Below are 54,315 nucleotides of genomic sequence, written 5' to 3' on the forward strand. Positions count from 1 at the left end.
CGAGGGTCTCCGCCCGGCACGCCGAGAGCACGCACCAGACGCCGCGGAACCCGCCCTCCGGGCGGACGACGAGACTTTGCGGACACGACCTAGGGAAGCAGGAAGACCAGCACCGCCGCCCAGGCCGCCGCGAGCAACACGCTCAGAGGCCAGAGCCGTCGCCCCCGCTGCCGTTCGCCGCACGTGCCCGCCGGCCGCAGCGCGGGGTCGTGCCACATGGCGGTGATCTCGGCGGCCGCCCTCTCGTACGGGTGAATCCGGCCCAGCCTGCGCTCCAGCCACGGCAGCCGCGGGCCGTGGACCGTCCACCCGGGGAAGGACGCCCGGTGGCTGTCCACCCTCAGTACGGTCTTCCGGCACTCGACCACCCGGATGTGGTCCCAGGCGACGTGCTGGACGCGGCGCAGGCCGTTGAGCCACAGCCCGGAGCTGTCGGCGGTGATGCGCCAGGCCAGCTTGCGGGGCAGCGACAGCACGCCCACCAGGCCGGTCAGCGCGCCCAGGACGTAGCGCCAGAGGCCTTCCTGGCCGAGGAAGGCGAAGCAGCCGAGCCACACGAGACCGGCGGCGCCGAGGCGGTCCCACCACCCCGCGCTCCAGCGCCGTACCGGTACCGGTACGGCGTGCAGAGTTGCCACGGCCGCCGCCGTGCGCCGCTCCTCGTCCTGCGCCTCGCGGGCCGCGGACCTTCTCAGCGCGGCGGCCCGGCGCCGTGCGGCACCCTCCGACAGCGGGCGCACCGGGCCCGTCGACCAGGCCACGGACGGCGGCTCGTCCGGTTCCTCCCCGGCGGCGACGAGGAGGATCTCGGCGCCGTCGCAGGGCACCCCGTGCAGGACGGCCTCGCGCAGGGGACCCGGGGAGTCGAGACCGTCGAGGAGGTCCTCGAGCCGCTCGTCGTCGTCCTCGTCGTCCTCGTCCTCGTCCTCGTCGTCGTCGGGCAGTTCGCGCAGAGCGACGGTGAACAGCGGCCGTCGCGCCTGAGGATCGTCCGCGGCGAAGACCTCCGTGTCCCCGGTGCCGTCGTCGCGCACGAGCACGCGCAGTACCGGTATCGGGGAGTCGCGCAGCGCGGCGGTCCGGCGGCGGCCCAGGCGGCCGGAGAGGAACGTCGTCAGCCCCAGCCCGACGGCGTACCAGCCCGCCGTGCGGGACAGGCGTGGGTCGTCGACGAGGTCCCAGACGTCCGCCGTCGCCGCCACGACACCGCCGAGCGCCGCCAGGAGGAGCCCGGCGGCGATGAGGAACTTCCCGCGCTCCAGCGGCCAGTCCTTGTCCGGCCGCGGCGCCGTCACGCCGCCGGCCGCGGCCAGGGCCGCCGCGCGCTGGCCCGCCCGGGCCCGCAGCCGTACGACGGCTGCCACGCAGGTCAGGGCCAGTACCGCGAGCACCGGTCCGGTCACCGCCCAGGCCGGCCGGGGCTGCTGCGTGAGCACGACGACGGCGAGCACGGGAGCCGCGACAGGTACGACCTCGGGCCGCACCGCCACCCAGACGACGTGGCAGGCGAGCAGCGCGACGACGTAGGAGCGGGCGTCCGCGAGCGGGGGCAGGAAGCAGCCCGCGCCAAGGACGAGGACGCTCGGCGTCAGGTGGAAGCGCGCCCGGACCCGCGACGGCACCCAGCGCGGCGGCAGGGCCCGCGTCCAGCGGCGGGCCTGCTCGCCGTCCCAGTCACGGCAGCCGTCGGGAAGGGCGGACGCGGGCAGCCGCGCGGGCCCCTCGAGATGCGTGTTCATCGTCTCCCGGACGCTCCGGCCGCGGGCGCGGTTGCGCGCGGACACGGGCCGGCGCGGTACGACCGCCCGCCCCCCTTCAGGGAGGCGGCCACAGGGACGCACGGCTGCGAGCGGGTGCACGAACACCGTTCGACCGCCGCCCGCCCGCGCCCCGGAGACCGTCCCCGCAGCACCTCACGGCACCTGCCCCGCCAGGAGCGGACGGCCGTCACCCCGTCGCCACCAGGATGGCGAGCAGCACCGCCCCCGCGATCGCCGGGGCGATCACCTCGTACGCCCACCGCACGCCGACCTCGCCCTGGGCGCTCTGCGCGGCTCCCCGGTCCTCGGCGAGTACCCGGAGGTCGTCCATGATCTGGTCGGCCTGGGCACGGACCGGCTCGGCCGGGACGGCGGACGTGCGGCCGCTGGTGTCCGCGGCGGCGTTGCGGGTCTGCCGCCTGGCGGCCCGCTTGCGGGCGCGCAGGGAGACGGGCACGGCCCACAGCTGGTACTTGGTGCCGGTCGTGTCGACGACCTCGTTGGAGTAACCGGAGCGCAGTGAGCCGACGGTGCCCCAGGGCAGCACGATCACCCGGAACGGGTTGCGCACCCGCAGCCGGTCCTGGTTCGCGAAGACGGCGGGGCGCAGTGTGAAGGCGACCACCAGCGGGACGAGCAGGATCAGCGAGGCGAGCGCCAGCCAGGGCGCGCGCCCGTGCCCGGTGATCAGCGCGTCGACGCCGAGCCAGCCGGCGATGGCGAGCAGGAGCACGCCGCCCGCGATACCCGCGGCCGACCGGTAGATCCGGTCGCTCAGCTCTGGGTGCGCGGCGTCCGGTGCGGGAGACTGGTGGTCCGGGGTCGTCATGGCCCCGATTGTGCCCGACAGTGGCGGCCGCGCCCGTCCCCGGTGGCCGAGGTCACTTCGACCCCGTGGGGTGTACAGCCGCTACGCGCGTAGATATGCTCAGGTCGTGACCATGCCCACCACTGCATCCGCTGCTCATGCACTCACGGACGTCGCCGCGTCCGACAGCACGCTGCGCCGCTTCCTCCACGGGCTGCCCGGCGTCGACGCGGTCGGCCTGGAGGCGCGTGCCGCCTCCCTCGGCACCCGCTCCATCAAGACCACGGCGAAGGCGTACGCCATCGACCTCGCCATCTCGATGGTCGACCTGACGACGCTGGAAGGCGCGGACACCCCGGGCAAGGTCCGGGCGCTCGGCGCCAAGGCGGTCCGTCCGGACCCGACGGACCGGTCGGCCCCCAGTACCGCCGCCGTCTGCGTCTATCCCGACATGGTGGCCACCGCCAAGGAGGCCGTCGCAGGTTCCGGGGTGAAGGTCGCCTCCGTGGCGACCGCGTTCCCGGCCGGACGTGCCGCGCTCGACGTGAAGCTGGCCGACGTGCGCGACGCGGTCGCCGCGGGCGCCGACGAGATCGACATGGTCATCGACCGGGGCGCGTTCCTCGCGGGCAACTTCATGAAGGTGTACGAGGAGATCGTCGCCGTGAAGGAGGCCTCGGGCGCCGCCCGCCTGAAGGTCATCTTCGAGACCGGCGAGCTGTCGACGTACGACAACATCCGGCGGGCCTCGTGGCTCGGGATGCTGGCCGGCGCCGACTTCATCAAGACCTCGACGGGCAAGGTCGCGGTGAACGCGACGCCCGCGAACACGCTGCTGATGCTGGAGGCGGTCCGCGACTTCCGGGCGCAGACCGGCATCCAGGTCGGCGTGAAGCCCGCCGGCGGTATCCGCACCTCCAAGGACGCCATCAAGTTCCTGGTCGTGGTCAACGAGACCGCGGGCGAGGACTGGCTGGACAACCACTGGTTCCGCTTCGGCGCGTCCTCGCTCCTGAACGACCTGCTGATGCAGCGTCAGAAGCTGGCCACCGGCCGCTACTCCGGCCCCGACTACGTGACGGTGGACTGATCACCATGACCATCGAGAAGCGGTCATCCGCATTCGAGTACGCACCGGCGCCCGAGTCCCGCGCGGTCGTCGACATCGCGCCGTCCTACGGCCTGTTCATCGACGGCGAGTTCACCGAGGCCGCCGACGGCAGGGTCTTCAAGACGGTCAGCCCGTCCACCGAGGAGGTCCTCTCCGAGGTGGCGCAGGCGGGCGCCGAGGACGTCGACCGTGCCGTGAAGGCCGCCCGCCGGGCCTTCGAGAAGTGGTCCGCGCTGCCCGGCTCCGAGCGCGCCAAGTACCTCTTCCGCATCGCGCGGATCATCCAGGAGCGCAGCCGTGAGCTGGCCGTCCTGGAGACGCTGGACAACGGCAAGCCCATCCGGGAGACCCGCGACGCGGACCTCCCCCTGGTCGCCGCGCACTTCTTCTACTACGCGGGCTGGGCCGACAAGCTCGAACACGCCGGGTTCGGCCGGAGGACGACCGAGGGGCACAGCGGCGCGCACCCGCGCCCGCTCGGCGTGGCCGGCCAGATCATCCCGTGGAACTTCCCGCTGCTGATGCTCGCGTGGAAGATCGCCCCGGCGCTCGCCACCGGCAACACGGTCGTGCTGAAGCCTGCGGAGACCACCCCGCTGTCGGCCCTGTTCTTCGCGGACATCTGCCGCCAGGCGGGCCTGCCCCGGGGTGTCGTCAACATCCTCCCGGGATACGGCGACACGGGCGCCGCGCTCGTCGGGCACCCGGACGTGAACAAGGTCGCGTTCACCGGCTCGACCGCGGTCGGCAAGGCCATCGCCCGCCAGATCGCGGGCACGAGGAAGAAGGCCACCCTCGAACTGGGCGGCAAGGGCGCGAACATCGTCTTCGACGACGCCCCCGTCGATCAGGCCGTCGAGGGCATCGTCACCGGCATCTTCTTCAACCAGGGCCAGGTCTGCTGCGCGGGCTCGCGCCTCCTCGTCCAGGAGTCCATCCACGACGAGCTGCTGGACTCGCTCAAGCGGCGCCTGTCGACGCTGCGCCTCGGCGACCCGCTCGACAAGAACACGGACATCGGCGCGATCAACTCCGCCGAGCAGCTGGCGCGCATCACCACGCTCACCGAGCAGGGCGAGGCCGAGGGCGCCGAGCGCTGGTCCCCGGCCTGCGAACTGCCGTCCGCCGGCTACTGGTTCGCCCCGACGCTCTTCACGAACGTCACCCAGGCGCACACCGTCGCCCGTGACGAGATCTTCGGCCCGGTGCTGTCCGTGCTCACGTTCCGCACGCCGGACGAGGCCGTGGCGAAGGCCAACAACAGCCAGTACGGCCTGTCCGCCGGCATCTGGACGGAGAAGGGCTCCCGCATCCTCGCGGTGGCGGGCAAACTCCGCGCGGGCGTCATCTGGTCCAACACGTTCAACAAGTTCGACCCGACGTCGCCCTTCGGCGGCTACAAGGAGTCGGGCTTCGGCCGCGAGGGCGGCCGCCACGGCCTGGAGGCGTACCTCGATGTCTGATGCGCGACTGTCGGTGTTCAAGACCTACAAGCTGTACGTCGGCGGGAAGTTCCCGCGTTCCGAGAGCGGCCGGGTGTACGAGGTGACAGACCCGAAGGGCAAGTGGCTGGCCAACGCGCCGCAGTCGTCCCGCAAGGACGCCCGGGACGCCGTCGTGGCCGCCCGCAAGGCGTTCGGCGGCTGGTCGGGGGCGACCGCGTACAACCGCGGCCAGATCCTCTACCGCGTCGCGGAGATGCTGGAGGGCCGCAAGGGGCAGTTCGTCCACGAGGTCGCCGACGCCGAGGGGCTGTCGAAGTCCAGGGCGGCCGACCAGGTGGAGGCCACCATCGACCGCTGGGTCTGGTACGCGGGCTGGACCGACAAGATCGCCCAGGTGGTCGGCGGCGGCAACCCGGTGGCGGGTCCGTTCTTCAACCTGTCCACGCCGGAACCGACGGGCGTGGTGGCGGTCCTGGCGCCCCAGCAGTCGTCGTTCCTCGGCCTGGTCTCCGTCGTCGCCCCGGTCATCGCGACGGGCAACACCGCCGTCGTCGTCGCCTCCGAGAAGTCGCCGCTGCCGGCGCTCTCCCTCGGTGAGGTGCTGGCCACCTCCGACCTGCCCGGCGGTGTGGTCAACATCCTCTCCGGCCGGACGGCGGAGATCGCCGCGCCGCTGGCCGCGCACCAGGACGTCAACGCGATCGACCTCGCGGGCGCCGACGAGGCGCTGGCGAAGGAGCTGGAGGTCGCCGCCGCGGACAACCTGAAGCGCGTCCTCCGTCCACAGCCTGTGGATTACGCGCGGACGCCGGGCATCGAGCGGCTCACGGCGTTCCTGGAGACCAAGACGGTCTGGCACCCGACGGGTTCACTGGGCGCGTCCGGCTCCTCGTACTGAGCCGCCACCGGGCCGGGGCCGGCCGCCACGGCCCCCGGGATCCCGGCTCCCGCCCCCGGGGTCCCGTCCGCCGGAGAGCCGCGCTTCCCCTCCGTCCAGGGGGAGCGCGGCTCTCCTCCTGTCAGCGCAGCAGTCCGGCCACCTGACCGACCACCGGGATGCTGCCCACCGACGGCGCCTGCGCCAGCGGCCTCGTCAGGGCCTGGGAGGTCAGCGGCCGGAAGTCGCCCAGCTGGGTGCCGACGCCGTTGTCGAGCGGGTCGACTCCGGTACCGGCGAGCGGGTTGGGCTTGAGCCCGGCGACCGGGCCGGTGACGTAGCCGACCGTGCCGGTCAGCGCCTGCAGACCGGCCTGCGGGTCGATGTTGCCGAGCGAGGTGGGCCGGGTGTGCGCCACACCGAGAACGTCCTGGGTCTCCGCGGCGGCCGTGGAGGCCCCCGCCCCGAGCGCCGCACCCGCCGTCGCGAGGGCCACCAGGGCGCGCCGGGTGGTCGGGGTGTTCAGGAGTGCGTGTCGAGCCATGGCTGGTGCCGCCTTCTGGTGCTCAAGTAATCGGGTCGACACGTAGGGTAGTTGAGGTGTGATGTACGCTCCAACGCCGACCCGCAGGGTCCGCCGGGGCCGCCCGATGCCTCACACTGGACTCTCGTGAGTTCCCATCCGCCCATACCCGCCCGGGTCGTGCTGCTCTCCGGCCCGTCCGGCTCCGGGAAGTCCCTCCTCGCCGCCCGCTCGGGCCTGCCCGTGCTGCGGCTCGACGACTTCTACAAGGAGGGTACGGACCCGACCCTGCCCCAGGTGGAGGGGAGTTCCGACATCGACTGGGACCACCCGCTGTCCTGGGACGCGGACACCGCGGTCGCCGCCATCACGGAGCTGTGCCGCACGGGCCGTACGACCGTCCCCGTGTACGACCTCTCGCTGAGCGCCCGCACCGGCACGGAGACGCTCCACATCGACCGGACCCCGCTGTTCATCGCCGAGGGCATCTTCGCCGCCGAGATCGTCGGGCGCTGCCGCGAACTCGGCGTCCTGGCCGACGCCCTGTGCCTGACCCGGGGCCCCCTCACCACCTTCCGCCGGCGCTTCCTGCGCGACCTCAGGGAGGGCCGCAAGTCCGTGCCGTTCCTGCTGCGCCGCGGCTGGCGCCTGATGCGCGCCGAGCGGACGATCGTGGCCCGGCAGACGTCACTGGGCGCGTACGCGTGCGACCGCGACGAGGCGCTGGGGCGGCTGGCGGGCGCGGCGGCGGGCCGCTGCGCGGACGCCAGGAGCCCGGCCTAGCGCCTGTCTGACAATTCCCGCGCACATGAAAGCGGGACCGGACGGCCCCCCGGCCCTCCAGTCCCGCTCTTCCGTGCTCCCCCGTGCTTTCCCCCGTGGTCCCCCGTGACCACAGCGGCTCCCCCCGGAACCGCTCCCCCGTGGTCCCCCCTCTGCCTTCAGGCGACGAGCTCGCCGAAGGACTCCTCCTCGTCACGGCCGAAGCTGAGGACCTCGTCCTCACGCAGCCGGCGCAGCGACCGCCAGATGCTGGACTTCACCGTGCCGACACTGATGTCGAGGATCGCCGCGATCTCCGGGTCCGTGCGGCCCTCGTAGTACCGCAGGACCAGCATGGTGCGCTGGAGTTCGGGCAGCCGGGTGAGCGCCTGCCACAGCACGGCGCGCAGTTCGGTGCCGCGCATCGCGTCCGTGTCACCGGCGGTCTCCGGCAGTTCCTCGGTCGGGTACTCGTTCAGCTTGCGACGACGCCAGGCACTGATGTGCAGGTTGGTCATCGTCCGCCGCAGGTATCCCCCCACCGCGGCCTTGTCACTGATCCGGTCCCACGCCCGGTAGGTCGAGAACAGCGCGCTCTGCAGCAGGTCCTCGGCCTCGAAGCGGTCACCGGTCAGGTGGTAGGCGGTTGCGTACAGGGAGGCGCGGCGCTCCTGGACGTAGGCGGTGAACTCCGCCTCCGACACCGAGCGACGCTCCCCCGTGCCCTCCCCGTACGCGGCTCCCCCGTGAGCTCCCCCGCCGGCGGCGACGGCGTCCGCCGCCGTGGTTCCCCCCGTGAACGCGTCAACCACCGTCATGTACGCGGTGTGCTGACGCCCGGCGTTCCGAGCGCAGCCCCGGCCTCCCCCGGTGCTCCTGCTGACGTCGTGAAGACGCGTGACCACTGCGCTCGTGCTGGTGCTGTGCAGCGTGTTCATCTCGCGCCCCCCGTCGTGGAGTCCCGGTTCCCTGCCTGCCGTGCTCGTGTCGAAAACTTTGCCGCGGTCACTTCATGGCCGTGTCCGCCGACTGTCACAGGCCTGTCACAGGGGGCGTCCCCGGGCGCGTCACTGCGTGCTCCCGGCTTGTTCACGGAGCAGAGCCGTACGACTACGCAGACGGCTCCCGCTGCCTTCCATGTGTGCAAGAGATGAGTGGGAGCGCTTCAACGGTCGATAGACCACCGTGCCATGGGCCAGAATGACGTTCGTGCCTTCCCTGTTGCTGATCGAGGACGACGACGCCATCCGTACGGCCCTGGAGCTCTCTTTGACGCGCCAGGGACACCGTGTGGCCACCGCTGCCACCGGCGAGGACGGTCTGAAGCTGCTGCGGGAGCAACGGCCGGATCTCATCGTGCTGGACGTGATGCTGCCGGGCATCGACGGATTCGAGGTGTGCCGGCGGATCAGGCGTACGGACCAGCTGCCGATCATCCTGCTGACCGCGCGCAGCGACGACATCGACGTGGTGGTCGGGCTGGAGTCCGGCGCCGACGACTATGTGGTCAAGCCGGTGCAGGGACGTGTCCTCGACGCCCGGATCCGCGCCGTGCTGCGGCGCGGTGAGCGGGAGGCCAACGACTCGGCGACGTTCGGTTCCCTGGTCATCGACCGGGCGGCCATGACGGTCACCAAGAACGGCGAGGACCTGCAACTGACGCCGACGGAGCTGCGGCTGCTGCTGGAGCTGAGCCGCCGGCCCGGACAGGCGCTGTCCCGCCAGCAGTTGCTGCGGCTGGTCTGGGAGCACGACTACCTGGGCGACTCGCGCCTGGTGGACGCGTGCGTGCAGCGCCTGCGCGCGAAGGTGGAGGACGTTCCGTCCTCGCCCACCCTGATCCGTACCGTGCGCGGAGTCGGCTACCGGCTGGACAATCCTCAGTGACACCACCGCGGGACGAGCGCCGCGGGTGGGCCGCGGCGCGCAGGGCGAGACTGGCGGGACTGCGCTTCACCAGCCTGCGGCTGCGCCTGGTCGTGGTGTTCGGGCTCGTCGCACTCACGGCGGCGGTGTCGGCGTCGGGAATCGCCTACTGGCTCAACCGCGAGGCCGTCCTCACCCGTACCCAGGACGCGGTGCTGCGCGACTTCCAGCAGGAGATGCAGAACCGCGCCAGCGCGCTGCGCCCGCACCCGACGCAGGACGAACTGCAGCACACGGCCGGGCAGATGGCGAGCAGCAGCCAGCGGTTCAGCGTGCTGCTGGTCGTCGAGGACAAGGACGGCCGTACCGTCACCGGAAACTCGGACCTGGACGCCTTCACGCTGGAGGACGTACCGAAGTCCCTGCGCAAGGCCGTGAACAGGAGACAGTCGGTCTCCTCCCACAACAAGTACGCCTACCACCTGTACTGGCAGCGGATCGTCGAGAACGACCAGCCGTACCTGGTGGCGGGCACGAAGGTGATCGGCGGCGGACCGACGGGCTACATGCTCAAGTCCCTGGAGCCGGAGGCCAAGGACCTCAACTCCCTCGCCTGGTCGCTGGGCATCGCCACCGGTCTGGCACTGATCGGTTCGGCGCTGCTCGCCCAGGCCGCCGCGACCACGGTCCTCAAGCCGGTGCACCGGCTGGGCAGCGCGGCCCGCAGGCTCGGCGAGGGCAAGCTCGACACACGGCTGCGGGTCTCCGGGACGGACGAACTGGCCGATCTCTCCCGCACGTTCAACCGCGCGGCGGAGGCGCTGGAGAAACGTGTCGCGGACATGAGCGCGCGTGACGAGGCGTCGCGCCGCTTCGTCGCCGACATGTCCCACGAGCTGCGGACGCCGCTCACGGCGATCACGGCCGTCACCGAGGTGCTGGAAGAGGAGCTCGACGCGGAGACGGGCAGCGTGGACCCGATGATCGAGCCCGCCGTGCGGCTGGTGGTCAGCGAGACCCGCCGGCTGAACGACCTCGTCGAGAACCTGATGGAGGTCACGCGCTTCGACGCGGGCACGGCCCGGCTGGTCCTGGACGACGTGGACATCGCCGACCAGATCACGGCGTGCATCGACGCGCGCGCCTGGCTGGACGCGGTGGAACTGAACGCCGAGCGCGGCATGATGGTCCGGCTCGACCCGCGCCGGCTGGACGTCATCCTCGCCAACCTGATCGGCAACGCGCTCAAGCACGGCGGTTCGCCGGTCTGCGTCTTCGTCCGCAAGGAGTCGGACGATCTGCTGATCGAGGTCCAGGACCACGGACCCGGCATCCCCGAGGACGTCCTTCCGCACGTCTTCGACCGCTTCTACAAGGCGAGCGCGTCCCGGCCGCGTTCCGAGGGCAGCGGCCTCGGCCTGTCCATCGCCCTGGAGAACGCGCACATCCACGGCGGCGGGATCACCGCGGCCAACTCGCCCAAGGGCGGCGCGGTCTTCACCCTGCGGCTGCCCCAGGACACGTCCACGCCGCCGGACGCGGACGGCACGGAGGAGGACGCCGGATGAGGGGACGACTTCGCTCGTGGCTCGCGCTGCCCGTGCTGGCCGCGCTGCTCACGGGCTGCGGGATCCGCTCGACCCAGGTCCCCACGGACTTCGGGCCCGCGCCGTCCCGGGTGCCGTGCGCGCTCTCGGCATCCGACATCTCCACCCGGTCGGCGCCCGGCATCCCGGTCCAGGTCTTCCTGCTGTGCTCCTCGCAGCTGGTCACCCTGGACCGTTCGGTGCGCATTCCGGACGGTACGGCTGAGGCGCAGCGGCGGGTGCTCGTCGCCCAGGGTCTCCTGGACCAGCTCGCCAAGAAGCCCTCCTCACCGGAGACGCAGGCCGGTTACACGACCGACGTGCGGGCCGGTACGCGGGTGAGCGGGCCGCAGGGCAAGGACCCCGAGAACACGTTCCGGCTCAGTACGCCGCCGGACGACCTGACCTCGTACGCCCTCGCCCAGATCATCTGCACGTTCGCCAACTCGGAGGCGACCGCGGCGGACGACGGCTCCGTCATCCTGGGCGGCCCCTCCCCCCAGCCGCTCCACCACTACGACTGCACCCCGGAAGTCCGCTCCCGCCCCGGCACGGAGTCCCCGCCGTCCACAGCCGTCGACCCGAGCTGACCCCCGGACCTCCACCCGCGGCCCGAACCTGCCCACCCGCAGTAGGCACGACCCGCACCCGCCCTCCGGCAGAAGGGGCCGTGCCGGTACATCGGATGCCCGTTGCAGGCCGGGCAGGAAGCGCCGGTCCGCCCCCGTAACCAAGGTGCACGCCCGACATGCGACGGGCGGATGTACCGGTGCGGCCCGACCCACGCACCGGGCCAGGGCGCCCCACCGGAGCCACCGGAACCGATGCCGATACCGGAACCGAGGCCGGGGCCGACGCCGGGGCCGACGCCGGGGCCGGACGGATGTGACCCCCGCCCCACCCGGAACCGATCCCACCGACCCCCGCGTCTACGGGTGCGTGCAGCGTCAAGGTACGAACGGCGACAGCGCCGTGGTCCGCGTCCGTGCGACAGGAGGTGTCCTCCTCGTCGCCCACCTCGCGCTCGTCGCCTGGATCACGCTGCGCCCCCTGGACGTCCCCTGGGTGAGCGCCGCCAACCTGCGGCCCTTCGCCGGCATCAGAGCCGACCTCGCCCTCAGCCCGCAGGAAGCGGCCCGCCGCATCGGTGAGGGCCTGGCCCTGCTCGCCCCCCTGGGCGTACTGCTCCCCCTGGCCGACGGCAGACTCGCCGTCTCCCCGCTCGCCTCCCTGTTCCGTACGATGACCGCGGGCGCCCTGATCTCCCTGGGCATCGAGCTGCTCCAGACCGGCGTACCGGGCCAGGTCGTCGACATCGACTCCCTGCTGCTGAACACCATGGGCGTCGCCCTGGCCCACCTGGCCGTCGTACCCGCCGTCCGGGCCCGCCTCCGCCGCAGGGCCGACACGCGGCAGCGCGCCAGTGTCCGCCCGGAGGAGCTGGCTCAGGGTCTGACCCCGACGATTCCCAGGGTCGGGATCGCACCGTAGAGCGACGCTTCGCCCTTTACGTGACCGTAGCGTTGACGTCAGTGAGGCAGCCGCACCGGAAGCCTCGACACGGTTCACGAAGGAGCCAGGATGAGCGCCATTGTCCGCCCCACCCAAGGTCGCATGATCGGCGGAGTGTGCGCAGCGCTGGCACGGCGCTTCGGCACCTCCGCGACGACGATGCGAGTGATCTTCCTGGTGTCGTGCCTGCTGCCGGGCCCGCAGTTCCTGCTCTACATAGCGCTGTGGTTCCTGTTCCCCTCGGAGGACAAGATCCGCACGGCGTGGTGAGGGCACGGTCCGCCGGCCCGCGCCTGCGACAGCCAGGCCGCGAAGCACACGTGGGGCGCCCCCGGAAAGCCGGGCGCGCCCCATCGGCGTACGTACGGAAGGGTTCGGGCGTCAGCCCAGCGGCACGCCGTTGACGGGCAGACCGTGCGTCGGCAGCCCCTGGAGCGGCAGTCCGCCGAGCAGCCCGGCCACCGGCCCGGCCGGCCCCTCCGCGAGCAGCTGTCCGACCGCGGGCTGGGCGGCGCGCACGACCTGGCCCAGCGCGTCCTTGCCCTGGGCGAGCGTGTCGTTCCCGCCGGGCAGCGACTTGCCGACGTTCTCCGTCGGCAGCGTCTTCGTGACGTTGTCCAGCGCCGAGGAGGCGTCCGGCGCGGCCGGCGCCGCGTTCGCGGCACCGGCGCCTGCGGCGGCGAAGGCGGCGCCGAGGGCGGCGACACCGAGGGTCTTGGCAGCAGACTGCTTCATGTGGGATGCGTCCTTGAATGCGTGACGGGGATGTGAGCGGTCCCCGACCGTAAACACGTGAGCCCGCGGGCCGCAAACATCGAAAAGCGGCCGGGTCACGCATTCCCGGCCGCTTCCCAGACGATTCCTCAGCCCTCAGGCACCCGCAGAAGCGCTGGTGGAGAAGGTTTGCTGGAACAGCCATTCGGATTTCAGCTCGGCATAACCGGGCTTGATCACGTCATTGATCATGGCCAGTCGTTCATCGAAAGGAATGAATGCTGATTTCATAGCATTGACCGAGAACCACTGCATGTCGTCGAGTGAATAACCGAACGCCTCGACCAGGTGCTCGAATTCCCGGCTCATGCTCGTACCGGACATGAGGCGGTTGTCGGTGTTGACGGTCGCCCGGAAGTGGAGCCGCCGCAGCAGCCCGATGGGGTGGGCGGCGTAGGAGTCGGCGGCGCCGGTCTGGAGGTTGGAGCTGGGGCACAGCTCCAGCGGGATGCGCTTGTCCCGCACGTACGAGGCGAGGCGCCCCAGCCGCACCGAGCCGTCCTCACGGACCTCGATGTCGTCGATGATCCGCACCCCGTGACCGAGCCGGTCGGCACCGCACCACTGGAGCGCCTGCCAGATCGAGGGGAGCCCGAAGGCCTCGCCCGCGTGGATGGTGAAGTGGTTGTACTTGAACCACAGTGCTCTGACCTGGGAAAATGTCGAACCCCGCACCGACTCTCATCACGAAGTCAGTACGGGGTCCAACTGTCATCACGCGGCGTCGACTGCCACCACGACCGGCCTGTCTGCCATCACTGTACGAGCATGCTCCAGGATGGCCACCTCTACCGCATCCATGGTCCGGTTGGGCGCGTCGGCCAGGAGGTGAGCGTAGGTCGTCTCAGTGACCCGAGTGGAGCTGTGCCCCATCCACTGAGCCACCTCATACAGGGGCACGCCACCCGCGATGCACACCGAAGCGAAGTAGTGCCGAAGGCTCTTGGGCGTGTACCCCGAACCCTTGAGTCCTGCCTTCTCCAGAGCCTTGCTCCAGTGGTCGGCATAGGACTTGAACGAGATGGGCTGTCCCGCGTACTTGGGACTCTGGAACAACCAACCGTGCTCCCCCCACGCGCCGAACTCATCCAAGTGCCGATCAATCGCCTGTTGCACCGTGTAACTGAGAGGCGTCAGCCGAGCCTCACGGCTCCACTTCAGCTCGTCCTTGAAGGCAACCCCGCGCCCCTTGCCCTCGTTGGCTCCGTGAGTGGTGAGTTGCTGCCAGAGCTTCAGCAGACCGGGAGTTGCCTCCAGGGACGTGCGGCTGACTGCGAGGCTCTCCCCTACACGTGCACCGGAACCCGCTTGAATCCAGATGGAAGCCTTCAGCGGCCCCCACATGGCCTCAAAGAGATCCTGCACCTCTCCGGTAGTCGGGATCTCCGTGGGCTTCACCTGACGGGCGATGGGGACCGCCCTGCCCCTCTGACGCTGACCTAGGGCAGGGTTCCGAGGAATGACCTCCGTTTCGTGCGCGTACCGAAAGATCGTCTTTAGCACGACCATCCGGTGATGCGCCGTAGAGGCTGCGGCTCGCTCGTCCTGGTCCCGCTTCCAGGCAGCTATGTCCTTGGACGTGATAGAGCCGATGGGACGAAGCCCGAACACCTTCTCAAGGTGATTGCGGTAAATCGAGTCGTAGGAAACGAGAGTGGACGGCTCCCGCATGCCGGCGGCAAGCCACTCCTTCCACACATCGGAGAACAGTCGGCCCGTCTGCTTCGGGTCGATGTACGTGCCGACCTGCTTGTCCCGCTCGACCTTCGTAGCGAACTCGTCGGCCTGCTCCTTCAGCTTGAACGAAGCCTCAAGCTGCTTCCCTACTCGACCGCCAGGAGAGCGGTAACGCACCTTCCACGGCTTGTGACGGCACGTCGTCTTCTTCGCCTTCGGGCAGGCGCATTCTTCTTTCCAGACCTTAGCCACGTTGTGAACCTCCCACTAGGTTCAAGTACCTGCGTGCTGACGGCCCGGACTATTCCACAGCGCGCAACTTACCGTCAACCCACCTGGCGAGAGCCTCAGTTGGGAACCGAACGTGCTTGCCCACCTTCACGTAGGGCAGCCCCCACCGCTTGTACGAGTCCATCAGAGAGCGCTTGGGCACGCTCAGGAACTCCGCTGCCTGATCAGGACTCATCAACATGACTTCTTCCCCCAGTCCAATACCTTGGCGTCCCAGTCGGTCTCAGTGCGCCACACCACTCTGAACACTCCCGCGGCCTTCAAGCGAGGAAGGCAGCGATAGCAGGGGGCACGAGTCACGTAGACCGTGCCGCCCTCCAGGTCTTCACGGCGGGCGTGGATGAGCAAGTTCTCTTCAGCGTGAATGGCAATGCAGTTCCCATAGTCACTGCCCGCCGGCACCTGTTCGTAGGTGAGCCGACCACGTGGGCAGACGCCATCGAGACAGCTCTTCTCCTTGGCAGGAACACCGTTGTAACCGTCCATCACCAGTCGGCCTTTACGGTCAAGAAGGACGGCCCCTACCTTGGAGCGCACACACTCACCCATGGGGGCCACAGCATCAGCTATGCCAAGGGCCCACATGTCTCGTGATGGTCTCTTAGAAGGCGTCATACCGCTCACCGTCGTGGACGAGGTCCCGCCTGATGCCGTTTCCCCGGACAGCAGCAAATCCCTTGTAGCCCATGCTGTCCACGTCGCCCTCTATGACGAACCCATACTTCTCTGTCAGGTCTGAGAGTTCCGTGAGGAACGCCCGAAGAGCCTCACTCACAGTCCATCTCCATTTCGTCGTCCTCGATCACTCGCCAGTCCTCCAAGGGAGGTTTTCCGGAAGGGTTCCCGCCTCTACTCGGTAGAGGAGCCTCCACCCGCTACCGTCCCTTTCGAATACCTCACCACCGCGTACACCCTGATATTCGAACTGCCGAGAGTCGCGGTTGTAGTAGTTGGGCCGCTCCCAAGCAACGGCCGACTTAGCACGGCCAAGGCCAACGTGGTACTTCAACGCCGGTTCACGGTCCGGCACGATGGAGGCGTAAGGCAGTCCCCCTAGGCCCTTCCGCCACCGCTCGCAGCGAGATTCCATATCTGAGGTCATCAATCCTCCTGTGTGAAAACGTGAGTTGGTATCCCTGCCTTGCGGGCGAGGTCAGCAGTCATGGAGGCTCCAGCGCTTCCACCCCGAATGAAGGCGAAGCACAGCTCAGCTCCAGCACTGACCATCTCGGCGTTACGGATGAACCCCGCACGCCTACCGTGCGCGTCCCAATCCGCCGGGTGCCGGCGGACGTTCATTCCGACCTCGTGGGCGAACTGGTCGGCCAGCGCATCAGCGCCCCGAGGGCAGGCCCCGTGAATCAGCAGGACATCACGGGGCCTGTACCTCTTCAGCCACAGCAACTCCCCGATCACGCCCTCAAGGAGAGCTGCATCAGTCCAGGTACGAGAGCCTGTGACGAGGAGTCTGATCGGAACCCCTACAGGTCCACATCCGAGCCCGAGTCCTCCGCAAGGAGCGGATGAAAGCCCATGATGGAGTTCCAGGTGTCTGCCGCCATCTCCTTTGCCAGCTCGTACGGGACACCCGTGGCCAACGCCTCAGTGATGACCGTCCCCGAGATGCGAGCCGCTGTGATCGCATAGGCGCCCTGCTTTTGCAGCCGATCAGCATTCATCTCGGTCTCGATGCCCGCAATAAGCTCTTCAAAGGAGCCCGCGGCTTCCTTTTCGTTCTCGTTGTCACTCACTTGCTCTCTCCCGTGTCGTCGAGCCATGCGTTGTGGAGAGCGGCAACGTGTCGTGCCATCTCCTTCGTGCAGAAGTCAGCCAGCGAAGGCGCCCCTTCTGCCGGCGTGCGCTTATCGGCCTCCGGTGTCACACACCAACCGCCGATCAAGTCGTCTTCCTGAGCACGCCATCTCTGCGTGAGGAAGTTGACGATTGCCCCCATGAATCCCTCTCTTAGTGCTTGCTCTGTTCCAGTTCCAGCACGCTGCCCCAGGAACGTCCACCGATTTCCGCATCAGCCGGAATGAGGAGACCTTGAACAGGGAACTCCATAAGCCGTGCTGCCTCACGTGCCATCTCCGGTGCTTCCTTCTCCGGGAACGAGAAAACGATCTCGTCATGGATAGGAAGCCTCATGTACGGCCCGAAGCCCGCCTTGTCGAGTTCGAGCAAGGCCCTAGCCGTCACATCCCGAGAACCACCCTGTACGTAATAATTGAGCGCCCTGAACCACTTGCCGGGGTCAACGGGCAGGCGCCTTCCAGTCGCGGTGTAGACGAAGCCTGTTCGCTTCGCCTCATCCGCCAGGCGCTTTCCGAAGGCACCAACGCCCGGATACGTCCGAGCGAAGGCCTCCAGCACCTTCCTTGCCGTGGCCTCATCCACGTGCGCCTGTTCCATGAGAGCGGCCCAACCGCCCCCATAGACCGTTAGGAAGTTGGCCATCTTCCCGACCTTGCGGTCAACGTCCGCAGCGTCAGCGGTTATCTGGTGCAGGTCCAGGCCGTTAAGGAAGGCGTTCAACATCGTTGGGTCACGAGAGAACGCAGCGAGATAACGCAACTCCATGTTGCCGAAGTCGATGGAACACGAGACGTGCCCCTCATCGGCAAGGAACATGTGCCGGACGTAGCCGTCCCCGGCAGGGAACGTCTGTGCCGGAATGCTCCCGGAAATTGACATCCTCGACGTTCGCGCCAGGAGTGAGTTTATGCTCGCATGCACCCGATCATTTGAGTCCCGGCCATTAAGGGCCCGCTCAAACCACGTCTTACGCCATTTGCCGGACTTCTTCGCCTGGACAACAGCGCTGGCTAGCGGGTGGTCGATACCCGATAGAACGTCGTCGTCAATCGAAAGGTTGCCCTTGACCGTCCGCTTGGTGAGTTTCACCCCGAGGTCGGTGAATACGTCAATTAGCTGCTGATTGCTGTTGACGTTCTCGACGCCAAACGTCTTGGCAACGAGTTCCCACCGCTGCTGTTCCGCTGAGAGTTCCGAACACCGCATCTCGGCGTACTCAACATCAAGCAGATACCCCGTACGCTCCATCTTCGCCGTTACATGGGCTAGTTGATGTTCCCAGCCGATGAGCCCCTGAGACTTGGAACGTGCTGGCACAAGGCGATAGAGGATCTGGAAGAGCCGATATGCAAGAGCCGGGTCCATGCCCGCATAGAGCAAGAAATCCGAGTCACACAGATCAACCAGCTTCCATATCTTCTCCTTCGTCGTCTTGTACTTCTTGGCAAGCTCCCGAATGGAGCCCTTCACCTCTTCGGCAGTCTTCTCGCAGATGTAGAACTTCGTGAGTTCTTCGAGCTTGAGGCCCGGTCCACGCTCCTTGACTGCTCGCGGGTCAACGAGATGGGCCAGTAGCCGCGTGTCCCACATCTTCGGAGCAAGCTCCTCCATGGGGATTCCAAGCGTCTGCTCGACCACGTGGAGGTCAAAGGTGCCGTTGTGGGCAACGAGCCACTCAAGGCGCCTCAGAGCCCACCGGACGACCGCAGCGAAGGCAGGGCCCTTCTCTACGGGGATGACCCACGTCTCTGCCCCAGTGCCGAACTGAGCCAGCCGGCACCTGAAGTCAGCAGCCCACCAGTCGAGCCCTGTCGTCTCGGTGTCGAAACCAAGGATCTGATGCCGAGAGACGAACTCCTCGAACTCGGAGAGGTCCCTTTCATTCTCGACAACCCGAATGGAAACGGGCTGACCCTTCAACCGGTATGCGAGATGCAACAAGGAACCTCCCCCCTAACTGTGTTGTTCAAGGAATGCCGTGCCTACGTACTCCGCATAGGCAGGCGGGATGCATTCGCGGATTCCCTCGCGCGACATCCACTTGACGCCCATGTCTTCCTTGGCGTCATCCACCCCAATGAAGTTGCCTACGTAGATGCCCATCTCTCCGGGCTTTCGTCGGCGGCCCATCTTGGTTTGTCGTCTCTCGTGTTTTGGGTGATCCGGTGGAGGCAGTTCCCATCCGCCGGATTCAAAGAGACGGTGTCGGTATGTGTTGAGGCCGAAGTGTGCGCCGCACAAAAGCACTGGATTATGCATCTGGTCGGCAGCCCCCATGACGTTCTCGATCACCCAAGGAACCCCCACGGCATTAAGCGCGTCCCGCGTTGGCCCCAAGAGATCCGGGTGTTCGTTCTGCATGATCCGCTGTGTTTTGCTGTAGAGCTGACATGGGGGTGAGGCGTGTATGAAGTCGAATCGGTGCCCATAGGTGAGAAGGAACTGAATCGCTTCGGCCCTCAGGAATTCGTACGGGTATCTCGGCTGTGGGACGATGTCAACGCCCATCACCTCAAAGCCCGCGTCGCGGTACCCCTTACTTGCTCCCCCCTGGCAGCAGTAGAGGTCAAGTAGTTTTCGAATCCCCCCGTACCCCCTTTACGGCGCTACTCGGCCGTGCTTGATGAAGGCGGCATGGGTGTGAGGCATGGATTCCCGAAACTCTCGCTCCATCTTCTCTGCAACCATCTCTATTTCCCTCTGAGGGAACGAGGGGAAGCGAGCATCCTCGGAAATTGTTCGGAGGCTCAAGAAGTGCATGAGGGATCGCGCATTGCACGTCGTGTAGTACGACGTGAAGATGCCGACCGGGAGAACCATCCTGGCGACTTCTCGGGCTATCCCCCGGTTGAGCATTCCTGTGTAGTGCTGGAAGGCCCAGGCATAGGCTGAGTAGAAGTCGCGTTCGACCACATGCTTCTGTGCGTCGGTACCCGGTTCGAACCGATAGGCTCCCGCCTTGCCGATCTGAACCAGGTTCCTTTCCGGCGCAGGCTGATAGAAGACGCCTTCAAGTTCCTTGTATCTTCCGGATTCCTCGTTGTAGCTCCACCCGGATCTGTGCCTCATGTGCTCTCGCGCCACGAACACCGGGGCTTCAACCAGGAAGGTGTATGACGTGTGCTCGAAGGGGCTCCCGTGCCTGTCCCGCATCAGGAAGTTGATGAGCCCCTCAGTAGGCAAGTTGTCAGCCGCGGATTCCTTGCCGATGGTCGAGACTCGCGCAGCCTTGGCAACCATTGCGTCGGTGGCCGAGATATTGACCAGCTTCACGGTCACGTCGGACCTGAGTTTGATGTCTGTCATTGCATGACTCCAAAGGAAAGGGGGCCGAGGAATCCCCGGCCCCCCTTGGGTGCCTACGTAAAGCCGTCAGCCCTTACGAGAAAGAGCCGTCCTTCTGTCGCCACAGCGGGTCACAGTTGGAGCCCTTCGGGGCGTTGCAGAACAGGGCCGCCCAAGCTCCCTTGGCCCCCTGGCCCTCCCGCAGGGTTCGGCCGTGCGGGCAGGAGTCCCCCGCAGGTGCCGCAGCCGCAGGGGCCGCGTTCTGGACCTTGCCGCCCGAGAAGGTCTTGGGAGCCGAGTTGCCGCCCTTGCCGGCGGAGGGCTGGTGCGTGTCGCGCATCTTCACGGCGGCCGAACTCACCAGCTCGATAACGCCGTTGTCCGCGAGGGCCTGGACCAGCTCCCGCACGCGCTTGGCGGTCTCGTCTGCGGTGGCACCGAACACGGTCGGCGTGAGCCATTCCGCGTCATAGCCAGCAGCAGCCTTGAGGGTGATGCCGATCTTGAAGGGGTTCGGGGCAACAGCGGCAACAGCATCGGTCATAGGCTTGATCTCCTTTGGGGTTTCCGGTTCGCCCCAGGGGGACGCGCCATCGAACGGATTCGGGAAGCTCATAAGCTCTCTCCGTGTTGTATGAATGCCCGTGTCACAGCAGGCAACTTATGGGCCAAAAAAGAAGCCCCTAGATCGGGCAGGCACCCGAAGCACATATCTCGTCGTACGAGGTGTCAGAGGTCTCGATGCCTACGGCTGCCGCAAGCTCCTCGTACTCTTCCTTCGTGATTCGCTGGTAAGGCGGTTGCTCAAAGGAAAGCTCCGGAAAGACCGTCGTTCCCTTGAGCTTCGGAAGAAAAGGAATCAGAGCCTCAACGAGATCGTCAACCGAATACTTCTCGGGGTTGACGTTCACCGTGTAGGACACTGCCTGATCTGCCCAATGCTTCTGGTATAGCGCCTGAACGTTCAGCATGTCCGTAAGGGAAAGATCGCCGGCATGCTCGAACACGTCCCCCTTGACGTCCACAAGAGGGTCCTTCGTAGGGATGGTTACCACGCTGGTATTGGCCGCGCGCTTGTCCGGCTCGACGTGATACCCGCTCTTCCGGTACTCCTCGACTTTGGCCTTTTCTGCGGGCTCCAGGTTGCTGAACCTGATTCGCCGCAGGAAGTAGCCCGCGAAGGGGGCATGCACCGCTTCTCCGCTGCTGCCGGCCAACTTGGAGATTGTTCCGGTAGGGGCAATCACCCGAGTCTTGATCGGCACCGGGATACGCAAGAGGTTGGCATACTCGGCCGCAGCCTTGTCAACCACATATGCGAGGTCCGACAGATCCCATCCAACGCTAGACGACTTTCCTGCTTCTGAATACTTGATCCCAAGCTTCACAAGGAAGTCAGCGAACCCGAGATGCCCCACCCCAATTCGCCTGTACTTGGCGATAGCCTCCGCCGACTTCGGATCTGCCACCTTGGCGAATGTCGCACGGATCAGATACCGAGTGAGGTACCTGTGCGCCTTGGTCAGCCCCTCCCAGTCAACCACTCCGCCTTCGTCAACGAAGGCCCCAAGGTTTACCGATCCCAAGTTGCACGGTTCGGCAGGGAGCAAAAGAGCTTCGCCACACGGGTTGGTTGTGTAGACCCCGTCAACCTCTCCAACGGAACTCAGGGACGAGTTCCAGATTCCCGGTTCTCCATTTCGCAGCATGCCCGCCGCGATTTCCCGGAGGATAGGCATAGACGGACTCGACATCTTGTGCAGAAGATCAATGAAGTCGTCATCAATCTCCACACTGATGTTGGTCGTCCAGTGTCCCCCCTCCGATTTGATCCGCATGAAGGTCCAGATCAGCGGGTCACGCCAATGCATGATCGACATGCGGGCAGATCGACGGACACCCCCAGAGACGATGCATTGAGCAACCTCGTGATCAATGCGCATGGCGTCGATACCGTGCAACGACCTGCCGTGCCCGTCCTTGAGCACCAGGCCCACCGCCTTGAGCATCGCGCCGAAGGGCTGGGGGCCGCTGGCCGTGCCCCCAAAGCTCTTGAGAGCCGTTCCCTTGGCCCGTACTCGGCTCACGTCGTACACACGAGCTGCGTGACGCGTCGTTGGGTCGTGTGCAGTACGTATGAGGTCCCCGAGGGCCTCAGCCCAGCCCTCACGGCTGTCCTGGACCTGATAGGCCCCAGCCCACTCGTGGCTGTACTCAGTGCTGATCAGTCCGGCCTCAACGAGGTCGAGGTAGTCAGCATGGTCCGGGTCACACACGATGTGGACGTCTACCGGTATGACCAGCTCGGGGAAGCCCTCGAAGTAGCGGGAGCTGTAGTTAGCTCCCACGCCTCCGCCCTCGGCCAGCCGCAACAGGCTGAACGTGAAGTGCTCCTCTGGGGCCTCCGGATTCCAGCCGCTTGCCCAACAGTTGTTCAGGGCAAAGTCAGCGACCCCGCTGGACTTGAGGTGTCGTCCCGCCGGCAGGACTTCAAAGTTGCCGATCAGGTCGAGCAACGCGGCTCGCTCGCCGGGCTCCACGTACCGCTCAGGTACGAGAGCAAGGTTGCCGTCGACTACCCGCGCAACGGTCTCCCCCCAAGTCTCGGGCTCTCCCGAGGGCTTGACTCGGCTATAGGTGCGCTCGTAGACGGTCCTGGCCGTCTCGGTTGGGAATGAAGTCATGCACTCACCTTTCGTAGGTCTCGGTTCATCTGACGGGCCAGGGCATCGAGCCCGCGGTTGCTTGCCCTACGCTCCGTGTCGTCCTTGGCAGGAAGACCGAAGACGTATCGGCGCATCAGGATTTCCCGCTGATTCTTGGGAAGCCGGTTGAGCGCGATAGTTGCGTCAAGGCGGGCAGAGACGAGGTTGTCAGTGACTCGGCAGGCAAGGAGGTCATCCCGCTTGCCGAGCATCTGTCCTAGCTCTTCGTCGCTGTAAACGAAGGTGGCCAGCGCCAGTTTTGCTTCCTCGGGGGTGTAGTAGTACCGCCCATCTTCAACGTCGCGCGCATCACGCTCCTTTGAGGCGTACTGCGTGCCTGCCTTCTTGCAGAACTGCCACAGGAAGCCGTCTTCGTAGTGCTTCTCAATGAGCGTTCGGCGCTCATAGGCATGCAGCAGAATTGCTTGCTTGACGTCGTCCTTCTCCACCACGCTCCAGGCTGAGGAGATGGACCGGGCCGTCTTGTCCGCGATATCTGCCACGTGAGCCCAGTCAATCTCAGTCACGTGGTGTCCCCCTTTTTGCGAAGCGCCCCCCGGCGCCCCTTACAAGCTTTCCGTACCGGACTCCCTCAACAACGAAAGAGGCGTCCCGTCGAATGTCGATGGCAACCGGCGAAACCTCGTGGTCTCCCACGTACAGGATTCCGAAGCCTGCTTGCCAGTTGGCTACCGCTCCAGGCCCCAAATACTGAGCCTTGCGTGGGTCCATCATGTGGCCCACTTCAAACCCCCAGCGCATTCCCCCAAGATGCGATGGACCGTGGCGACGGATACCAAGTCGATGGGTATGCCCCATCACGAGGTTGGTCGTTGCCTTGCTGGCATGCCCGTAGGCAGTCGTGCCGGCGATGGAGGAAAGCCCCTTGATCTCATGGCCGTGGATAAGGGCCGTGTCCGGCCCTACCTTGTGGAACGGCGGAGTGAGGTCGATGCCGAAGGCGTCGAACTCCAGGAGCTTGGAGAAATGGAAGTCATCGGCGTACTCGGCCAGGGCTGGGGCCTTGGCGCTGAGGTAAGTACGAGGACGAAGGTCGTGGTTGCCTTCCAGGATTCCGAAAGGACCGTCATAGACGGCCCGGATCGGCTCCAGGACTCGCTTCTTCGTGACGTCCGAATCGCTTCTGACTTGCTGCCGGTACTCGTACCGGGTGCCCTCATTCCAGCGTGAGGGCGTTTCGTAATCGTTCAGGTCACCGATCTGGTATAGCTCATCCGGCTGATAATCCCCGATGAACCCGATCAGGTTGTTGAGGGCCTTCGGATCGTGGTACGGAACCTGAAGATCCGAGATGACGACTATTCGCTTCAAATGGTCTCACCCGTGGCCTTCGCGTAAGCCAGTCCCCACGAGTCGCCTTGGTCCTGGTTCATCTGCATGTCGTTGAGGTGCGTGAGCACCTTGTTCCCAACGCCGGGAACAAGCTTCCGGATCAGCGAGTAGGCCGCGTTTCCCTCGCTCTTCCGCAGCTCCTCAAGAGGCACCCCGAGGCGGTGAAGCACCACCCCGATAGCGCAGCCGGCACCGACCGGGGAGCCGTCCTCGTCGGTGTGGACGTAGAAGCACGATCCGCTTTCGTCGGTGTCTCCCATGTGCTTGGGGGACGAATAGACGTACTCGGGTCGCTCTGCCACGACTTCACGCAGCGTTGAAGAGAGGGCCTCGTCCGTGATCCGAGTCTCAACAGCGGTGGTCATTAGTTCCCCTTCTTGAAGCACTTCGGATCTGCGATGACGGCGATAGCCTTTCCGGCCTCGCCGCCCCTGGTGGTGAACACGCGGTGGCCGAAGCCGTCGCACTTATCCGCGAAGTTGGCGAAGCCGTCTGGCATGGAGTGAATTCGTGCAGGGCCGTCATTCTTGTACTCGACCGGAGCGTCATTGAAGCCCTCGGTCGTGGAAGAACAGGCGGAAAGAGAAAGGGCCGCGAGTGCTGCCCCTAGAGCGATGCCGATGCGCTTCACACGGCCCCCAGGAGAGGGGCGGGAGCGTCGTGGAACTGCTCGTACTGCTTAGTGCCTGCCTTGAGGGCCTGGCCCCAGGGAAGGCCCGTGTCCTGGAAGAACTGCACGGAGCGCAGGAAGCCCGCTGCGTTGTAGCTCAGGCCCTCCACGCCTGCCGCACGGAGCGCCGAACCGGCCGCCAGTCCTTCCGCCTTCTTCAGGGCTTCGAGCGGAACGCCCAGGCGGTGAAGGACGGTACCGATGACGCAGCCCGGCTCTTCGGTGCCGCTCTCGTCCTGGTGGACGTAGAAGCAGGACGTGCCACCAGCCCCGTCCCGCATGCTGGCCGGAGCCTTGTAGACCTTCTCAGGGCTCTCGGCCACGACAGCGTGAAGGGTGGAAACAACCTGCTCGTCAGTCAGGGTGAAGCTCACTTGACGTTCTCCATTCGGGATATCTCCCGGTCGATGTACCAACGGGCCTTCTTGAGGTCTTCCAGCTCCGTTGCCTTGGACTTCCGTCCGGCCCGAGCTACGTACTTCACGGCGTTGCCTCGGTTGAAGTTCATGTGCTCTGTGAGGTCGATAACCTCTAGCCCGTTCGGTAGCCATGTGTAATGGCTCGGGTGGTTAACCGAATCGGTTTTTCCGAGGGGATCGCTGTTCACAATGTCCGATCTGATTTCGTCCGCCTTGAACCAGAGGTACCGAATGACGGAGCCGTACACCTTCACGTAGTAGGGGTACTGGCAAGACTCGGGGGACTTGACACTCGCAACGCGGCCACGCTTCCCCGAATATTCTCCCGCCGTGATAACAACCTTGTCGTTGACTTTCACATCCCGATCCGTTCCAAGAGAGCAGCACGCCCGCCTTCAATGAGCGTCGCGTTAGAGTCCCGATTGTTTGGCATCTGGATCACCTTGCCGTTGGGCAGATGGCCCGCTAGCTCGTCCATGAAGGTGAGTCCAGGACCGTCCTCAGCTATGAGGTAGACGACTTCGTATCCGAAGAGGGCAGGAGTCCAGTAATCACGCCAGGAGCCAGTACCAGGGGCCCCTACACAGGCGATGCCGGCGACTGCCCAGGCCATCGTGTCGAACTCGCCTTCAACGACCACAAGGGCGCTGCTGGGCTCAATCAGGGCGTTCGTGTTGAACAGCCGCGGTGGGTCTCCGGGAAGGCTCATGTACTTCCCGGACTTCGGATGCATCTCCGAGTGCCGTTCCTTCTGTCCACTCAGGAATAGGTACGAGCCGTCAGCATCCTTAACGCATTCGTCGGCAATGCATCTGAAGCGGCAGGTGGCCACTCCGTCTTCGCCGCCCGCAGGACGGAGGTAGGGGAGACAGAGGCTTCCCGAGTACCGCTCATGACCAGGTTGAGCCGAATGGACGTATCCCAGACCGAACCTTGTTGCTACCTCTCCGAGGCCCCGAGCCGTTACGTACTCCTCGGCCGGGCTCCCCCGGTACATCTGGTGATACTGCTTGGCTATCTCCGCCGAATTCGGCACATGCGAATTCTTGGGCTTCAAGGAAGCCACAACTCCTCTCCCTCATGATTACCGCCCAACTGTCTTCGCTGAGGTTGCATACGAAGCAGTTCCATCGGTTCCCGTCAACATCGACGGAGGCTGAAGGGTTCTCGTCAGCATGGAGGGGACAACAGACTTTCTGTCGTCCCCTCGTTGCTGACACATCCAGCCCGTAAAAGTGCGCCAGAACGCTAGCGATTGCTGGCTTCGGCGGGCTGCTTCTGTTCACCGATTCGCCTTACGGTCACCGGGAAGTCGTACCGCCGGGCAGCGGACTGCCACGTGTGGTGGTTGCCGCGCCACTGCCGCGAGTAAGACGGGTCAGATCCCGTGTGGTCGCTCATCAGAACGTGATGCCCCACCGGTACGGCTCCTTCTTCTCTTGGAAGGAGAGGTACGAGCCGGGGTGGATGTTCTGGAAGGGGTGGTGGTTCGCAGTGAAGTCACGGGCCCCTGCCTGCTTGAGCGCCGAAACAACGGCCTCGTAGTGCTTTCGGTGGGTGGTTTCCTTGTCTCCGCTGATCTTTGCGCCGACCGCGATGAGGGTTTCCGCTTCCTCGAATGTGATGGTCAGGGTGATACCCGGAACCTTCTCCACTCGCTTGACTTCCTGGGAGAACGTAGTACGCGTGGCCTTAGCCATTGTGACTTCCTTCGAGTTTTAGGAATGCGTGTTGGGTGCGCTGTGGAGATCAGAAGCGGTAGGACGGGGTCCGGGGCTCGTTGAGCCAACGCAGGCTCCCCGACATCTGCTTGAGGAACGGATTTCCGAGGGTGCTCACGCCTGCGTCATCGAGCGCGTAGTAGACGGCATCGGTGTACTGCCGCGGGGACTTGTGACTGTCCCCTATGAGGTTTCCGGTCAGCGCCATCAGCGCTTCTGCCTCCTCCTGGGAGAGGGTCAGAGTGACCACCGGCACCTTCTTCTTCTCGGTGACGGTCTTCTCGATAGTGGTACGAGCGGCCTTAGCCATTTCCGTTCCCCTTGTTGGTTGTGTAGCGAGGTCCGAGAACTTTCCAGGCTGGATAGTCCTCTAGGTAATCGGCGGCCCGCCTTAGCACCTCTGGGCGGTCCCTAGCCCCCCGCGCTAGGAGCTGCGAGTTGCAGCGGGCACAAAGAAGGCCGCGAACCGCCTCTGTCTTATGACAGTGGTCCACGGCCAGATTGGTTTTACGGGCCTCTCGGCAGATAGCGCACTTGCCGCCCTGGGCTTCAAAGAGGCGTTGGTAGTCCTCGGCTGATAGCCCGTAGGTTGCTTGGATGCGCGTATTTCGTGCTGCCTGCCGGCGGGAGGTTTTGCGACAGGAAGAACAGACCTTCCCCCGAGAGGAGGTGTAGAACCTCTCAGATCTGTTCTTCCCGCACTTCGCGCACTCCCGAAACCCCTTGCGAGGTTCGGCCATTACACCCCAGCCCTTATGGCTGCCTCCAGCTTGCGCATTTCCTTGAGACGGGCGTTCTCGTCCACCAGGGCGAAGAGATTGAACAACGGGATCGCCGTTGCCATCTTCCGACCAGGGAACTCGATTACGGCCGTCTTGACGCCCCCCTTGGCCGCACCGATCAGAACTCGGGAAAGCTGGTAGAGGTTCAGACGCCTCACGTTGTCGATCTCCACCACCAGGGCAACGCCCTCGGTGTCCACCCCAGTCAGGTCGAGATCTTTGAAGCGAGCGGCCAGCGCGAAGCCGAACTCTCGCTCCGCCGTGAACCCGCCCCGAACTTCCTTCACCGCTGCCGTGCTTTCCATTTTGACCGTACGCCCTTCGTTCACAGTAGGCAACTTATTAGCCAGCAAGAGACATGGGAAGCTCCTCGTCAAGCTCCTCCAACCGCAGATTTGAGCGGTTGAGCCGGAAGCTTGCGTAGGTCCCCCCAGAGGAGTCCTCAAATCCCTCGCGGTTCTTGACCGGTGACGCATTGATGATGCGGCTATTCATGCCGTCAACTTCTTTGTGAAGTGTGATGATGAGTGACGGCACCCTGTGCACCTTGCCCTTTACACCGCTCAGCGGGATTGGGCTCAACCCGTCCGAATGCTCACCCGTGACGTGGTGCAGTCCTAGCACATGAGCACTCGTTTCCCGAGCCATCTCGGAGAGGTATTCACACAGCCCCTCAAGGCCGAAGGTATAGCTCTCCGCGTCACCCACGGACCCCGTGTCCACATTCGTGATGTTGTCCACCACGATCAAGTGCGGAGTGCATCCGTAGACTTCTAGATAGCACAGGAGGTACGTCTCGATCTCCTTTTGGGAAGGTCGAGCCGAGAAGTTGAAGCGAGACCACCAGCGCTTCCCTAGGGCCCCTTCATACTCCGAGAAGTCACCCTCAAGGAGCGACTCCTTGACCCCTTTGACGTCCTCCCCGGTGATCATCGCCGTTGCACGCGCCACCTGAGTTGCTGCACTGGAGTCGGCGGAGAAGTAGAGGACCGGGACGTTAGCCGTTACGGCCAGGAAGAGAGCAAAGAGGCTCTTTCCCGTGCCGGGGCCGGCAACAACAAGGGATAGCTCCGACCTGCGGAACTCGACCTCTAGTCTCTTCAGAGACTTGAAGGTGTTGGGGATCGGCTCCCCGGCCGCACCTCGAATACTTACCGACTGAGTCAGAGAGAACAACGGCGCACCTTCCTTTCCGTCTCTAGTGTCGCCGCCTGCTTCACAGCAGGCAACTTATGAGGGTCAAAAAAAGCCCCGTTGGGGGCCCGTCCATCTGCTTTCAGCATATGCCGGGGGCTCCTGCCCCTACAAGTGCTTTTCATCCTCGCCGCGCGGAACACGCATGGGAGACGTCACAGAAGCGGCAGAGGAAGCCTGGCCGTGCCGGGAAGTCTCCAGCCTTGACGGCCTGGTCCATGCTCACGAACCGATCGGCAACGTCGTCCTCGGTGACCGTAGTCAGGTCCACGGGCCTTGAGAGCCCACCAGTCTTCGCCATGTACCAATCTGCCCTGTTGACCTTCACCCCCAGCACCTTGCGCACCAGGACGCCGTACGTCTGGAGCTGGAACTTGCTCTTCGTGCTGCCTGTCTTGAGGTCCCGCACCTTGACCGAGTTGTCAGGCTCGTCCACGAGCAGGTCCACGTAGCCCTGGACAGTGACACCTCCAAGGTCAGCCGTCAAGTGCTTTTCGATCCCTGGCCCGTCCTTGTCCTTCCAGATGACGGGCTTGTGTTCCTCGGCCCACAGGACGTAGGCCCGAGTCTGAGACATGCCCAGCTCGTACCGGCCCTCAATGTCCGACTGGCCATCGGTGCCGGCGGTCATCCACCGGTCCAGGTTGGGCTCATCCGCTAGAGCCTGCTTGGTGGCTGCCACGTATTCCACGTGGTACACGTTCGCCACCTGATCCGCGGTGAGCTTCCGCCCACCCCCTTCATACACCTCGATGGCCGCATGGAACGCGGTTCCTTGGTGAGACCAGGCGGCCGGGCGAGGAACGACCCGCTGAATCCTTCGTAGCTCGTACTGCTTCGGGCACTTCTCATATTGCTCGACCTGACTCACAGAGCGAGTCATGGTGGCAACCTTTGCGAACCTGTCTGTCAATGGCCCTCCCACTCGGTTCGAAACTCCGGGTGCACTAGCTGTACCCGGAATCTGTTGGACAACGGAAACCACCTGTGAGGGTGGTCGTAGTAGTCCGTTTCCACAACCCGATTTCTCCACGGGGCCCCAAGCTCGACGTCGAGCCGTCGCATGGCGTCGTAGTCCTCGGAGAACAAAACGTCCGACTCGGTGACGATGAAGTACGTACCAGCCGTCAACGTCGCTACTCGCTTGATGCGAAGCGAGTCAGAGCAGTACACGTCTGCTCGCATGACGGGCTTGGCTTCTCCCATCCCTCGCCGAAGCTCGGCGCGCGTTCCCCAGCGACTCGCCACCGCCCCCAACACCATGAGCACACACGCTCCCCGATCCGTACCGCTGCTTTCGAACGTCTGTGCGACAGGGTCGTTCGTGGTCCGAGAGTACGCGGTTGGTCACGTGAAGCAAATGTGAAAGTGGGTGTGACCAAGCTCACACAGAAACGGGCATGTGCCCGTACAACCAAAGAAGGCCCGAGCGGGTCAACCGCTGGGGCCTCGTGTGCCGTGATCTGGGCTAGCTCGCGGGAGAAGTCCCCTGAGCTGGGCTGAAGTGGAACAAAGCCGTCCTACCGTCCTGAGGCACATCCTCAGGCCACCGGATGACGAGTGATCCGTCTCTCAGGGGGTCTCTGGGGACGAACCGGGCCCCGTGGACCGGGTCCAGCTCCAAGACTTCCCCGTTGGCCACATGGTTGAGGAACGCCCTGAGGGACACCTGAGACCGCCGAGACACCTCCGCTCCGAGCCTCTGACGGAGGAAGGCCCTGAGGCCGATATAGGCGTCCTGATCCCTCAGTCGCCCCTTGGAGGGGTAATGGGCAATATCCCAAGGGAGAGCGTCTGTAATGGCCTGCACAGGGCCGCGCGCATACTCGCCCATATTGTTAAACAACTTGGTGACAGCCTGCCGAGAGACGCCGAACATCGCCCCGATTTCAGCGTGGTTATATCCAGCCTCTTCGAGCTTAAGAAGCTCAGCATTGTCAGGAAGTGTGCGCTTCCTCGGCATGCCATCCACCGATCTAGTCGTTTGCAGTTGAGTGACCTCCAGCGGGGTCAACGCGCGGAGAGTGTACGTAGGGTACCGGCCCACGCCGCGTCCACACACCGCCTTAACGGGGTGTGTGATCCAGGTCTCAGTATGGGGCATACCTGTCCCGGATGCCTCTACAGGACACGTACATACTTAGTGAGAGCAAAAGACAAGAACACTACTGTCCACCGACCACTTGAGTCACTCAGTTCGTACACTCAGTAACGCAACAGAGTTGCTTAAGTACCGGAATGAATCACTCCTGATTCTCGTGGACCGGTCAAGTATTCCCTCCCGTTGAGTCTCCCTGTTGGCCTCTGGCCCAGGTCAGAGAGCCGGGAGGGCGGTGACCCCGGCGCCAGACTAGAAGCCGTCGGGGTCACCCTCAACTCTCGTTCAGGTATCCAGGTTAGCCCACCCTAAGTTCTACCGTACTTACCGGTAGCAACACCAGTCGAACAGTCGAGCGAATGGAGGTAGTCACCGTGCCACGAGCTGCTTCCATCTGTCTCATTCAAGGCTGTACTAAGCGAACTGCCCGTTCAGGCAAGTGTGTTGAGCATGCCCCTCAGGAGAGGGCTTGGGCTCGGAAGAGTGCAAGGAACCAGCTCCGGGACAGGGGATGGGAGAAGCACACTCGGCCACGGGCCCTCGCCCGCGACGGCTTCGCCTGTGTGCGCTGCGGCTCACGTGAGCGACTAGAGGTTGATCACGTTATCCCCATCGCCAAGGGCGGGACTTGGGCACTCGACAACGCACAGACGCTCTGCCGGCCCTGCCACCGAGAGAAGACGGCAACCGACAGGCGGAACGGATGAGCCTCGTCGTCTGCTCCCTCAAGTGGGACGCATCCCAGACGAGTCCCCAGCGGATCATGTACGAAAAGGACGGCTACCACCTCGTTCGCTTCCCCTATACCAAGGGTTCCGAGTCGTACGACCCGTGGAAGATGCACGATCCGACCCACGGAGGCCCCGCGGCTTCCAAGTTCCCAGACAGCCGCTCAGGGCTGATCTGGCCTAGCCACGACGGTTGGGCCGTACTGAGTGCGATGGTCTTTTGGGCACCGGACGGCAAGCCAGTTGAGTACCGAGCCCGCTTCGTTCGGGACCCTCTCAACTGCGCTACGGGGTACGACGCCACAGCGACGTCAGACAGCTCCCCCACACGGGGAGGGCAGTACCGCACCTATATGTGGCAGATGTTCGTGTCCCGAGGGACACCCCTGGGGCTGAAGGTGTCCGCGCGAGCGGCAGACGACTCCCCGGTGCCGGCGACGCTCACGCTTGCCGAGTTCAAGCTAGCGATCAACACGGACGTGAGAACGCCCTGATTCAAGGAACGGCCCCTAGCTCAGTCAAGTGTAAGAGCGCCGGTGTGAAATCCCGGAGGTCACCGGTTCGAGTCCGGTGGGGTCGACTAGGAGTGATTGACGGTCCTACTCCTATGTCTAAACTCTTCCCGTCCGCTAGCCGGAAAGCGTTACTCCCCGGCATCGCTTCCTTAGCTCAACGGATAGAGCGCTGGCCTGTCGAGCCGGTGGTTGCCGGTTCGAATCCGGTAGGGGGCGCAAGACCGGAACAACAGGGATGGCGGTTCTTCCGTTCGGCCTGCCGGTTCAATGACGTGTAGCTCAATGGCAGAGCAGAGCACTGTTAATGCTCAGGTTGCTGGTTCGAGTCCAGCCATGTCAGCGAGAGGGTTCCTGATGCTAAAGGATGAGAAAGCAAAGTGGGCTGATAGCGCCCCGCCCTCATGAAAGTGGGGTAGCTCCCCTGTTCCTGAAACTCCCCCTGATCAGGGGACGGAGGGAACGCGCGTTTCGTCTAGTGGCTTAGGACTCCTCCCCTTCCGGGAGGCAACGCGGGTTCAAATCCCGTAACGCGCCTTATGAATCTGTAGCTCAGCGGCAGAGCATCGGGCCTACACCCCGAGTGCCGAAGGTTCGAGTCCTTCCAGGTTCACAACGCCCGCTTAGGCAAACTGGCAAAGCCGCCTGTCTTAGGAACAGGAGTTTCCCGGTTCGACTCGGGGAGTGGGTACGGAGCACGGGACATATGAGGGGCACACACTCCCCTGGCGCTGTGAGACAGCGGCTCCCGTGCAATGGGACGTAGCTCAATTGGAAGAGCACCGGTCTCCAAAACCGGACGATGTTGGTTCGAATCCAACCGGCTCAGCTTGGCCCGAAAATAGCGCCCTGACCGGCTCAACGATAGGGCAAGGGGAAAGCTCACGAGTGAGCCCCTCCCTAGTAGCCAAGGCTAGTCACCTTGGGGAACAGGAGGGGGGCCGGTGCAAGTCCGGCGCCCCGTCATCTGGCTATGGCGCAGTTGGTAGCGCGTCCGCTTTGGGAGCGGAAGGCCGCAGGTTCGAGCCCTGCTAGCTAGACCACCACCAGGCCCCCGAGGAGGGGCCTTTGTTGTTGTTACCTCAGTAGGAGTGATGCACCGATGCACGACGTCCAGGAGGAGCCCGACGGCCCCCGGCTCCGAGCTGCTGATCAGCCCAACAGGGCTCAGCGCAAGGCCGGTTGGCGTCAGGACGCGCTCTTCGAGCTTGAGGACCTGGCGGACTTGTACGACGTGAACGTGTCGGGGGTGAGGCTGCGGTGACGCGAGGACCCGCCCCCAAGGAGAACGCGCAGAGGCGCAACCACCACGAGCACGCACAGAGCTTGCCGGCGGAACCTCAGCCAGGCCGTGAGCTGCCCAAGGGACTCGGCATCACGACCCCAGGAGCTAAGCGCTTTTGGAAGACGTGGAGCACTGCCCCACAGACAGCCGCTTGGACTGAGACCGACTGGGCTGAGCTGGAGCTGACGGCAAAGCTCGTTGACGGCCTTTTCAAGGGTGACCTGAAGCTTGCCGGGGAGATCCGGCAGCGGGTTGCCAAGTGGGGCGCGACGGTCGAGGACCGCGCCCGTCTGCGAATGACTTTCGACAAGACCGATGAGAACGAATCCGCGGTGCCTGCTGAGGCTCCTCCGGAGGTCGACATGGATGAGGAGCTTTACAAGCTGCTGAACGGCTCCTAGATAGGCGGTGATCCTTGCAGACAGGCAACCTGCCCGCAGGGGTCCCAAAGCCTCACGAGACGCTCGGTTACGGCATCATCCGATGGGCTCAGAAGTTCATTGTTCAGCCTGACGGTGACACGGCGGGTGAGTCGTGGAAGTTCACCCCCGAACAGCTTCGCTTTGTTCTCTGGTTCTATGCCATCAATCCGGATGGAACTTGGCAGTACGCGGCGGCCACGCTAAGGCGGGCAAAGGGTTGGGGGAAGACGCCCCTCCTTGCCGCTCTCGCAATTGTGGAGTTTCTCGGCCCCTGCCGGTTCAGCCACTTCGACGCCTTCGGCCTCCCGGTCGGTAAGGCTGTGCCCCTCCCCGTTGTCCAGGTTGGCGCTACGGCGCTCGACCAGACGGAACAGACCATGGACATGATCCGAGGCATGCTTTCGGAGTCTCCAGCCGAAGCGATTTACGGGCTGGACATTGGCAAGATGGTGGTCCAGTTCAAGTCTGGCAAGCCTGGAAGCATCAAGCCGAAGGCCACCGCCGGCAGGACCAACGAGGGAAACCGCCCAACCTTCTGCCTCATGGATGAGGTCCACCACTGGGTTGGCTCGAACGGTGGCCCTGACTTCTACCAGACGCTCAAGCGCAACATCGAGAAGACCACCAAAGCCGGGTCCCGTTGGGTCTGTACTACGAATGCGTACAACCCTAATGAGGACAGTGTTGCTCAGATCATCCATGAGTCAGACATGGTCGCTCAGGGGTATTGGCTGTACGACTGCCTTGAGGGCTCCATAGTCCTTGATGACATCCGGGATGAGGCAGCGGTTCGGGCCTCCCTCATAGAGGCTTACGGAGACGCTTCGTGGGCCGACATTGAGGGCCTTACGAGGACGATCCTCTACGACCGCACCACACCCGATTCAACGTACTGCCGCTTTTTCTTCAACCAGATCGCTGAGTCCTCAGACGGCTGGATGAGTAAGACCGAGTGGGACGAGTGCTTTGACGACCTGGACCCGATCAAGCCTGGCGATCAGATAGCCATCGGCTTTGACGGGTCGATCCGCGGTGACGCAACGGGGCTCGTTGGTATCCGTTTGCGAGACGCCAAGCTGTTTGTCCTCGGTGTCTGGGAGCGTCCCGAGCACGCTCCAGATGACTGGGAAGTCGACGTTCTCTCCGTAGAGGCTGCGGTTCACAGTGCCTTCCGCACTTACCGCGTTGAGTGGTTCTACGGAGACCCGCCTTACTGGCAAGAGGCTCTAGGCCGATGGTCTATCGAGCACGGTGAGGACTACGTCTTCGAGTTCTGGACCAACAAACCAACGAGGATGACGGCTGCCGTCGAGCGCTTCCGTACTGCCGCAATGGTGGGCGATCTCAAACACGACGGAGACCACAGGCTTACGCGCCATGTTCTCAATGCCGTGACCCGTGAAGTACCTCAGGGCCTCCTCATTCAGAAGGACAGCCCGAGATCCAAAAGGAAGATTGACCTTGCCGTATGCGCCGTGCTCGCCCTGGAGGCGAGAGCTGACGCCATCGCTGATGGCCGCATGCAGATCCGGAGGTCCAGAGTAGTGGGGTGGTAGCCATTGGCCGATATTGAAGTGGGGTCTCCACCCAATAACCCTTCAGGGTGGGTCGACTGGCTACACGCAAAGCTCCTCAGACGCAGGACGTATCTGCGCTTCTGCTCGGACTATTACGACGGCAAGCATCAGAAGATGGTGTTCGCTCAGGCCAAGTATCAGAGCGAGTTTGGCCGCCTTTTCGACGGCTGGTCCGACAACTTCTGTGGGCTCATCGTGGACAGCGTCAATGAGCGAATGTTCATCGACGGGTTCCAGATGACTGACGAGCCCGGAGGGGACAAGGACGCCCGCGAGATCTGGCAGCGGAACCACCTGGACGCCGAGTCGAACGCGGCCCACCTGGACGCCATGGTTCACGGAGTCTCGTACGCCATCGTGTGGGCGGACGCTGCCGGCCAGCCCACCATCAGCATTGAGAGTGCTGAGAACGTGGTGGTCCAGTACAAGCCAGGTTCCCGATGGGACATCGAGGCTGCGGCCAAGTTCTACACAGACGACTGGGGACGCGAGTTCGTCACCCTCTGGTGGAACGGTCGGGTCTACACAGGCACGGGCCTCACAGGGGCTTGGGGTGACTACAAGGAGACGCTCAACCCACTCGGTGAGCCTCCCGTTATCCCGATCCCGAACCGGTCCCGTCTCACCGGACCGCAGATCTCCGATCTCGGGGTCATCATCCCCCTGGCTGACGCGATCAATAAGACCGTGGCTGACGCCCTCGTTGCCAGTGAGTACGCGGCTTGGCCACAGAGGTACGTGACTGGCCTGGAGATCCAGGAGGACGAACAGGGGCGCCCTGTCGAGCCTTACAAGGTTGCCGTTGACAAGCTCCTTCAGGCCGAGTCGCCTGACGTGAAGTTCGGCCAGTTCGAAGCGGCAGACCTCAAGAACTACGTGAACTTGGTCAACATGCTGGTTCAGCATATGGCCTCCATCTCTCGTATCCCGTTCCACTACTTCCTGTTGAACGGCGGTACGGCTCCGTCTGGCGAGTCCATCACCTCTGCTGAGGCTGGACTGATCGCCAAGACGCGGGAACGGATGCTCCACTTCGGTGAAGCCTGGGAACGCATTATGAGGATGGCATTCAGGGTTATGGGCGATAAACGCGCCGATGCCCACGGGGCTGAAGTCATCTGGCGTGACCCTGAAAACCGGACCGAAGCACAGCACATGGACGCTCTCTTGAAGCGCCAGTTGCTAGGCGCCCCCAGAGATCAGCTCCTTCTTGACGCGGGCTACACCCCGCAGCAGATCGAGCGCTTCCGCTCCATGCGGGAGCAAGACGCCAAGGACGCAATGGAATTGGCAGAGAAGTACCCGGCACCTCAGCCGGAACAGCCCAACGATCCCAAGGCCAACGAGAAGCAAGCTCGTAAGGCTCCACAGGGCAACTCGGGGAACGCAGCCCGCAAGGCTGCCTAACCCAATCTCACCAAAGGACGGCTCCCGAAATGGGGGCCTTTTTTGATGCCACCGAAATGGAAGGCTCCCAATGGACGACACCACGAAAGATCAGAACACCCCGCAGACTCCTGCGACCCCTCCGGTTCCTCCGGTAACTCCTCCTGCAACCCCTGACGCGGAAACGCTTCAGGCCGAAGTAGAGAAGTGGAAGAACCTTTCTCGCACCAACGAGAAGCGTTGGAACGACACCAGCGCGGAGCTTCAGAAGCTCAAGGAAGCGTCCATGACGGACGCGGAGAAGGCCATTGAGAAGGCCAAGGACGAGGCGCGCAATGCGGCCTTCTCCGAGGTCGGTACTCGACTGGTCGACGCAGAGCTTCGGGTTCAGGCGGCGACTGCCGGCGTGACCCTGCCCAGCTCGGAATTCCTCAACACCAGTGCCTTTCTCGGTGCTGACGGAGGAGTGAACACCGAGGCCATCAAGGCATTCGTGGAGTCCCTTCCCAAGCCGTCCAATGCCCCCGAATTTGCCCAGGGGATTGGCCTTGGCCGTCAGGGCGATTCCGGTTCCTACGCAGCCGGACAGATCGGCCGTGACGCCCTTTCTCGAATGTCCCCCCAGGAAATTTCTGCTGCCCGTAAGGCGGGCAAGCTCGATGCACTGATGAAGGGGGACCTCTGACCTAAAGAGGTACCACATTGACTTTTACGACTCAGGCCGGTAACAACGCTGGTGCCGGTGCACTTCAGGCCGCAGGCGGCCATTTCATTCCCGAGATTTGGGTTTCCCAGCTCCTTGAGGATCTGGACGACAATCTTGTTCTCGGTTCCCCGGAGATCGTGAATCGCCAGTATGAGGGCGAGTTCCGGCGTGAGGGCGACGTTGTGCGAATCCCGCACTTCGTTGACACCGTGACGGACAAGGGAATCGTGAAGGCTTACGGTTCCATCGGTACGGCGGACCACGCGGCGCTTGAGTACATCAAGATGACCGTGGCGAAGGGTTCGAGCTTCCACCTGGAGCTTGACAACCTGCACCAGCTCCAGACCAAGACCGGTATTGACCTCATGTCGAACCTGGTCAAGCAGCGTGCTCGCACTCTGGCCAACACCATGGATTCGCTCATTGCGAAGACCATTCTTGCGGCCGTAGCCGGCAAGGACCTGAACGGCACCGAGGACCGTAACGCCACCGTTTCCGGTCTGCCTGCACTGCACGGCAAGATTGACGGCGTCGTTGAGGCGGACTTCACTGCCGGGATCGACATCAGCGTCTATGACTTCGTGATCGAGATGCTTGAGAAGCTCGACATCAAGGGCGCTCCTCAGGACCGCTTCCTGTTCATTTCCCCGAAGCTCCGGTCTGCGCTTCTGCGTGACCCGAAGTTCATTGACGCCTCGCACTTCGGCGGGGGTGCCGTGATTCCTACTGGTGTCATCGGCTCGATTCTCGGTGTCCCGGTCCGTGTCGCCAACACGCTTGGCTCCCACACCCGGCCGAACGAGAAGCTCGTCAAGAACCGGCACACCGACTTCTCTTCGGTGGACATGTTCATGGGCTCGACTGCTGCGGTTTCGCTCATCGTCCCGTTCGCGGAGATGCAGTCTTACCAGCCTGAGGCGAAGTTCACCAACGCCATCAAGTCCCGCGTCATCTACGACGCGAAGGTGATTCGCCCGGAGCAGCTCGTTGTAGCGCAGAACGTTGAGACGCTGATCTCGACGCACAACGCGTAAGGGGGCCTCCGTTGCCTCTGGCTACCGTTGACGATGTGGCCGCCCGTCTTGGGCGGCCCGTCGCCGCAGATGAAACCACCCGTGTGACAGCCTTCCTAACAGACGTCACGGGACTGATCGAGGACTACTGCGGCCGAGACCTGGACAAGCGGAGCGGCCAGAGCATCACCCTCTATCCGGAGGGTGGCTGTGTCCTCCCCATCCCCACGCGGTATCAGACCTTCCTCACCGTTGCCGCCGTGCTCCAGGACGGCCAGGCGGTCACAGGCTGGACGTTCAACGGCCGACAGCTCGTCCTTGAGACGGGCTGGGGCGAATCCGCGGTGACCCTCACAGCCTCTTGGGGCTATGAGGACATCCCCGCTTCGCTCAAGGCCATCGCCTGTTCAGAGGTGATCCGTTGGCTTGCCCTCTCCCCCGGTGTGGAGTCGGAACGCGTCGGTGAGGTCGAGGTGACGTTCTCCGGAGCGTCCTCCGCACAGACCCTCTCGACCGCCACCAGGACCAGCCTCAGACAGGGACGTTGGCGCCGTGGCGCCGCTGGCTCCATGGTCCTCCGCAGGGAAGGCCCCGTACTCGATCTGAGGGGGCCGCTTGTTCTCTGATCCCGTAGAGGTCTGGCGTACGGATGTGACCGCCAAGAACGCGTACACATCCCGTCCGGACTGGGACCAGGCCGTCATGGTCTGGTCCGGCCTGGCGAACGTCCAGCCCGACAAGACCTATGAATCCTTCTCCCCCGCTCGTGACCAGTCTCAGGAGCGCCTCACTGCCTTCCTCCCCTACACAGCCGTTGTCTCCTCTGGCGACAGGGTAAAGCTCGACGGCCACACCTACGAGGTTGACGGAGAGCCCGAGCGGTGGGGGTACACCTCCCGCCGGCACCTGAAGCTCTCCATCTGGAGGGCCATCAAGTGAGCGCTAGCCATCGAACGAAGCTCGTTCTGCACCGGGGTTGGGAGAAGGAGGTGTACGCCTCTTACGGCACCCGCGAAGCCCTACAGCTTGCAGTCAAGCGCATCGACGCGTACGCCAAGGGCGACGCTCCCCGACGCCCCAGCAACCGGACTGCGTGGAACTCCATCCGGAAGCAGATCGGTTCTGCTGTCGCCATGGACCGGGATGGCTGGTACGGCGGTGTTTTCACCGAAGCCAACCCGCGTGCCCGACACGCCATGCTTCAAGAGCGGGGCTTCACGACCCCTCGGGGTCGCAAGGTCGCTGGTCGGCGTTGGCTTAAGGGGGCCCTACTGAAAGCGAGGATCGACGAATGAGGCTCGATCCCATTGAGTTCCTGGTGACCTACCTTGACTCCGTTCAGGAGATCCCTAACGGATCGGTACTGGGAGACCTCACGAATCACGTCACTGGCGAAACTGCTGTTTACATAGAGCACATGGGCGGTTTCCGCGTTGTGCGAGACAGCATGGACCGGATCGACGTGGAGTATGCCGCTTACTCCATGGACCGTAAGGAAGCCGTCGATCTCGCGCTTCTCGTGCGAGAGAGGTTCTTGGAGGATCTCCCGAACACTGCGGTTGGCGGTGCTCTCGTCTTGGACGTGGAGGAGATCGACTCCCCCAAGTACGACCCTGACGAGTCCTCCCGTGAACACGTGTATTGCGGCCAAGTGGCCGTGTTCTACACGGAGGTGTGAGGCAGACGAGCGCGGGCCGTACGCCGGGTTCTGTGTCCCCAGACACCTCACGGTGACCAGGGCGACGGCCATCCATCTAGGACCAGCGTTACCGCTGGCCTCGTGCGGTCTACCCGCAGACTCGGGCGGGCAGCCCTCAAGCGTCTGCGCAGGGTCGTCATGACGGCCCCTCTTGACCTTGCTCCAGGTGGGGTTTACCTAGCCGCCTGAGTCACCTCAGGCGCTGGTGGTCTCTTACACCACCGTTTCACCCTTACCGAGGACCGGGGCCCTTGGCGGTCTGTTTTCTGTGGCACTGATCCCGCGAGTCACCTCGGGTGGCCGTTAGCCACCACCCTGCCCTGTGGAGCCCGGACGTTCCTCGGGGAGGTCAACCCTCCTCGCGGCCGTCCGCCCGGCTCGTCTGCCGTGCGGCCCATCTTACCTCCCCGCCGGCAGCTCTTCCCCTAACTGTTCGGCCCCCTTCTGGGGGCTTTTTTTATGCCCTCAGGAGGCCTCATGGCCAATGATCCAAAGAAGATCCGGTTCGCCCCGAACGGCTCCATCTACGTTGCTCCTGCCAGTGAGAGCCTCGTTGTGCCTGTCGATCTGGGCACCGCCGGCACCGCTCCAGCGGGTTACAAGGCGCTCGGCTACGTGGACGAGGGCGGTGTGACTCTCACCCCTGCCATCGAGACGCAGCCCGTCAACGCGTGGCAGTCGGCAACTCCCGTTCTCTACAACGTTACTTCGGCGTCCTTCTCTGTGAAGGCGACGCTCCAGGAAACCAACGAGATCACTACGGAACTGTTCTGGGGTGCTGAGTGGGTTGAGGTCATGTCGACCGACCCGACCCCTGTCGGTACGGGCGTTTACAAGCTCGACCTGTCGTCCACTCCGGATCTCAAGGAACTGTCTCTGGTCGTTGACTGGAATCAGAATGCCATCCGCAGCCGTGTGGTTATCCCACGAGCGATGATTTCCGACCGGGGAGCTATCCAGCTTTCGCGTACAGAAAACGGAAAGTTCGAGCTGACCATTGAGGCGCTCGACAGTGACGGTTCGCTTGGCTATGTCCTTACGAACGACGACATTGTCAATGCCCCGTAAGTGACGCCCTGAGCCGGGGCGGGGTTACGTCCCCGGCACTCTCTCTCACCCCACCCAAGGAGTCCGTATGTCCACTGAGAAGAAGACTGGCGCGAAGAAGAACGGCACCAAGAAGCTTGTTGCGGCTAAGGCTGAGGCCACGAAGACGTTTGCCGAGTTCGACCACCGCGGCCTCACCTTCAAGATCCCTCACCCCAAGAACTTCCCACTTGAGGTTCTGATGACGGATGACGAGCTGGTTGCTACTCAGCTCATCCTCGGTGAGGACCAGTGGGCGGCCTACCTCTCCACTCGTCCGGACATTGAGGACTTTGGCGAGTTCGCCAAGAAGATGGCTGAAGCCCAGGGGCGGGACGACGACGCGGGAAACTGATGGCAGTCGTCCGTGTCATCCAGGAGTTCCCCGATGAACTAGAAGCCGACTTGCTTGAGTTCTTCGGGGTCGACTTCCTAGACCTGTGGCATGGACGGCTATCAATCCGCCGTATCGGCGTACTCATCAACTCACTGATGAGGAAGCCCGGACGCTCCACGCTCCTCATGGCCATGGATGAACGCTCTTCGTGGCCAGAAAACACATACATGCTCGCGCGTATCTCTGACGCGCTTGAGCTTTCCAACTTCCTGTTCCTCAAGGCAAACGCTGCTGAAGAAGATTCCCGCGACCTTGAGCTTCCTCCACCGATTACACGGCCCGGCGAACCGGAGCCTCAGGCCGAACCAAAGTCCGAGTTCAGTGACGCACAAGAACTCACGAGCTTCTTTGGACGGCTCAACAGCCTCTAAGGGGGTTCCATGGCTGAAGGACGCGGCCCTATCAAGGTCGGTACTGGCTACGTCGAAATCATCCCGAAGATTCTCCAGAAAGACGTGGAGGAGCTTCGCAGGAAGGTTTCCGGCGAGATGGCCAAGATTGGCTTGTCTGCTTCCAAGGAGATTTCCAAGGGAGTGAAGGAGGGGCTTGCCGGCCTGCCTGCCGAGGCAGAGAAGCAGGCCAAGAAGGCCAACGAGAAGACGAAGAAGGCCAAGAAGGACTCTGCCAAGGATCTTGCGCGCATCGAGCGCCAGATTACTAAAGAGTTCGGCGAGGAAGCCGCAGCCCGTTTCCGTGCCTTCCGTGAGCTTGAGCAGAAGAAGGCAAAGGCTCTCAGGAAGACCTCTCAGGAAACGAAGACGGCCCTCCGTGAAACCGTGCGCCTGGAGGAGCAGGCCGCCAGGCAGCGGCAGGCGGCAGCCGAGAGGCTTGAGAAGGACCGTCGACGCGCTCTCAAGGCAACTCAGGCCGAGCATGCGCGTATCGAGAGGGAGAAGACCCGGTTCGCGGAGACGCAGGAGCGCTTGCGCATCCAAGCCCTTCGTGAGTCAAACCGGGTCCAGGTGGCTGAACTGCGCGAGGCTACACGTCTCCAGATAGCACAGATGCAGCAGCAGACGGCCATGCACCGCACGCAGATGCAGCAGCAGACCGCAAATCAGCGCATGGCGCTCCAAGCGCAGGTGCAGGCTCAGCGGACTGCAATACAGGCTCAGGTCTCTGCTCTCCGGGAGCAAGCAGCAGCTCAGCGGGCCGTCCTTCAGGATGGGATTGCCGACCAGCAGCGACGCATGGTCCAGTTGCGGGATGGTATCCGGGATATCAACCGGAACATCAACAGCACGAACACCACCACTCAGTCCTACTTCACGCGGACTGGCACCAGTCTGAAGCGGATGGGCACTTGGTTTGACCAGGTGGGCATGTCGATTCATGAGGCCGGAAACATCCTCACCACTCGATTCCTGGCCCCTCTGGCAACCGCAGGTGCAGCCCTCACGGCTATCGGTGTTGAGAGCGCGGACAAGCGTCTCCTCGGTCAGCTTGGCCTCTCCTCTGCGGGTGTCTCCAAGTCTGTCTCTGCTCAGCAGATGTCGGCTATCCAGAACTACGCGATTGATACCCCGTTCTCCATCGACGTCATGCACGAGTACCAAATGAAGCTCATCCGCTCTGTGGCTGGTGCGGATAAGAAGTGGTACAGCAAGGACGCAGGGACACGCACTAACGCTGCCAACTCGGCCGCCGGGAAGACGACTGATCTCATCATGGCTATCGGTGACTCGATGGCCCGAGCCGGAAACCTGAACCCTACTCAGTTCCAGCGCGCTATGTACGCGATGGACATGATCATGGATATGGACCGGGCGCCTACGAAGAACGTCAAGCAGCTTGCGGCGGCTTCGGGTATGCCTGCTTCCGAGCTTGCCCAGCTCCTCGGGTTCGATAACGCCCAGGAGATGTGGAAGGTCGTCGGTACACCTGCCGCTAAGGGCGGTGGTGTTTCGGGTTCCGAGATCATGAACGCCATGCTCAATTACTGGAACCCTGAGAAGTACAAGGGGAACCAGAAGGGCGACGGCTCCATTGGCTCTGCGGCCACCATGACGAGCGAGACCATTACGGGCCGACTCCAGCAGATGAAGGAGCGAGCCTCTTTCGAATTGGGCAACCTCTTCGTCAAGGAGGGCAAGGGCGGGCAGTACGAGTACACGGGCCTTGGCGAGAAGATCATGGGCAAGAAGGTCCCGACGTACACCCGTGATGAAAACGGCGAACTTACCGTTTCCGGGTATCACACTGAGGGCGGACTTGTTGACCAGGTTCAGGGCATGGCCAAGAAGTGGGCCCCTAAGGTTGACGACTTCCTAGGGAAGTTCCTCGACGGGACGTCTCACTTCATTAGTGTCATTGACAAGGCAGCCACGTGGATTGAGGATTCTGGGCTTGCCAATCTCGCAGGCCCCATCACGGACTTCCTGATCAAGTGGGGTCCGCTCATCCTCGCTGTGGGTCTGCTCTCCAAGGTGCTGGGCAAGGCCGTGGGCCTGGTCGGCAGGCTCTTCGAGCCCGCTGCCGCAGTCGTCCGCGGTGGTGTCCGTGCTACCGAAGGCACTCGGGACGTTCGCAGTCAGCGCCGTGCAGCTCGGGACGCTCGCAACGAGGCTCGGGGTAACGGGGCTTCCCGCCGTGATGCTCGCCAGGCGGGCCGTGAGGCTTACCGACAGCAGCGCACCACCAACCGGAACGGCGACAGCCGTACGCCCGGCAGGCGCCTCCTGGACGGCTTCATGGGCCGTGACTCCCGAGAGCAGGACGGACAGCGTCAGCTCCGGGCCCTTGAGGACCAGCTACGTGAAGCCCGAGACGAAGCCGCTCGGCTCCGTGACGAGCTGCGCGAGACCAACCGGGAGAGCATGCGGCAGATCACTGCTGCGCTGGCCGGCAACGGCAACAACTCCGTGCAGGGTGCGGCCAACCAGGCTCAGACTGCGGTCAACCAGATCCAGACGCAGGCACAGCAGGCCAACAACACCTCTCTCAACCAGCTCAGGCAGGAAGTAGAGAAGGTTCACAAGGCGGCTCAGGACGTCGTTTCTGAGCTGGGCAAGACCCACGACAAGGTGAACACCCTTGACGCTGCCAACCTGAACAAGGTCACGGCCGAGGTCAACCAGCTCAAGACGGCAGCGCAGGACGCGGGCAAGGAGATCACCTCCGACAACACCCGCATAGGCAACCTGAACGGCAAAACCGTAAAGGGTGTAACCGGATCGGTCGACGATCTACGGGACGCTGCCAAGCGGGCTGCTGCTGCCATTGGTGATGGCGCTATGTCGTCGTCCACTGCTGGCCGTACTGCCAACCTGAACAAGCGCAGGCTGACGGATGTTATCCGCGAGTTCAAAAAGCTCACGGACGCTGCCGATGACACCTATAAGAAGGTCGGTCAGGGCACTGGTGCCGGCTCCCTCGCGGGACGCATTGGACTGCTCAACAACCGGTCCCTCAAGGACATCACACAGAAGGTCAAGGATCTCGAAAAGGCGCTCAAGAACGCCAAGGACGAGGGCGATGGCCTGGACGACGCTCTTGGCCGTATCGGCAAGAAGTCGCCCGGTGGTGGTGGCTCCTCTTCGGGAGGCAAGAAGAGGCGGGCTCGTGGTGGTGTCATGCACGGCTCGGACGTCTCCTTTGCGGGAGTCATGCCGGGCTATCAGCCGTGGGCGGACAAGATCCCGACCCTTCTCACTCCTGGTGAGGCCGTCCTCCGTCCGGAGGTCACCAACCACATTGGCGAGGAGAAGATCAACGCTTGGAATGCTCTTGCCGTACGGGGAAAGCTGTCCCGTCACGCTCGGGGTACTTCTGGCGGTGGGGGTAAGTTCGACCTTGACCAGCTCAAGGAGCTGATCGAGCTTCAGAACATTGCACCCATCGGTACGGCAATGCTCAAGACAATGAAGCTCGACGGCACGTCCGATCCCCTTGGGGGAAGCACTCAGGGCGGCATTCTGCGTACGGGTGACGTGTCCGCCGGCATCGGCGGGTCTGCGGGTGCCGAGAAGTTCCGTGGCATGTACGACTGGATGACCAAGGATATTTACACCTTCGCCAAGAAGGTGCCAACTGTCGTTGGTCAGGTCGCAGGCATCCTCGGTGGCGCCTTGTCTCCAACCCTCGGAGAATATTTCTGGGATGACGTCTGGAAGGGCAATGGAAACATTGTCGACCGAGGCAAGGACTATCTCGGTGACGTCTTCTCAATGAAGACCCTTACAGCCGTCTGGGACAACCTCTTTGGCGGCGTAAAGGATTCCCTCGGCGCGATCTGGGACACGGTAACTAATCCGGTAGACACGATATCTGAGGCGTTCTCGGATATCGGTAGTGTGGTCTCCGGGTCCTACAACAACCTCATTGGGATGATTGAGACCGTAAAGGAGATCAAGGATTCCCCGCTCGGGTACGCAGACCGCGTCTTTGACGGCTTCATGGATAACGCCCAGGAGTCCATGCCTAACACGAAGGGCCTGTTCGACTTCAAGAACGGCTCGAAGGTTAGTGCCAGTCTCCCGGACATGAGCCAAAGCATGGGCGGGCCAGGAAAGGGCTCCGGTGCCGAGAAGTGGCGACTCGTCGCCTCTCAGGCGCTCGGAATGCTCGGCCTCCCTGCTTCAGCGCTAGGAACCGTCCTCCACCGAATCCAGATGGAATCCGGGGGCAACCCCAACATCGTCAACAAGTGGGATTCCAACTGGAAGGCCGGACACCCTTCAGTGGGCCTCATGCAGGTTATCGGACCCACGTTCAAGGCGTATGCCGGGATGTTCAGGAACACAGGGCCGTTCTCTTACGGGACGTCTACGAACCCTCTCGCCAACATCTACGCGGGCTTGAACTATGCCAGGAATCGCTACGGCTCCAACTGGCAGAGCGTTCTTGCCGGAAACAAGGGTTACGCAACCGGCACCCTTTCCGCCTCTCCTGGGCTTGCCCTGGTTGGTGAGAAGGGCCGTGAACTGGTGGCCTTTGGCGGTGGTGAGCGTGTCTTCAACAACGAGGACACAGAGGGACTCCTCAACGGCCGGAAGTACGAAATCCACGTCCACGAGGCGCGAACCGAACCGACGCCTCAGGCCGTTCTCAGGGCTCTCCAGACTGCGGAGGCGCTTTACACGACCCTTTAAGGAGGCTGAATGCCTATTCCGGTAAGGGCGAGAACGGTAGTTCAGGTGCCCGTTCGGCCGACTCCGCCGGCGCCTGTCCGGTGGAACCGTACGAACGTGGCAGTCATAGGGAACAACGGTCAGGGAGAGGAAATCTCCCTGACCGGGTTCTCTAAGCGAGGGTGGCCGTCCATCATCATGCAGCCGGGAGCTACCGGCCTGGACATGCCACCCTTTGCCCTGTTCTCCGATGACTCCCCCAACCTTGACGGATCTATCTACAGGTCTTCTCGCACGTCGGCACGAGAGATCATGATTCCCGTATACCTCTATGGGATTGACCGACAGACCATTAACGGGCTGAAGCGTAAGCTCTTTCAATCGCTCAACCCCAAGCGCGGTTACTGTGTCCTGAAGTTCACCGAGGGCAACAACCAAACGCGACTTCTTAACTGCTACTACAAGGGTGGCATGGAGGGGTCGGAGGCCACCGATACCGCCGGGTTCACCTGGGCGAAGTACGGTCTCACGTTCACTGCCATGGACCCGTTCTTCTACCCGGAGAGGCCCGAGACGACTCGATGGGACTTCGGTAACGGCGAAGCCTTCCTGAATCCTGCTCAGTCACTCTTCCCTCTGCGGGTTTCTGCGGGTGTCCTAGGGGGTTCTGGGGGCCTGATCATCACCAATCCGGGAGACGTTGAAGCGTGGCCCGTGTGGGAGCTTCACGGCCCTATCCGGTCCTTCTCCCTGGCAAGCCCTTACGGAGACCTCGTAAAGGCTTCTCCGCTCGGTGACGGGTCAGACATCGTGGCCGCTGGCCGGGTTCTGACCGTCGACACCCGCCCTGGTCACAAGACCGTCATGGATGACTTGGGCGCGAATTACTGGAGCCTTCTCGATACCAACCCTCAGTTCTGGTCGGTCGAGCCCGGTGACACCAGTGCATCAGTTTCCGTCGTAACCGGTGTAGGCAAGGCCGCGGTGGTCCTGTCCTTCTATCCCCGTTACGCATCATTCGTATAGGGGGGCCATGTGGGATACCGCGTGGAAGTGTTCGACAGGGACTTGAAGCGGATAGGTGAGATTGACGAGTGGCTGAGTCTTGACTTCACCGTGCGTCTCGCACAAGAGGGAGCTTGGCAGCTCCTTATAAAGGACGGCACTCGTCAGTCTGACCTCATCAAAAAGGGTGGCGGTGTCGCTATCTGGCAAGACGGAGTCGATAAGCCCGTCCTGAGTGGCCCTGTTGACACTTACCAGAAGTATTGGACCAAGCTCCAGCACACGGGGCCTGGTTCGCTGTATATCGCTGGCAAGTGTCACAACACCTTGGCCTACCGCAGACTCGCATTCCCGGACCCCTCCAAGGCCGTGGCGAATCAGTACCAGGCTGCCCGCTACCAGCGGCTCGTAACTCCTCACAAACCGATGGAACAGACCATTTGGGAGGAGCTGAACAAGGCCCTCGGTCCCGGAGCACGAGCAGACCGGCAGGTCAACGGAATCAACTTCGGAGACGAGCCGACGGGGACACCCGCCTTCCCCTGGTCCAAGGTAGCTGACTGGCTCCAGATGGACGTTATCGGCACGAAGATCGAGGAATGGTTCGCCGCAAAGGGTGTCGCCTACCGGTTTATTTACAACGCCGAGACACAGCAGGTCGACTTTGAGGTGTTCAAGCCCCGCAACCTCTCCAAGACTGTTCGGTTCAGCCCTGACCTTGGGAACCTCCGAGAGTACATCTGGACCCTCAGTGCACCAAAGGTCACCCGCGCAATCATCGGGTGTGCCGGCGAGAGGTCTGAGCGCTACTACTACCAGAAGGTGGACGCAGCCGCGGAAGCCGAATGGGGTATCCAGATTGAGCAATTCGTAGACCGCCGAGATATCCAGCTCAAGGTGGATTTGAACACCGGGGAGCCAATCAAGTCGGATGCAACGATGACGGCTGATGACGTTGAGGATGCCAAGACATCGCTTGAGGACGCTGCCGACAACGTCTTTGCCGAAGGAGCCCCGAACGGCAATTTCCAGATCTACCCCATTGATACGGCTGAGTGCGCATTCGGCAAGCACTACTTCGTTGGCGACAAGGTCACGGTTGCCGTTGATGGCACCGAATACACGGACGTTGTCCGAGAGGTCGTCATCTCTGTTGATGACGCCGGAAACACTCAGGACGTGGCCCCCAAGATCGGCCAGCAAGGAACAGGTGAGCCCCTGAACCTCTACAAGACCGTATCGGACATGCAAAAGAAGTTGCGTCGACTCGAAGCGAGGATGTGAGCCCCTATGGCAGAACTCAGTTTTCCGTTTGAGGCGGATAACGCCAACGGTGGCTCTAAGGCCGTCTCTCAGACGCAGTGGCAACAGATGGCCCTTGCGTGGACCTCTGATCGTGTTGACTTCCCGCTGAAGAACAACACCTATACCGCTACCGATCTTCCGTTCACGGCAACAACCAGCTCCCGCAACGTCACTGTGGGCGCGGGTAGCGCTTGGGTCGGTGGGTTCTACTACAAGCTCACGGGGTCCAAGCAGTTCACCGTTGCCGACAACGCAACGAGCCAGGGCCGCAAGGATCTCATAGTCATTCGAGCCGACATGGCTCAGGCAGCCGTGAACCTCGCGCTCGTCCAGGGTGCTCCGGCAGCCACACCAGTTGAGCCCCAGCCAACGCGCCAGTCCGGTGCGGTCTGGGAAATGCCGCTCTACTCGGTAGACGTGCCGGCCAACAACGGCACCATCAGTGTTTCTCGTCGTGCACCGTACGTCATTCCGCCTTCTGTGGCCTTCCCTTGGAATGGCCGTGAAAGCGCCAACCTGCTTCCTCGGGGCGCGTTCTCCGTCGACATGGACAACAACGGCGGAGGCGGGCAGTCAGAGACGTTCAACGGACGTGACGGGTTCGTGTCCACGAGGCACTTCGGTAAGAGCCTCACTTACACCCCCAGCACCCTCTACGTGAAGACCGGCATCCCTACCGCCAACCGGCGCGGTCGTTGGCGTTGGGTGGCCCCCAATACCGTCTGGTTCTCCGTGACCATCGTCAATGACTTCGAGGATCAGGGAATTGGGGTTACGGGAGATAACTGGAGAGCCGCGGTGACTCTTCCGGTGAATTCCAACTCCAAGGCCATCCAGACGTTGCACGGCTATCTTTCGAATCCGTACAACTCGGGCGGCCTGCCGAACATCGTTAGCGTGACAGCCACTACGCATCCGGGATCGAACATCCTGTTTCTGCACTGGCCTAACTCGTCTACGGCGAGTGAAGGTTTGGACGGATTCAAGTCGTTCCCGGCTCGTTCAACCTTCTCTATCTCCGGGACTATCGAGGCCAATGAATTTAAGGAATAAGGCGGTATCACATGGCTAGAAACCAGTTTGGCGGTACCGCCTCTGACGTTGCCGAGGACGTGAACGGCGGACGAGTTCCGGGCGCAATGGGAACTGTCTGGGACGGTCCTGGAAGCAACGCAACTCAGCTCACGGACATGCTCGACATGAACGGGAACGCCCTCGGTCAGCTCGTTGCAGACGATCAGGGCATGATCCCCGCGTTTATGGGCCCGGAGGGCTCAGAGCTGCTGTACGTCGACTTCGGCGGGGGTCGAGTTGCCATCACGCCCGTTGACGTTGGCAGTCGCCTCAAGGCGCACGTGGACAACCTGACCACTGATCCTCACGGGGATCGAGCGTACGCAGATGCGTCCTTCATCAAGCTCAGCGAAGCGGGATGGCTCGTCACCTCCAATGGCAAGGCCAACGGACGTGGCGTGTGGGTGCCCCGGAGCTGGGGTGAGTTCTGGCGCCCGAAGCGGGACGCTGCCAAGGCCGGTTCAGGCAAGGCGAACGTCGCAGTCATCGGCGGAAGTGCGTCTGTCGGCTTCTACGCCTCCAACCTGGTCACCAAGTCGTGGCCAGGCGTCCTCACGACCAGTCTTCAGACCGCCAACGGCGACGGTGGCTCTGGCTTCGTCTCCGCGCTCTTCAGCGCCAACGGCATTGCAGGCAACGACACAGCAGCAGTCAACCAGTGGACCACCAGCGGTGGCCTGGTTGCCCAGACCGGTACATGGGCCATCGGCGGTCACCCTGTAGGACCGGGCTGGGGCTACCTCTACACCTCGACCAATGGCAGCTCGATGACGTGGACGGTACGAGGTACCTCCGTGACCATCTACACCCTTGGTGCTGACGGGAACCGCTCCCCCTGGGCGTACTCGATTGATGGCGGGACCGATGTGGCTGTCACCGAGTCGGCTACCACGGGCCTGACGGTGCTGAAGACGACTGTCACTGGTCTGTCCGCCGGCACCCACACGGTTCGGGTGAAGCACACGGGTACGGCAGGCAAGTACCTGTCTGTCTGCGGCGTATCTGGCGAGAACACCAGCGGAGTTGTGGTCAACAACTTCGGTAAGAAGAACGCCAACGCCTCTCAGTACCTCCCTGCGGGGAAGGTCGGTTGGAACGGCGGATCTAGCTACCCGGCGGATCTCCTGATCTACGGCATCAGCCCTCAGGACGTGATTGACGGGGTTGCCGTCGACACCTGGGCTTCCCAGGTGCGACAGCACATCTCGAACGTCCGAGACGGAGGCTCCAGCCTCGGAGCTACCGACGTGGTCTTTGTTCTGCCTCACATCGGACAGGCAGACGCACAGGGCTACCGCTTCCAGGACTTCGCTGACCGCACTTACGCCCTGGCGAACACATTTGAAGCCGCGGTAGTGGATTTCTGGAATCTCGGCCGGAACTCATGGAACTTCTTCAACTCCCTGGGGTACTGGGGCAACCCTGCTGCTCCGGGCACTGCCGGAACTGATGCGGCCCTTCCCTCTGATGCAGGTCACTCCTACATGGCGGGAGTGCTTACCGCTCTCCTCAACAGCTAATAGGAGGCCTCATGGCTAATCCCCAGATGCCGCAGGTAATCGCTGTGGCCAAGAGTCAGGTTGGAGTCCGAGAGGGCTACGCAGAAGGCGGATGGAACAACATTGTCCGTTACGCAAATGAGGTGCCAGGTCTCACCTGGGCACAGGGCCAGAGCTGGTGTGCAACTTTCACGTCGTGGGTTGCAATGCGAGCCGGGGTGGCTAACCTCTTCCCTCGTACGGCCGACTGCTCCGCTGCGGTCACCTGGTTCACCAATGCCGGACGCTGGTCCTGGTTCCCCGCAATTGGCGCTCAGGTCATGTACGGCACTTCGGGCCAGGACCACACGGGCATTGTAATTGCCTACGATGCGACCTTTATTTGGGCAGTGGAGGCTAACACCTCCGACAACGGTTCGACCGAGGGCGACGGGGTCTATATCCGCAAGCGTCGCCGGTCGGACGCCATCGTTTACGGATACGGTCTGCCCGCGTACTCCGAGGGCATCATTACGGCTGACTCGGCAAAGAAGGGTGTGAGCGGCTACACGTACGCGGCTACCCATTCCGGTCCTGGTCCGGCTGAGCTGACGGCAGGTGCGACCGCCGTACAGAACTTCGTGGCCGAGACCGCGACTGTCAACGGTGCCGTGCACTCTGGCCGGCAGTACATCCAGCAGAATGAGGCAACGACCGTTGCCCTGGAGATCGTTGCCTTCACGGGTACCGGTAATCAGGTGGTCCTCATCAAGGATGCTGACGGAGTCACTCGTTTCGAGGTGACTGCTCCAGGTGCCACCATCCACCGGGCTCTCGCCGCATTCACGAGCAACCTCCAGATCGGCTCTGCAACGGCTGATATAGGCGGCGGGTCCGGTGTAGTCGGCATCAAGAACGCTGCCACTGCCCCAACCACCAACGCGACCGGCGGAGGAGTCCTCTACGCCGAGGGCGGCGCTCTCAAGTGGCGAGGCTCGAACGGAACAGTCACGACCATCGCTAACCCCTAAGCGCTAACTCCCAGACGAAGGCGGCTCGGTACTCCGGGCCGCCTTTTGCATGCCTCCTGGAGGCCCAATGACCCTCTCTCAGTTCTTCAACTTCTCGGGGCCTCTGGCGACGTTCATTGCGGCTGCGGTTGTGATCCTCGCAGCGTTCCGAACGAACACCGCACGAGTCTGGAAGGAAGAGGCAGAAGCCCAAACCGCTAGGGCCAACCGCCTTGAGAACGACCTTAAGGAAATCAAGGAGCGACTGACGCATATCGAGCGTGACAACGCTCGGCTTATCGCTCTGCTCACTTCTCTCGACCCCGTCCGTCTTTCGCAGCGCGGCTGACGGCTAACCCCCAGGAGGATTAATGGCAACTACTTGGATCACTGGCGCTGAGCGTCTGGGAGACGGCTCTATCGGTGGAACGATGGGCAAGCCCGACTCTCCCGCCCGTGCCGTCTGGCACACCACCGAGTCGGGTGATGGTGACGAGGCATTCAAGAGTGTCGCTGACTACCTGATCAAGATCGGCGCCGAACCCCACATTCTGTATGACCCAAGCACTGACCGGATCGGGCAGTTCGGCCCGCTCAACGAGTCGGCCCGAGCGCTCAAGAACGACGGGGACACCCGTACCAACCGGGTCGGTAAGGCCTGCATCCAGATTGAGGTACTGGCTCGCGCTGGAAAGCCCTTTACGGGCTACTGGAAGCCAGGGCCCAACTTCCGGAAGCTGATGGCTGCAATCCGCTCTCACGGCGTTCCTGACGTCTTCCCAATGGGTGCCCTTGCCGAGAAGTACGGGGACTCTGACGTTAAGCGAACTCGGGACGTATGGCTGACCAAGGGTGGCCACTTCGGACACTGCAATATCCCTGGTAATGACCACTGGGACCCTGGTGCGATTGACGTGAAGGCTCTGTTTGCTGCGGCCCCTAAGGCGTCGACTCCAACCAAGCCGACTACTCCCACCAAGCCGACTACTCCGAGCAAGACTGCTCCTGCTTTCCCTGGCGCCTACTACTTCCGCCCTGGCGCGAAGAACTCGTACGTTACTCAGCTTGGCAAGCAGCTCGTGAAGAAGGGTTACGGCCAGTTCTACAAGCAGGGTCCAGGCCCTCAGTGGACTGCCGTTGACCGTGCTGCGGTCAAGGCTTTCCAGGTGGCTCAGGGCTGGACCGGTTCGGATGCGGACGGTTACCCCGGTCCGCAGACCTGGAAGAAGCTTTTTAGCTAAGAGGAGGCCCTATGCTCGACTTCATTTCTAAGCACGGCGTACGCATCTATTCCGTCCTCGCGGCCCTGGTGCCGGCGCTCGTCCTCATCTGGCCTCGTGTGCCGTGGGAAGCCGTCGTTTCGGCTTCCGCTGCACTGCTCGGAGTCGGTGTGCTAACTGCCTCGCACGAGGACACCAAGACTCTCCGAGCCCTGTACGAGGACAGTCCCTTTGCCGATGAGCTGAACGGCAACGCGGGTAAGTAACCCGCACAAGAACTAGGTGGAGGGGTCCACCTGGGGTTAGAGA

Annotated in this window: 63 protein-coding genes, 8 tRNA genes, 1 other RNA gene and 1 pseudogene; 40 read left to right on the forward strand and 33 right to left on the reverse strand. The window is 63.3% G+C overall.

Annotation, left to right across the window (positions count from 1 at the left end):
* Positions 1–89 precede the first annotated feature (89 nt).
* Both AC069T_RS00005 and AC069T_RS00010 read right to left on the reverse strand, forming a co-directional pair.
* Complete coding sequence (locus AC069T_RS00005; RefSeq protein ID WP_478780536.1) at positions 90–1,739, reverse strand: hypothetical protein; 1,650 nt, start codon at positions 1,737–1,739, stop codon at positions 90–92.
* 208 nt (positions 1,740–1,947) lie between these two features.
* Positions 1,948–2,589, reverse strand: coding sequence for a PH domain-containing protein (locus AC069T_RS00010; RefSeq protein ID WP_478780537.1), 642 nt, complete (start codon positions 2,587–2,589; stop codon positions 1,948–1,950).
* Positions 2,590–2,701: 112 nt separating this feature from the next.
* On the opposite strand from AC069T_RS00010, the gene deoC reads away from it, so the two are divergent.
* From deoC to AC069T_RS00025, 3 genes are read left to right on the forward strand one after another with little or no spacing between them, the layout of a single operon-like run.
* Positions 2,702–3,658 carry a deoxyribose-phosphate aldolase gene (gene deoC / locus AC069T_RS00015; protein WP_478780824.1) on the forward strand — a complete coding sequence of 319 codons (957 nt, stop codon included), beginning with the start codon at positions 2,702–2,704 and terminating at the stop codon, positions 3,656–3,658.
* 5 nt (positions 3,659–3,663) lie between these two features.
* Positions 3,664–5,142, forward strand: a complete 1,479-nt coding sequence (locus tag AC069T_RS00020; RefSeq protein ID WP_478780538.1) for an aldehyde dehydrogenase family protein — start codon at positions 3,664–3,666, stop codon at positions 5,140–5,142.
* Positions 5,135–6,022 carry an aldehyde dehydrogenase family protein gene (locus AC069T_RS00025; protein ID WP_478780539.1) on the forward strand — a complete coding sequence of 296 codons (888 nt, stop codon included), beginning with the start codon at positions 5,135–5,137 and terminating at the stop codon, positions 6,020–6,022. The genes AC069T_RS00020 and AC069T_RS00025 overlap by 8 nt, the downstream gene beginning before the upstream one ends.
* Positions 6,023–6,143: 121 nt before the next feature.
* On the opposite strand, the gene AC069T_RS00030 is transcribed toward AC069T_RS00025, so the two are convergent.
* A complete protein-coding gene (locus AC069T_RS00030) occupies positions 6,144–6,545 on the reverse strand; it encodes a hypothetical protein (protein WP_478780540.1) in 402 nt (133 codons plus the stop codon).
* 126 nt (positions 6,546–6,671) lie between these two features.
* Between AC069T_RS00030 and AC069T_RS00035 the strand changes: the two genes are divergently transcribed.
* Positions 6,672–7,307, forward strand: coding sequence for a uridine kinase family protein (locus tag AC069T_RS00035; RefSeq protein ID WP_476754433.1), 636 nt, complete (start codon positions 6,672–6,674; stop codon positions 7,305–7,307).
* 158 nt (positions 7,308–7,465) lie between these two features.
* Here AC069T_RS00035 and AC069T_RS00040 read toward each other — a convergent pair whose 3' ends face one another.
* Positions 7,466–8,224: a SigE family RNA polymerase sigma factor gene (locus tag AC069T_RS00040; RefSeq protein WP_478780541.1), complete on the reverse strand. Its 759-nt coding sequence runs from the start codon at positions 8,222–8,224 to the stop codon at positions 7,466–7,468.
* Between the two features lie 271 nt (positions 8,225–8,495).
* On the opposite strand from AC069T_RS00040, the gene afsQ1 reads away from it, so the two are divergent.
* From afsQ1 to AC069T_RS00065, 5 genes are all read left to right on the forward strand, one after another.
* Entirely contained in the window at positions 8,496–9,173 is a 678-nt protein-coding gene (gene afsQ1 / locus AC069T_RS00045) for a two-component system response regulator AfsQ1 (RefSeq protein ID WP_099505496.1), read from the forward strand.
* A complete protein-coding gene (locus tag AC069T_RS00050; RefSeq protein ID WP_478780542.1) occupies positions 9,170–10,720 on the forward strand; it encodes an ATP-binding protein in 1,551 nt (516 codons plus the stop codon). The genes afsQ1 and AC069T_RS00050 overlap by 4 nt, the downstream gene beginning before the upstream one ends.
* Complete coding sequence (locus AC069T_RS00055) at positions 10,717–11,328, forward strand: hypothetical protein (RefSeq protein ID WP_478780543.1); 612 nt, start codon at positions 10,717–10,719, stop codon at positions 11,326–11,328. Before AC069T_RS00050 ends, AC069T_RS00055 begins: the two co-directional genes overlap by 4 nt.
* 349 nt (positions 11,329–11,677) lie before the next feature.
* Positions 11,678–12,229, forward strand: coding sequence for a VanZ family protein (locus AC069T_RS00060; RefSeq protein ID WP_478780544.1), 552 nt, complete (start codon positions 11,678–11,680; stop codon positions 12,227–12,229).
* A 90-nt stretch (positions 12,230–12,319) separates the two neighbouring features.
* Positions 12,320–12,520, forward strand: a complete 201-nt coding sequence (locus AC069T_RS00065) for a PspC domain-containing protein (protein ID WP_388787672.1) — start codon at positions 12,320–12,322, stop codon at positions 12,518–12,520.
* A 111-nt stretch (positions 12,521–12,631) separates the two neighbouring features.
* On the opposite strand, the gene AC069T_RS00070 is transcribed toward AC069T_RS00065, so the two are convergent.
* From AC069T_RS00070 to AC069T_RS00205, 28 genes and pseudogenes are all read right to left on the reverse strand, one after another.
* Complete coding sequence (locus AC069T_RS00070) at positions 12,632–12,985, reverse strand: ATP-binding protein (RefSeq protein WP_358854936.1); 354 nt, start codon at positions 12,983–12,985, stop codon at positions 12,632–12,634.
* 135 nt (positions 12,986–13,120) lie between these two features.
* A pseudogene (locus AC069T_RS00075) lies at positions 13,121–13,651 on the reverse strand (amidohydrolase family protein); the annotation flags it as partial.
* An 87-nt stretch (positions 13,652–13,738) separates the two neighbouring features.
* On the reverse strand, positions 13,739–14,953 hold the full coding sequence (locus tag AC069T_RS00080) for a tyrosine-type recombinase/integrase (RefSeq protein WP_478780545.1): 1,215 nt from the start codon (positions 14,951–14,953) through the stop codon (positions 13,739–13,741).
* A 49-nt stretch (positions 14,954–15,002) separates the two neighbouring features.
* Positions 15,003–15,173 carry an excisionase family DNA-binding protein gene (locus AC069T_RS00085; RefSeq protein WP_478780546.1) on the reverse strand — a complete coding sequence of 57 codons (171 nt, stop codon included), beginning with the start codon at positions 15,171–15,173 and terminating at the stop codon, positions 15,003–15,005.
* Positions 15,167–15,607, reverse strand: coding sequence for a cytidine/deoxycytidylate deaminase family protein (locus AC069T_RS00090; protein WP_478780547.1), 441 nt, complete (start codon positions 15,605–15,607; stop codon positions 15,167–15,169). The genes AC069T_RS00085 and AC069T_RS00090 overlap by 7 nt, the downstream gene beginning before the upstream one ends.
* Positions 15,594–15,767 (reverse strand): hypothetical protein, encoded by a 174-nt coding sequence (locus AC069T_RS00095; RefSeq protein WP_478780548.1) that lies wholly within the window; start codon positions 15,765–15,767, stop codon positions 15,594–15,596. Before AC069T_RS00095 ends, AC069T_RS00090 begins: the two co-directional genes overlap by 14 nt.
* A 326-nt stretch (positions 15,768–16,093) precedes the next feature.
* The gene (locus AC069T_RS00100; protein WP_478780825.1) at positions 16,094–16,540 is read right to left on the reverse strand and encodes an SLOG family protein; all 447 of its coding nucleotides are present in this window, start codon (positions 16,538–16,540) and stop codon (positions 16,094–16,096) included.
* Complete coding sequence (locus AC069T_RS00105) at positions 16,474–16,743, reverse strand: hypothetical protein (protein ID WP_478780549.1); 270 nt, start codon at positions 16,741–16,743, stop codon at positions 16,474–16,476. The genes AC069T_RS00100 and AC069T_RS00105 overlap by 67 nt, the downstream gene beginning before the upstream one ends.
* Positions 16,740–16,946, reverse strand: coding sequence for a hypothetical protein (locus AC069T_RS00110; protein ID WP_478780550.1), 207 nt, complete (start codon positions 16,944–16,946; stop codon positions 16,740–16,742). The genes AC069T_RS00105 and AC069T_RS00110 overlap by 4 nt, the downstream gene beginning before the upstream one ends.
* Positions 16,947–16,957: 11 nt before the next feature.
* Positions 16,958–18,745 (reverse strand): DNA polymerase, encoded by a 1,788-nt coding sequence (locus AC069T_RS00115; RefSeq protein WP_478780551.1) that lies wholly within the window; start codon positions 18,743–18,745, stop codon positions 16,958–16,960.
* Between the two features lie 15 nt (positions 18,746–18,760).
* On the reverse strand, positions 18,761–19,168 hold the full coding sequence (locus AC069T_RS00120; RefSeq protein ID WP_478780552.1) for a hypothetical protein: 408 nt from the start codon (positions 19,166–19,168) through the stop codon (positions 18,761–18,763).
* Between the two features lie 237 nt (positions 19,169–19,405).
* The gene (thyX, locus tag AC069T_RS00125) at positions 19,406–20,113 is read right to left on the reverse strand and encodes an FAD-dependent thymidylate synthase (RefSeq protein ID WP_478780553.1); all 708 of its coding nucleotides are present in this window, start codon (positions 20,111–20,113) and stop codon (positions 19,406–19,408) included.
* 73 nt (positions 20,114–20,186) lie between these two features.
* Positions 20,187–20,708: a hypothetical protein gene (locus AC069T_RS00130; RefSeq protein WP_478780554.1), complete on the reverse strand. Its 522-nt coding sequence runs from the start codon at positions 20,706–20,708 to the stop codon at positions 20,187–20,189.
* A gap of 67 nt (positions 20,709–20,775) precedes the next feature.
* On the reverse strand, positions 20,776–22,776 hold the full coding sequence (gene nrdJ, locus AC069T_RS00135) for a ribonucleoside-triphosphate reductase, adenosylcobalamin-dependent (RefSeq protein WP_478780555.1): 2,001 nt from the start codon (positions 22,774–22,776) through the stop codon (positions 20,776–20,778).
* The gene (locus AC069T_RS00140) at positions 22,773–23,324 is read right to left on the reverse strand and encodes a hypothetical protein (RefSeq protein WP_478780556.1); all 552 of its coding nucleotides are present in this window, start codon (positions 23,322–23,324) and stop codon (positions 22,773–22,775) included. Before AC069T_RS00140 ends, nrdJ begins: the two co-directional genes overlap by 4 nt.
* Positions 23,317–24,129, reverse strand: a complete 813-nt coding sequence (locus AC069T_RS00145) for a metallophosphoesterase (RefSeq protein ID WP_478780557.1) — start codon at positions 24,127–24,129, stop codon at positions 23,317–23,319. Before AC069T_RS00145 ends, AC069T_RS00140 begins: the two co-directional genes overlap by 8 nt.
* Entirely contained in the window at positions 24,126–24,515 is a 390-nt protein-coding gene (locus AC069T_RS00150) for a hypothetical protein (protein WP_478780558.1), read from the reverse strand. The genes AC069T_RS00145 and AC069T_RS00150 overlap by 4 nt, the downstream gene beginning before the upstream one ends.
* Positions 24,515–24,781 (reverse strand): hypothetical protein, encoded by a 267-nt coding sequence (locus tag AC069T_RS00155; RefSeq protein WP_478780559.1) that lies wholly within the window; start codon positions 24,779–24,781, stop codon positions 24,515–24,517. Before AC069T_RS00155 ends, AC069T_RS00150 begins: the two co-directional genes overlap by 1 nt.
* The gene (locus AC069T_RS00160) at positions 24,778–25,194 is read right to left on the reverse strand and encodes a hypothetical protein (RefSeq protein ID WP_478780560.1); all 417 of its coding nucleotides are present in this window, start codon (positions 25,192–25,194) and stop codon (positions 24,778–24,780) included. Before AC069T_RS00160 ends, AC069T_RS00155 begins: the two co-directional genes overlap by 4 nt.
* Entirely contained in the window at positions 25,191–25,598 is a 408-nt protein-coding gene (locus AC069T_RS00165; RefSeq protein ID WP_478780561.1) for a DUF3310 domain-containing protein, read from the reverse strand. The genes AC069T_RS00160 and AC069T_RS00165 overlap by 4 nt, the downstream gene beginning before the upstream one ends.
* Positions 25,595–26,236, reverse strand: a complete 642-nt coding sequence (locus AC069T_RS00170) for a topoisomerase (protein WP_478780562.1) — start codon at positions 26,234–26,236, stop codon at positions 25,595–25,597. Before AC069T_RS00170 ends, AC069T_RS00165 begins: the two co-directional genes overlap by 4 nt.
* On the reverse strand, positions 26,130–26,525 hold the full coding sequence (locus AC069T_RS00175) for a CHC2 zinc finger domain-containing protein (RefSeq protein WP_478780563.1): 396 nt from the start codon (positions 26,523–26,525) through the stop codon (positions 26,130–26,132). Before AC069T_RS00175 ends, AC069T_RS00170 begins: the two co-directional genes overlap by 107 nt.
* 114 nt (positions 26,526–26,639) lie before the next feature.
* Positions 26,640–26,939, reverse strand: a complete 300-nt coding sequence (locus AC069T_RS00180; protein WP_478780564.1) for a hypothetical protein — start codon at positions 26,937–26,939, stop codon at positions 26,640–26,642.
* A gap of 49 nt (positions 26,940–26,988) precedes the next feature.
* Positions 26,989–27,270 carry a hypothetical protein gene (locus AC069T_RS00185; protein ID WP_478780565.1) on the reverse strand — a complete coding sequence of 94 codons (282 nt, stop codon included), beginning with the start codon at positions 27,268–27,270 and terminating at the stop codon, positions 26,989–26,991.
* Positions 27,263–27,700: an endonuclease VII domain-containing protein gene (locus AC069T_RS00190; protein WP_478780566.1), complete on the reverse strand. Its 438-nt coding sequence runs from the start codon at positions 27,698–27,700 to the stop codon at positions 27,263–27,265. The genes AC069T_RS00185 and AC069T_RS00190 overlap by 8 nt, the downstream gene beginning before the upstream one ends.
* On the reverse strand, positions 27,700–28,071 hold the full coding sequence (locus AC069T_RS00195; RefSeq protein WP_478780567.1) for a hypothetical protein: 372 nt from the start codon (positions 28,069–28,071) through the stop codon (positions 27,700–27,702). The genes AC069T_RS00190 and AC069T_RS00195 overlap by 1 nt, the downstream gene beginning before the upstream one ends.
* Before the next feature lie 13 nt (positions 28,072–28,084).
* Entirely contained in the window at positions 28,085–28,918 is an 834-nt protein-coding gene (locus AC069T_RS00200; RefSeq protein WP_478780568.1) for an AAA family ATPase, read from the reverse strand.
* Between the two features lie 139 nt (positions 28,919–29,057).
* Entirely contained in the window at positions 29,058–29,819 is a 762-nt protein-coding gene (locus tag AC069T_RS00205) for a RecB family exonuclease (protein ID WP_478780569.1), read from the reverse strand.
* Positions 29,820–31,393: 1,574 nt separating this feature from the next.
* Between AC069T_RS00205 and AC069T_RS00210 the strand changes: the two genes are divergently transcribed.
* From AC069T_RS00210 to AC069T_RS00300, 19 genes are all read left to right on the forward strand, one after another.
* Positions 31,394–31,741 carry an HNH endonuclease gene (locus tag AC069T_RS00210; RefSeq protein ID WP_478780570.1) on the forward strand — a complete coding sequence of 116 codons (348 nt, stop codon included), beginning with the start codon at positions 31,394–31,396 and terminating at the stop codon, positions 31,739–31,741.
* Entirely contained in the window at positions 31,738–32,256 is a 519-nt protein-coding gene (locus tag AC069T_RS00215) for a hypothetical protein (protein WP_478780571.1), read from the forward strand. The genes AC069T_RS00210 and AC069T_RS00215 overlap by 4 nt, the downstream gene beginning before the upstream one ends.
* 9 nt (positions 32,257–32,265) lie before the next feature.
* Positions 32,266–32,342, forward strand: a tRNA-OTHER gene (locus AC069T_RS00220).
* A 78-nt stretch (positions 32,343–32,420) separates the two neighbouring features.
* A tRNA-Asp gene (locus AC069T_RS00225) sits at positions 32,421–32,493 on the forward strand.
* 52 nt (positions 32,494–32,545) lie between these two features.
* Positions 32,546–32,617, forward strand: a tRNA-Asn gene (locus AC069T_RS00230).
* Between the two features lie 121 nt (positions 32,618–32,738).
* Positions 32,739–32,811, forward strand: a tRNA-Glu gene (locus AC069T_RS00235).
* A 4-nt stretch (positions 32,812–32,815) separates the two neighbouring features.
* A tRNA-Val gene (locus AC069T_RS00240) sits at positions 32,816–32,887 on the forward strand.
* Between the two features lie 4 nt (positions 32,888–32,891).
* A tRNA-Leu gene (locus AC069T_RS00245) sits at positions 32,892–32,965 on the forward strand.
* A gap of 65 nt (positions 32,966–33,030) precedes the next feature.
* Positions 33,031–33,103 (forward strand) — tRNA-Trp (locus tag AC069T_RS00250).
* A 138-nt stretch (positions 33,104–33,241) separates the two neighbouring features.
* Positions 33,242–33,317, forward strand: a tRNA-Pro gene (locus AC069T_RS00255).
* 59 nt (positions 33,318–33,376) lie between these two features.
* Positions 33,377–33,538: a hypothetical protein gene (locus AC069T_RS00260; protein WP_478780572.1), complete on the forward strand. Its 162-nt coding sequence runs from the start codon at positions 33,377–33,379 to the stop codon at positions 33,536–33,538.
* Positions 33,535–33,960 (forward strand): phage terminase small subunit, encoded by a 426-nt coding sequence (locus AC069T_RS00265; RefSeq protein WP_478780573.1) that lies wholly within the window; start codon positions 33,535–33,537, stop codon positions 33,958–33,960. The genes AC069T_RS00260 and AC069T_RS00265 overlap by 4 nt, the downstream gene beginning before the upstream one ends.
* A gap of 14 nt (positions 33,961–33,974) precedes the next feature.
* Positions 33,975–35,537: a hypothetical protein gene (locus AC069T_RS00270; protein WP_478780574.1), complete on the forward strand. Its 1,563-nt coding sequence runs from the start codon at positions 33,975–33,977 to the stop codon at positions 35,535–35,537.
* A 3-nt stretch (positions 35,538–35,540) separates the two neighbouring features.
* Entirely contained in the window at positions 35,541–36,965 is a 1,425-nt protein-coding gene (locus AC069T_RS00275) for a phage portal protein (RefSeq protein WP_478780575.1), read from the forward strand.
* Between the two features lie 70 nt (positions 36,966–37,035).
* The gene (locus tag AC069T_RS00280; RefSeq protein ID WP_478780576.1) at positions 37,036–37,629 is read left to right on the forward strand and encodes a hypothetical protein; all 594 of its coding nucleotides are present in this window, start codon (positions 37,036–37,038) and stop codon (positions 37,627–37,629) included.
* Positions 37,630–37,646: 17 nt separating this feature from the next.
* Positions 37,647–38,684 carry a hypothetical protein gene (locus AC069T_RS00285; RefSeq protein ID WP_478780577.1) on the forward strand — a complete coding sequence of 346 codons (1,038 nt, stop codon included), beginning with the start codon at positions 37,647–37,649 and terminating at the stop codon, positions 38,682–38,684.
* A 35-nt stretch (positions 38,685–38,719) separates the two neighbouring features.
* On the forward strand, positions 38,720–39,289 hold the full coding sequence (locus AC069T_RS00290; RefSeq protein WP_478780578.1) for a phage gp6-like head-tail connector protein: 570 nt from the start codon (positions 38,720–38,722) through the stop codon (positions 39,287–39,289).
* Complete coding sequence (locus tag AC069T_RS00295; protein WP_478780579.1) at positions 39,279–39,602, forward strand: head-tail adaptor protein; 324 nt, start codon at positions 39,279–39,281, stop codon at positions 39,600–39,602. Before AC069T_RS00290 ends, AC069T_RS00295 begins: the two co-directional genes overlap by 11 nt.
* Positions 39,603–39,954: 352 nt before the next feature.
* Complete coding sequence (locus tag AC069T_RS00300) at positions 39,955–40,341, forward strand: hypothetical protein (RefSeq protein WP_478780580.1); 387 nt, start codon at positions 39,955–39,957, stop codon at positions 40,339–40,341.
* Between the two features lie 2 nt (positions 40,342–40,343).
* On the opposite strand, the gene rnpB is transcribed toward AC069T_RS00300, so the two are convergent.
* Positions 40,344–40,743, reverse strand: an RNA gene (rnpB, locus tag AC069T_RS00305) — RNase P RNA component class A.
* 96 nt (positions 40,744–40,839) lie between these two features.
* Between rnpB and AC069T_RS00310 the strand changes: the two genes are divergently transcribed.
* The 12 genes from AC069T_RS00310 to AC069T_RS00365 all read left to right on the forward strand — a co-directional run bounded on the left by AC069T_RS00310 (position 40,840) and on the right by AC069T_RS00365 (position 54,272).
* Positions 40,840–41,430, forward strand: coding sequence for a phage tail tube protein (locus AC069T_RS00310; protein ID WP_478780581.1), 591 nt, complete (start codon positions 40,840–40,842; stop codon positions 41,428–41,430).
* Between the two features lie 67 nt (positions 41,431–41,497).
* Entirely contained in the window at positions 41,498–41,803 is a 306-nt protein-coding gene (locus tag AC069T_RS00315; protein WP_478780582.1) for a hypothetical protein, read from the forward strand.
* Positions 41,803–42,216, forward strand: coding sequence for a hypothetical protein (locus AC069T_RS00320; RefSeq protein WP_478780583.1), 414 nt, complete (start codon positions 41,803–41,805; stop codon positions 42,214–42,216). Before AC069T_RS00315 ends, AC069T_RS00320 begins: the two co-directional genes overlap by 1 nt.
* A gap of 9 nt (positions 42,217–42,225) precedes the next feature.
* Positions 42,226–46,935: a lytic transglycosylase domain-containing protein gene (locus tag AC069T_RS00325; protein WP_478780584.1), complete on the forward strand. Its 4,710-nt coding sequence runs from the start codon at positions 42,226–42,228 to the stop codon at positions 46,933–46,935.
* A 96-nt stretch (positions 46,936–47,031) separates the two neighbouring features.
* The gene (locus AC069T_RS00330; protein ID WP_478780585.1) at positions 47,032–47,940 is read left to right on the forward strand and encodes a phage tail domain-containing protein; all 909 of its coding nucleotides are present in this window, start codon (positions 47,032–47,034) and stop codon (positions 47,938–47,940) included.
* A 21-nt stretch (positions 47,941–47,961) separates the two neighbouring features.
* Entirely contained in the window at positions 47,962–49,203 is a 1,242-nt protein-coding gene (locus tag AC069T_RS00335; protein ID WP_478780586.1) for a siphovirus ReqiPepy6 Gp37-like family protein, read from the forward strand.
* 6 nt (positions 49,204–49,209) lie between these two features.
* Positions 49,210–50,277, forward strand: coding sequence for a hypothetical protein (locus AC069T_RS00340; RefSeq protein ID WP_478780587.1), 1,068 nt, complete (start codon positions 49,210–49,212; stop codon positions 50,275–50,277).
* A 137-nt stretch (positions 50,278–50,414) separates the two neighbouring features.
* Entirely contained in the window at positions 50,415–51,818 is a 1,404-nt protein-coding gene (locus AC069T_RS00345; RefSeq protein ID WP_478780588.1) for a hypothetical protein, read from the forward strand.
* 11 nt (positions 51,819–51,829) lie between these two features.
* Entirely contained in the window at positions 51,830–52,807 is a 978-nt protein-coding gene (locus AC069T_RS00350) for a hypothetical protein (protein WP_478780589.1), read from the forward strand.
* Positions 52,808–52,874: 67 nt separating this feature from the next.
* Positions 52,875–53,135, forward strand: a complete 261-nt coding sequence (locus AC069T_RS00355) for a hypothetical protein (protein ID WP_478780590.1) — start codon at positions 52,875–52,877, stop codon at positions 53,133–53,135.
* Positions 53,136–53,217: 82 nt separating this feature from the next.
* Positions 53,218–54,027, forward strand: a complete 810-nt coding sequence (locus tag AC069T_RS00360) for a peptidoglycan-binding protein (protein WP_478780591.1) — start codon at positions 53,218–53,220, stop codon at positions 54,025–54,027.
* An 11-nt stretch (positions 54,028–54,038) separates the two neighbouring features.
* The gene (locus AC069T_RS00365; protein ID WP_478780592.1) at positions 54,039–54,272 is read left to right on the forward strand and encodes a hypothetical protein; all 234 of its coding nucleotides are present in this window, start codon (positions 54,039–54,041) and stop codon (positions 54,270–54,272) included.
* Positions 54,273–54,315: the final 43 nt, after the last annotated feature.

The organism is Streptomyces sp. NPDC043867 (assembly GCF_056435845.1).

Coding starts and splice junctions, on each gene's coding strand:
- AC069T_RS00020 (WP_478780538.1), top strand. CDS start 3,664: ATGACCATCGAGAAGCGGTCATCCGCATTCGAGTACGCACCGGCGCCC.
- AC069T_RS00345 (WP_478780588.1), top strand. CDS start 50,415: ATGCTCGACATGAACGGGAACGCCCTCGGTCAGCTCGTTGCAGACGAT.
- AC069T_RS00110 (WP_478780550.1), bottom strand. CDS start 16,946: ATGGGGGCAATCGTCAACTTCCTCACGCAGAGATGGCGTGCTCAGGAA.
- AC069T_RS00055 (WP_478780543.1), top strand. CDS start 10,717: ATGAGGGGACGACTTCGCTCGTGGCTCGCGCTGCCCGTGCTGGCCGCG.
- AC069T_RS00300 (WP_478780580.1), top strand. CDS start 39,955: ATGAGGCTCGATCCCATTGAGTTCCTGGTGACCTACCTTGACTCCGTT.
- AC069T_RS00150 (WP_478780558.1), bottom strand. CDS start 24,515: ATGACCACCGCTGTTGAGACTCGGATCACGGACGAGGCCCTCTCTTCA.
- AC069T_RS00365 (WP_478780592.1), top strand. CDS start 54,039: ATGCTCGACTTCATTTCTAAGCACGGCGTACGCATCTATTCCGTCCTC.
- AC069T_RS00005 (WP_478780536.1), bottom strand. CDS start 1,739: ATGAACACGCATCTCGAGGGGCCCGCGCGGCTGCCCGCGTCCGCCCTT.
- AC069T_RS00010 (WP_478780537.1), bottom strand. CDS start 2,589: ATGACGACCCCGGACCACCAGTCTCCCGCACCGGACGCCGCGCACCCA.
- AC069T_RS00340 (WP_478780587.1), top strand. CDS start 49,210: ATGGCAGAACTCAGTTTTCCGTTTGAGGCGGATAACGCCAACGGTGGC.
- thyX (WP_478780553.1), bottom strand. CDS start 20,113: ATGACAGACATCAAACTCAGGTCCGACGTGACCGTGAAGCTGGTCAAT.
- AC069T_RS00180 (WP_478780564.1), bottom strand. CDS start 26,939: ATGGCTAAGGCCACGCGTACTACGTTCTCCCAGGAAGTCAAGCGAGTG.
- AC069T_RS00030 (WP_478780540.1), bottom strand. CDS start 6,545: ATGGCTCGACACGCACTCCTGAACACCCCGACCACCCGGCGCGCCCTG.
- deoC (WP_478780824.1), top strand. CDS start 2,702: ATGCCCACCACTGCATCCGCTGCTCATGCACTCACGGACGTCGCCGCG.
- AC069T_RS00040 (WP_478780541.1), bottom strand. CDS start 8,224: ATGAACACGCTGCACAGCACCAGCACGAGCGCAGTGGTCACGCGTCTT.
- AC069T_RS00090 (WP_478780547.1), bottom strand. CDS start 15,607: ATGACGCCTTCTAAGAGACCATCACGAGACATGTGGGCCCTTGGCATA.
- AC069T_RS00185 (WP_478780565.1), bottom strand. CDS start 27,270: ATGGCTAAGGCCGCTCGTACCACTATCGAGAAGACCGTCACCGAGAAG.
- AC069T_RS00190 (WP_478780566.1), bottom strand. CDS start 27,700: ATGGCCGAACCTCGCAAGGGGTTTCGGGAGTGCGCGAAGTGCGGGAAG.
- AC069T_RS00325 (WP_478780584.1), top strand. CDS start 42,226: ATGGCTGAAGGACGCGGCCCTATCAAGGTCGGTACTGGCTACGTCGAA.
- AC069T_RS00355 (WP_478780590.1), top strand. CDS start 52,875: ATGACCCTCTCTCAGTTCTTCAACTTCTCGGGGCCTCTGGCGACGTTC.
- AC069T_RS00210 (WP_478780570.1), top strand. CDS start 31,394: ATGGAGGTAGTCACCGTGCCACGAGCTGCTTCCATCTGTCTCATTCAA.
- nrdJ (WP_478780555.1), bottom strand. CDS start 22,776: ATGACTTCATTCCCAACCGAGACGGCCAGGACCGTCTACGAGCGCACC.
- AC069T_RS00025 (WP_478780539.1), top strand. CDS start 5,135: ATGTCTGATGCGCGACTGTCGGTGTTCAAGACCTACAAGCTGTACGTC.
- AC069T_RS00320 (WP_478780583.1), top strand. CDS start 41,803: ATGGCAGTCGTCCGTGTCATCCAGGAGTTCCCCGATGAACTAGAAGCC.
- AC069T_RS00170 (WP_478780562.1), bottom strand. CDS start 26,236: ATGTACCGGGGGAGCCCGGCCGAGGAGTACGTAACGGCTCGGGGCCTC.
- AC069T_RS00120 (WP_478780552.1), bottom strand. CDS start 19,168: ATGCAGAACGAACACCCGGATCTCTTGGGGCCAACGCGGGACGCGCTT.
- AC069T_RS00130 (WP_478780554.1), bottom strand. CDS start 20,708: ATGAGCTTCCCGAATCCGTTCGATGGCGCGTCCCCCTGGGGCGAACCG.
- AC069T_RS00360 (WP_478780591.1), top strand. CDS start 53,218: ATGGGCAAGCCCGACTCTCCCGCCCGTGCCGTCTGGCACACCACCGAG.
- AC069T_RS00065 (WP_388787672.1), top strand. CDS start 12,320: ATGAGCGCCATTGTCCGCCCCACCCAAGGTCGCATGATCGGCGGAGTG.
- AC069T_RS00280 (WP_478780576.1), top strand. CDS start 37,036: ATGGACGACACCACGAAAGATCAGAACACCCCGCAGACTCCTGCGACC.
- AC069T_RS00260 (WP_478780572.1), top strand. CDS start 33,377: ATGCACGACGTCCAGGAGGAGCCCGACGGCCCCCGGCTCCGAGCTGCT.
- AC069T_RS00315 (WP_478780582.1), top strand. CDS start 41,498: ATGTCCACTGAGAAGAAGACTGGCGCGAAGAAGAACGGCACCAAGAAG.
- AC069T_RS00205 (WP_478780569.1), bottom strand. CDS start 29,819: ATGACTCGCTCTGTGAGTCAGGTCGAGCAATATGAGAAGTGCCCGAAG.
- AC069T_RS00215 (WP_478780571.1), top strand. CDS start 31,738: ATGAGCCTCGTCGTCTGCTCCCTCAAGTGGGACGCATCCCAGACGAGT.
- AC069T_RS00310 (WP_478780581.1), top strand. CDS start 40,840: ATGGCCAATGATCCAAAGAAGATCCGGTTCGCCCCGAACGGCTCCATC.
- AC069T_RS00070 (WP_358854936.1), bottom strand. CDS start 12,985: ATGAAGCAGTCTGCTGCCAAGACCCTCGGTGTCGCCGCCCTCGGCGCC.
- AC069T_RS00350 (WP_478780589.1), top strand. CDS start 51,830: ATGGCTAATCCCCAGATGCCGCAGGTAATCGCTGTGGCCAAGAGTCAG.
- AC069T_RS00085 (WP_478780546.1), bottom strand. CDS start 15,173: ATGTTGATGAGTCCTGATCAGGCAGCGGAGTTCCTGAGCGTGCCCAAG.